Annotated in this window: 39 protein-coding genes and 1 pseudogene; 20 read left to right on the top strand and 20 right to left on the bottom strand. The window is 59.6% G+C overall.

What is annotated here, in order from left to right; genetic code table 11:
• Positions 1 to 104: 104 nt before the first annotated feature.
• The 9 genes from K5D32_RS21875 to K5D32_RS21835 all read right to left on the bottom strand — a co-directional run bounded on the left by K5D32_RS21875 (position 105) and on the right by K5D32_RS21835 (position 6747).
• Positions 105 to 428, bottom strand: a complete 324-nt coding sequence (locus K5D32_RS21875; protein ID WP_221577228.1) for a DUF3392 domain-containing protein — start codon at positions 426 to 428, stop codon at positions 105 to 107.
• Between the two features lie 9 nt (positions 429 to 437).
• Positions 438 to 1652 carry a radical SAM family heme chaperone HemW gene (hemW, locus tag K5D32_RS21870; protein WP_260407495.1) on the bottom strand — a complete coding sequence of 405 codons (1215 nt, stop codon included), beginning with the start codon at positions 1650 to 1652 and terminating at the stop codon, positions 438 to 440.
• Complete coding sequence (gene rdgB / locus K5D32_RS21865; RefSeq protein WP_221601805.1) at positions 1649 to 2245, bottom strand: RdgB/HAM1 family non-canonical purine NTP pyrophosphatase; 597 nt, start codon at positions 2243 to 2245, stop codon at positions 1649 to 1651. The genes hemW and rdgB overlap by 4 nt, the downstream gene beginning before the upstream one ends.
• Positions 2242 to 2676, bottom strand: a complete 435-nt coding sequence (locus K5D32_RS21860; protein WP_221593564.1) for a DUF4426 domain-containing protein — start codon at positions 2674 to 2676, stop codon at positions 2242 to 2244. The genes rdgB and K5D32_RS21860 overlap by 4 nt, the downstream gene beginning before the upstream one ends.
• A 26-nt stretch (positions 2677 to 2702) precedes the next feature.
• The gene (gene metW / locus K5D32_RS21855; protein ID WP_221577225.1) at positions 2703 to 3323 is read right to left on the bottom strand and encodes a methionine biosynthesis protein MetW; all 621 of its coding nucleotides are present in this window, start codon (positions 3321 to 3323) and stop codon (positions 2703 to 2705) included.
• 7 nt (positions 3324 to 3330) lie between these two features.
• Entirely contained in the window at positions 3331 to 4470 is a 1140-nt protein-coding gene (locus K5D32_RS21850; RefSeq protein ID WP_221577224.1) for a homoserine O-acetyltransferase, read from the bottom strand.
• 132 nt (positions 4471 to 4602) lie between these two features.
• The gene (locus tag K5D32_RS21845; protein ID WP_198725232.1) at positions 4603 to 5193 is read right to left on the bottom strand and encodes a YggT family protein; all 591 of its coding nucleotides are present in this window, start codon (positions 5191 to 5193) and stop codon (positions 4603 to 4605) included.
• A gap of 26 nt (positions 5194 to 5219) precedes the next feature.
• Positions 5220 to 6038: a pyrroline-5-carboxylate reductase gene (proC, locus tag K5D32_RS21840; RefSeq protein WP_221577223.1), complete on the bottom strand. Its 819-nt coding sequence runs from the start codon at positions 6036 to 6038 to the stop codon at positions 5220 to 5222.
• Between the two features lie 22 nt (positions 6039 to 6060).
• Positions 6061 to 6747: a YggS family pyridoxal phosphate-dependent enzyme gene (locus K5D32_RS21835; protein ID WP_025262273.1), complete on the bottom strand. Its 687-nt coding sequence runs from the start codon at positions 6745 to 6747 to the stop codon at positions 6061 to 6063.
• 55 nt (positions 6748 to 6802) lie between these two features.
• On the opposite strand from K5D32_RS21835, the gene K5D32_RS21830 reads away from it, so the two are divergent.
• Positions 6803 to 7837, top strand: a complete 1035-nt coding sequence (locus K5D32_RS21830) for a type IV pilus twitching motility protein PilT (protein ID WP_025262272.1) — start codon at positions 6803 to 6805, stop codon at positions 7835 to 7837.
• A gap of 35 nt (positions 7838 to 7872) precedes the next feature.
• On the opposite strand, the gene K5D32_RS21825 is transcribed toward K5D32_RS21830, so the two are convergent.
• Positions 7873 to 8556 carry a C40 family peptidase gene (locus K5D32_RS21825; protein WP_221593566.1) on the bottom strand — a complete coding sequence of 228 codons (684 nt, stop codon included), beginning with the start codon at positions 8554 to 8556 and terminating at the stop codon, positions 7873 to 7875.
• A 250-nt stretch (positions 8557 to 8806) separates the two neighbouring features.
• On the opposite strand from K5D32_RS21825, the gene K5D32_RS21820 reads away from it, so the two are divergent.
• A complete protein-coding gene (locus K5D32_RS21820; RefSeq protein WP_216704283.1) occupies positions 8807 to 9211 on the top strand; it encodes a TM2 domain-containing protein in 405 nt (134 codons plus the stop codon).
• Between the two features lie 81 nt (positions 9212 to 9292).
• Here the strand turns inward: K5D32_RS21820 and K5D32_RS21815 are convergent, their stop codons facing one another.
• The 7 genes from K5D32_RS21815 to gshB all read right to left on the bottom strand — a co-directional run bounded on the left by K5D32_RS21815 (position 9293) and on the right by gshB (position 15231).
• The gene (locus K5D32_RS21815; RefSeq protein WP_221593567.1) at positions 9293 to 10564 is read right to left on the bottom strand and encodes a dihydroorotase; all 1272 of its coding nucleotides are present in this window, start codon (positions 10562 to 10564) and stop codon (positions 9293 to 9295) included.
• Positions 10561 to 11565 (bottom strand): aspartate carbamoyltransferase catalytic subunit, encoded by a 1005-nt coding sequence (locus K5D32_RS21810; protein ID WP_221577220.1) that lies wholly within the window; start codon positions 11563 to 11565, stop codon positions 10561 to 10563. The genes K5D32_RS21815 and K5D32_RS21810 overlap by 4 nt, the downstream gene beginning before the upstream one ends.
• Before the next feature lie 12 nt (positions 11566 to 11577).
• Entirely contained in the window at positions 11578 to 12096 is a 519-nt protein-coding gene (pyrR, locus tag K5D32_RS21805) for a bifunctional pyr operon transcriptional regulator/uracil phosphoribosyltransferase PyrR (RefSeq protein ID WP_221601803.1), read from the bottom strand.
• Positions 12097 to 12192: 96 nt separating this feature from the next.
• Complete coding sequence (gene ruvX, locus K5D32_RS21800) at positions 12193 to 12633, bottom strand: Holliday junction resolvase RuvX (protein WP_201003860.1); 441 nt, start codon at positions 12631 to 12633, stop codon at positions 12193 to 12195.
• Positions 12633 to 13202 carry a YqgE/AlgH family protein gene (locus K5D32_RS21795; protein WP_221601801.1) on the bottom strand — a complete coding sequence of 190 codons (570 nt, stop codon included), beginning with the start codon at positions 13200 to 13202 and terminating at the stop codon, positions 12633 to 12635. Before K5D32_RS21795 ends, ruvX begins: the two co-directional genes overlap by 1 nt.
• Positions 13203 to 13277: 75 nt before the next feature.
• On the bottom strand, positions 13278 to 14180 hold the full coding sequence (locus tag K5D32_RS21790) for an energy transducer TonB (protein ID WP_221577216.1): 903 nt from the start codon (positions 14178 to 14180) through the stop codon (positions 13278 to 13280).
• A gap of 97 nt (positions 14181 to 14277) precedes the next feature.
• Positions 14278 to 15231, bottom strand: a complete 954-nt coding sequence (gshB, locus tag K5D32_RS21785) for a glutathione synthase (RefSeq protein WP_198729161.1) — start codon at positions 15229 to 15231, stop codon at positions 14278 to 14280.
• Positions 15232 to 15460: 229 nt separating this feature from the next.
• Here gshB and pilG point away from each other — a divergent pair, with 229 nt between their 5' ends.
• From pilG to K5D32_RS21735, 10 genes are all read left to right on the top strand, one after another.
• Positions 15461 to 15871, top strand: coding sequence for a twitching motility response regulator PilG (gene pilG / locus K5D32_RS21780; RefSeq protein ID WP_025262261.1), 411 nt, complete (start codon positions 15461 to 15463; stop codon positions 15869 to 15871).
• Positions 15872 to 15913: 42 nt separating this feature from the next.
• Positions 15914 to 16279, top strand: a complete 366-nt coding sequence (pilH, locus tag K5D32_RS21775; RefSeq protein ID WP_002551739.1) for a twitching motility response regulator PilH — start codon at positions 15914 to 15916, stop codon at positions 16277 to 16279.
• A 14-nt stretch (positions 16280 to 16293) separates the two neighbouring features.
• Complete coding sequence (locus tag K5D32_RS21770) at positions 16294 to 16833, top strand: chemotaxis protein CheW (RefSeq protein WP_025262260.1); 540 nt, start codon at positions 16294 to 16296, stop codon at positions 16831 to 16833.
• A 78-nt stretch (positions 16834 to 16911) separates the two neighbouring features.
• The gene (locus K5D32_RS21765; protein ID WP_221577215.1) at positions 16912 to 18954 is read left to right on the top strand and encodes a methyl-accepting chemotaxis protein; all 2043 of its coding nucleotides are present in this window, start codon (positions 16912 to 16914) and stop codon (positions 18952 to 18954) included.
• Between the two features lie 44 nt (positions 18955 to 18998).
• Complete coding sequence (locus K5D32_RS21760) at positions 18999 to 24983, top strand: Hpt domain-containing protein (RefSeq protein ID WP_221601799.1); 5985 nt, start codon at positions 18999 to 19001, stop codon at positions 24981 to 24983.
• Entirely contained in the window at positions 24976 to 25446 is a 471-nt protein-coding gene (locus K5D32_RS21755) for a chemotaxis protein CheW (protein WP_221577213.1), read from the top strand. The genes K5D32_RS21760 and K5D32_RS21755 overlap by 8 nt, the downstream gene beginning before the upstream one ends.
• A 214-nt stretch (positions 25447 to 25660) precedes the next feature.
• On the top strand, positions 25661 to 26446 hold the full coding sequence (locus K5D32_RS21750) for an efflux RND transporter periplasmic adaptor subunit (RefSeq protein ID WP_221601796.1): 786 nt from the start codon (positions 25661 to 25663) through the stop codon (positions 26444 to 26446).
• Positions 26443 to 27765 (top strand): efflux RND transporter periplasmic adaptor subunit, encoded by a 1323-nt coding sequence (locus K5D32_RS21745; RefSeq protein ID WP_221593571.1) that lies wholly within the window; start codon positions 26443 to 26445, stop codon positions 27763 to 27765. Before K5D32_RS21750 ends, K5D32_RS21745 begins: the two co-directional genes overlap by 4 nt.
• The gene (locus tag K5D32_RS21740) at positions 27766 to 29862 is read left to right on the top strand and encodes a biotin/lipoyl-binding protein (RefSeq protein WP_221601794.1); all 2097 of its coding nucleotides are present in this window, start codon (positions 27766 to 27768) and stop codon (positions 29860 to 29862) included.
• 33 nt (positions 29863 to 29895) lie between these two features.
• Positions 29896 to 30393: a GNAT family N-acetyltransferase gene (locus K5D32_RS21735; RefSeq protein WP_221577209.1), complete on the top strand. Its 498-nt coding sequence runs from the start codon at positions 29896 to 29898 to the stop codon at positions 30391 to 30393.
• On the opposite strand, the gene K5D32_RS21730 is transcribed toward K5D32_RS21735, so the two are convergent.
• Both K5D32_RS21730 and K5D32_RS21725 read right to left on the bottom strand, forming a co-directional pair.
• Positions 30394 to 30705, bottom strand: a complete 312-nt coding sequence (locus K5D32_RS21730) for a DUF6916 family protein (protein ID WP_221577208.1) — start codon at positions 30703 to 30705, stop codon at positions 30394 to 30396. It lies immediately after the preceding gene.
• A 47-nt stretch (positions 30706 to 30752) separates the two neighbouring features.
• Complete coding sequence (locus K5D32_RS21725) at positions 30753 to 31346, bottom strand: phage tail protein (protein WP_221577207.1); 594 nt, start codon at positions 31344 to 31346, stop codon at positions 30753 to 30755.
• Between the two features lie 412 nt (positions 31347 to 31758).
• Here K5D32_RS21725 and K5D32_RS21720 point away from each other — a divergent pair, with 412 nt between their 5' ends.
• The 7 genes from K5D32_RS21720 to K5D32_RS21690 all read left to right on the top strand — a co-directional run bounded on the left by K5D32_RS21720 (position 31759) and on the right by K5D32_RS21690 (position 45421).
• Positions 31759 to 32595, top strand: a complete 837-nt coding sequence (locus K5D32_RS21720; protein ID WP_221577206.1) for a sulfotransferase — start codon at positions 31759 to 31761, stop codon at positions 32593 to 32595.
• Positions 32596 to 32740: 145 nt separating this feature from the next.
• Positions 32741 to 39919, top strand: a complete 7179-nt coding sequence (locus K5D32_RS21715) for an Ig-like domain-containing protein (protein ID WP_260407494.1) — start codon at positions 32741 to 32743, stop codon at positions 39917 to 39919.
• Positions 39920 to 39992: 73 nt separating this feature from the next.
• A complete protein-coding gene (locus K5D32_RS21710; RefSeq protein WP_221577204.1) occupies positions 39993 to 41513 on the top strand; it encodes a TolC family protein in 1521 nt (506 codons plus the stop codon).
• 8 nt (positions 41514 to 41521) lie between these two features.
• Complete coding sequence (locus tag K5D32_RS21705; protein WP_311775794.1) at positions 41522 to 42310, top strand: aspartyl/asparaginyl beta-hydroxylase domain-containing protein; 789 nt, start codon at positions 41522 to 41524, stop codon at positions 42308 to 42310.
• Positions 42298 to 43251 carry a sulfotransferase family protein gene (locus K5D32_RS21700; protein ID WP_221601790.1) on the top strand — a complete coding sequence of 318 codons (954 nt, stop codon included), beginning with the start codon at positions 42298 to 42300 and terminating at the stop codon, positions 43249 to 43251. Before K5D32_RS21705 ends, K5D32_RS21700 begins: the two co-directional genes overlap by 13 nt.
• Before the next feature lie 86 nt (positions 43252 to 43337).
• Positions 43338 to 44129, top strand: coding sequence for a hypothetical protein (locus tag K5D32_RS21695; protein ID WP_260407493.1), 792 nt, complete (start codon positions 43338 to 43340; stop codon positions 44127 to 44129).
• A 152-nt stretch (positions 44130 to 44281) separates the two neighbouring features.
• The gene (locus tag K5D32_RS21690; protein ID WP_221601789.1) at positions 44282 to 45421 is read left to right on the top strand and encodes a Fic family protein; all 1140 of its coding nucleotides are present in this window, start codon (positions 44282 to 44284) and stop codon (positions 45419 to 45421) included.
• A 105-nt stretch (positions 45422 to 45526) separates the two neighbouring features.
• Here the strand turns inward: K5D32_RS21690 and K5D32_RS21685 are convergent.
• Positions 45527 to 45660: pseudogene (locus K5D32_RS21685) on the bottom strand (type II toxin-antitoxin system RelB/DinJ family antitoxin); the annotation flags it as partial.
• A 562-nt stretch (positions 45661 to 46222) separates the two neighbouring features.
• Here K5D32_RS21685 and K5D32_RS21680 point away from each other — a divergent pair.
• On the top strand, positions 46223 to 46453 hold the full coding sequence (locus K5D32_RS21680; RefSeq protein ID WP_221593577.1) for a DUF6124 family protein: 231 nt from the start codon (positions 46223 to 46225) through the stop codon (positions 46451 to 46453).
• Positions 46454 to 46527: the final 74 nt, after the last annotated feature.

Raw genomic sequence — 46527 nt, 5'->3', positions numbered from 1 at the left:
TGGCCTGAGCCCTGTCGACTACAGGGCTCAGGCTGCTGGCTGAAACCGTCCAACTTTTGGGGGGCAGTTCATGATGTGGGAGCGGATTTATCCGCGAAGAAAAGCTATTTACGATCTGCAATCACGCCGATCAACACCAGCACCACCAACAGTACCGGTGCCAGGCTGTAGTTGTTGAACTGGCTCAGGCCGCGCACCACCCACGGCGTGGCATAAATCAGCGCCAGACCACTGCCGATGGTGCACAGCAGCGCCAGAAGCGGGATGCGCAATGCACCTGTCATGCTGCTGATGCGCTGTTCGATCCACACCTTGAAGTCCGAGCCGAACAGCACCAGCAGGCAGCCCACCAGCGCCAGTGCAATTTCTGAAAGATTGCTGCGACTCCAGCGCGAGACGGTGGCGAGCAGATCGAGTATGAGATCCATGCAGGGTCCTTAGATCAGAAAATATTGCAGCAAGTCATTGAGAAACAGCTGGCCTTGCGGGGTCGCGACCAAGCGTGCCGGGTCGGCCTGCAGCAGGCCGCGTCGTTCGGCTTGCTGGCGGGCGCTGGCCAGTGAATCGACGCTTAGACCTGTTCTTTCGCGAAATAATGCAGCGTCCACACCATTTGTGAGACGCAGCGCATTCATCAGGAATTCAAAGGGTAATTCCTCGACACTCAACAGCTTGGAGCCGGCCTGGAACGGCTTCTCCGGATTGAGGTAATCCTTGGGCAGACGCGTCTTCCAGGTGCGGACAATCCGACCGTCCGGATGGCTGAGCTTGCCGTGGGCGCCCGCACCGATACCGATGAAATCGCCGAAACTCCAGTAATTGAGGTTGTGCCGCGCAGCCTTGTCGGGCTGCGCGTAGGCCGAGACTTCGTATTGCGCATAACCGCTGTCTGCCAGCAGTTGCTGACCGGTTTCCTGAATATCCCAGAGGATATCGTCTTCGGGCAAAACGGGCGGCTGGTTCCAGAAGACCGTGTTGGGCTCCAGCGTCAGCTGATACCAGGACAGATGCGTCGGCGCCAGTGCGATAGCCTGGCGCAGGTCGTTCAGGGCTTCGTCCTGAGACTGGTCCGGCAGGCCGTGCATCAGGTCCAGGTTGAAGTTGTCGAACCCGGCCCTGCGCGCCATGTCGGCAGCGCGAATCGCCTCGTCACCGTTATGAATCCGCCCCAGCGCCTTGAGCTTGGCTTCCTGAAAACTCTGGATGCCGATGGACAGCCGGTTGATGCCCAGCCCGCGATAGGCGCTGAATTTGACCTGCTCGAAGGTGCCGGGGTTGGCTTCCAGGGTGATTTCGATGTCACTGGCAAACCGGATGCGCTGTTCTACACCGGCCAGCAGGCGACCCAGGGCTTCAGCGCTGAACAGGCTGGGTGTGCCACCGCCAAAGAAGATCGAACGCAACTCCCGGCCATGAACATGCAGCAGGTCCTGATCCAGGTCCGCCAGTAGCGCATCGACGTACTCCTGCTCCGGTAGCACCGGGCTTGCGGTGTGGGAGTTGAAGTCGCAGTACGGGCATTTGCGCACGCACCACGGGATATGGATGTACAGCGACAAGGGTGGCAGTTGCGCCAGGGCAGCCCGTGGGCTTTCGGACGAAAAACCAGCCTCGCCCAGAAACAGCGGCTGCGCAGGTGGATCGTGGATCATTTCAGGCCCAGGCGTTGACGCAATATGGTCATGGCGCGAGCGCGATGACTGAGCTGGTTTTTCTCCGTCGGGCTCAGCTCGGCGCTGGAGCAGTTGCGCTCGGGCACCCAGAACAGAGGGTCGTAACCGAAGCCATGTTCGCCGCTGGCCGCATGCAGGATGCGCCCGTGCCACAGGCCTTCGCAGAGGATCGGCAAGGGATCGTCGGCATGGCGAACCAGTGCCAGCACGCAGACGAATTGCGCGCCGCGTTGCTCGTCGGGCACGTCTTTCAGGACGTTCAGCAGCTTGGCGTTATTGGCCGCGTCACCCTTGCCGTCGGCATAGCGGGCCGAATAGATGCCAGGTGCGCCACCGAGAAAGTCCACCGCCAGCCCCGAGTCGTCGGCCAGTGCCGGCAGGCCGGAAAGGCGCGAGGCATTGCGGGCCTTGAGAATCGCGTTCTCGACGAAGGACAGGCCGGTTTCTTCCGGCTCGACGTGGCTGAACTCGCCCACGGAGCGCAGTTGCACGCTGTCGCCCAGCATGGCCTGGAGTTCTTTGAGTTTGCCGCCGTTGTGGCTGGCCAATACAAGTTGCGTGAGGTTCATCATTGGCCCGGGAAAAGCTCTTGATTGAAACTGAAGCGATGGGTATCGCTGCCAGTCTTGACGTGAATGTCGAAGGTCCGGTTTTCCTGCTGCGGTACAGGGTATTGCGCGATGTAGTAGACCGCGCCGGGTTCGGTGACCTGCTTGAAGCTCAAGGGGATCGAGGCGCTGGTCAGGTCTTTGACCGTACCGCTGACCTGTGCCGCCTGTGGCTTGCCATCCTTGATCACGGAAATATTGATCACGCCCTGGTTCTTGCTGCGGATCAGCTCGACGCCTTTGGCGATTTCCGGCTGCAGGAAGGTCGAGTTGAAGGTGGAGTAGTGAACGGTTGTGTCACCGAACCTTTCCTGTCGTTCGCCCTTGATGGCATCGGCTGCCAGCGCAGGCAGGCCCAGACAGGCAGTCAGCAGGAAAATGGCCAGGCGACTCATGTTCGTTCTCCTCCAGAAGCTGTGAATCAGACAGCGACCTGATGTTCCGGCAGACCGGGGCTGCTGACCCGGTAAATGCCGATTTCACCCAACAGATTAGGCCATAGCTTGCTGGCCCACCCATGGCGGTGCTGTTGATCGACGGCAAGCCTGTCGATCACTTGTGCCTCGCGCTCGCGGCACAGCTCTTCAAAGTCTTCAAAGGTGCAGAAGTGAATGTTCGGCGTGTTGTACCAGGTGTACGGCAGGAACTCGGATACTGGCATGCGGCCCTTGCTCGCCAGGTACCAGCGGCAGCGCCAGTGGCCGAAGTTCGGGAAGGTGATGATGCACTGACGACCGACGCGCAGCATCTCGTCGAGGATGCGGTCCGGGTAGTGGACGGCTTGCAGGGCCTGGGTCATGACCACGATATCGAAGCTGTTGCTGGCAAAGTTGCCCAGGCCCTTGTCCAGGTCCTGCTCGATCACATTGATGCCCTTGGCCACGCACTGGGCAATGTTGTCCGGGTCGTTTTCCAGGCCGTAGCCGGTGACCTGCTTGTTGTCACGCAACCAGGTCAGCAGCTCGCCATCGCCACAACCCAGGTCGAGCACGCGGCTGCCTGCGGGGATCCATTCCTGGATGATCTCAAGATCGGCTCTCATGGCGTCCTCACAACGAAATTCGGTTCATGTAGTTACCGAAAGCCTGCAGGTAGCGCGGGATCGGGATCAGGAAGGCGTCGTGCCCTTGAGGCGCGTCGATTTCCAGGTAGCAGACGTCCTTGCGGGCCGCCATCAAGGCGTCCACCAGTTCGCGCGAGCGGGCAGGCGAGAAGCGCCAGTCGGTGGTGAAGGACATCACGCAGAACTTCGCCTTGGCACTGGCGAAGGTCTGCGCCAGATTGTCATTGAAGTTCGCGGCCGGGTCGAAGTAGTCCAGCGCCTTGGTCATCAACAGGTAAGTGTTGGCATCGAAGCGCCCGGAAAACTCTTCGCCCTGATAGCGCAGGTAGCTTTCGACCTGGAATTCCACGCTATGGAAGTCGTAGTTGAGTTTTTCACTCTTGAGACCGCGGCCGAACTTCTCGCCCATGGAGTCGTCGGACAGGTATGTGATGTGCCCGACCATACGCGCCAGCATCAGGCCGCGCTTGGGGATCACGCCCACTTCCTGGAAGGAGCCGCCATGGAACTCAGGGTCGGTGAGAATCGCCTGACGGGCCACTTCGTTGAACGCGATGTTCTGTGCCGACAGCTTGGGTGCCGACGCGATTGCCAGGCAATGGCGCACGCGATCCGGGTAGCTGATAGTCCATTGCAGCGCCTGCATGCCGCCCAGGCTGCCGCCGACAATGGCTGCCCACTGCTCGATACCCAGCAGGTCCGCCAGACGTGCCTGGCTGTTGACCCAGTCTTCCACGGTCACGACAGGGAAATTGGCGCCGAAGGGCTTGCCGGTTTCCGGGTCGATGCTGCTGGGGCCTGTCGAGCCGTTGCAGCCGCCGAGGTTGTTCAGGCTGACCACGAAGAACTTGTTGGTATCGATAGGCTTGCCGGGACCGATGCAGCTGTCCCACCAGCCCGGCTTGCGGTCTTCAGTGCTGTGGAAACCCGCAGCGTGATGGTGTCCGGACAGTGCGTGACAGATCAGTACGGCGTTGCTGCGCGCAGCGTTGAGCTGGCCGTAGGTTTCATAGATGAGGTCGTAGGCTGGCAAAGAACGACCGCAGGCCAGTGCCAGAGGTTCGCTGAAGTGCGCCAGTTGTGGTGTGACCAGACCGACAGAATCGTGGGGAAAGACCGTGGGCATCGACCCTGCTCTCGCTTGAATGAGGCGTAAGTCTAAAGATCGCGGGGGGTAGCGGCAACAGAGGAAATAAAGCGGTAGATCTTTTCGCGGATGAATCCGCTCCCACAGGTTGTATGTGGGAGCGAACAACCATCAGATCAGCATGCGCAGAACCTGCGGCATCATGCTCATGGCTGCCAGATTATTGATGACCAGCATGTCCAGCAGCTTGAGGGCCAGGAAGGCGAAGATCGGCGACAGGTCCAGGCCGCCCAGGTTGGGCAGGAACTTGCGGAACGGTGCCAGTGCAGGCTCGCAGATCTGGTTGACCAGTTCTGCGCCCGGGTTGTGGCTGCCCGGTGCGACCCAGGACAGGATCACGCTGATGATCAGGGCAAAGAAGAATATCTTCAGGAACAGCGCCGTCACGCCAATGATCGCCCAGATCAGCAGGTGCAGCGGGTCACCGGTGGTGCCGTAGCTCAGCAGCAGGGTCAGGGCCATGAGGATCAGTTGCACGATGATCGCCAGCACCAGGGAAGACATGTCCAGGCCGAAAACGCTCGGGATGATCCGGCGCAGAGGCTTGAGCAATGGCTGTGTGGCTTTGACGGTGAACTGGCTCAGCGGGTTGTAGAAGTTCGCCCGTACCAGTTGCAGCACGAAGCGCAAGAGGATGATCAACAGATAAAGACTGCCAATGGTTTGCAGGACGTAAATTGCAGCGGTGTTCAATCCAATCATCGATCTGCTCCGGAAAGCCTGGAAAATTATTTACCCAGTAATTCGGCCAATTCTGCCGAACGATTATCAGCGGCGCTGAGGGCCGTTTCTACCAGTGCTTCAAAACCGCCCGCCTGGAACGCCTTGATGGCGGCTTCCGTGGTGCCTGCAGGTGAGGTCACGCGGCGACGCAATTCGGCGGCATCCACATCACTGCCGGTTGCCATTAACGCGGCACCCAGAGCGGTTTGCAGGGTGAGCTTCCTGGCAACGTCTTCGGGTAGCCCCAGTTTTACGCCCGCCGTCGTCATTGCCTCGATCATCAGGAAGAAATACGCCGGGCCGCTACCGGAGACAGCAGTCACGGCATCCAGTTGTTTCTCTTCATCCAGCCAGACCGCGATACCCACCGCCGACAGCAGTTGCTCGGCCTGTTCGCGTTGTGCGGCACTGACCTTGTCGGTGGCATACAGGCCGCTGACGCCCTGGCGCAGCAAGGCTGGCGTGTTGGGCATGCAGCGCACGATAGGCGACTCGCCCAGCCACTGGGTCATGCTGGCGCAAGTGATGCCTGCGGCAATGGAGACTATCAGTTGTTGAGGCTTGAGGCTTGGGCGCAAGGCTTCGCAGACGGCTTTCATCATTTGCGGTTTTACAGCCAGCAGCACCACATCTGCGCCTTCGATGGCTTCTGCGTTGTCGGCGACCACGGTGATTCCGTGCTCGGTTGCGATGCGTTCGCGGGTTTCGGCGCCCGGATCACTGGCGCGGATCAGTGCGGCTTCCACGCCCTGGGCGCGCAGGCCGCCGATCAGGCTGGCTGCCATGTTTCCGGCGCCGACAAAGGCGATACGAGTCTTGCTCATGAAAGAGATCCTTGTATGTGGGTTATGGCTGGCCGTAGTCACGGGCGCCAAAAAGGGCAGTGCCGATCCGCACCCAGGTCGCGCCTTGGGCAATGGCGGCTTCCAGGTCGTGGCTCATACCCATGGAAAGTGTGTCCAGTGGCAGGTTCAGTTGTTCTTGCAGTGTACGGACAGCAGCAAAGGCAGCGTTCTGTTCGGCGCTGTCATCTGTGGGTTCGGGAATCGCCATCAGCCCGCGCAATTTCAGTCGGGGCAATTCGTTGATGGCTGCCGCCAGGGCTGGCAGGTCCTGGGGCGTACAGCCGGACTTGCTCGCCTCGCCACTGACATTAACCTGAATGCAGATATTGAGCGGCTCAAGGTGCTCGGGGCGTTGCTCGGACAGGCGTTGAGCGATTTTCAGGCGGTCCACGGAATGTACCCAGGCGAAGTTCTCGGCGATAGCGCGCGTCTTGTTCGACTGAATGGGGCCGATGAAATGCCAACACAAGGGCAGGTCGGTCAATTCCTGCTGTTTGCCCAGTGCTTCCTGCAAATAGTTTTCGCCAAAATCCCGCAGGCCGGCGGCAAAGGCTTCGCGCAGGTCGCCTGACGGCTTGGTCTTGCTGACGGCCAGCAGGCCGATTGCGGACGGGTTGCGTTGAGCGGCGTGTGCCGCTGCGCGAATTCGTTCTTCGAGCGTTGAAATGTTCGCTGCTATCGTGGACATTGATTTGCGCCAGCAGGGCTAAAGTCTGCGGCATTCTATGTGATTGAGGAGCTGTATGGATATTACCGAGCTGCTGGCTTTCAGTGCCAAACAGGGCGCGTCGGACTTGCACCTCTCTGCGGGGCTGCCGCCGATGATCCGTGTGGACGGCGATGTGCGGCGGATCAACCTGCCGCCGCTGGATGCCAAGGAGGTCAAGGCGCTGATCTACGACATCATGAACGACAAGCAGCGTCAGGCCTTTGAGGAGTCCCTGGAAACCGACTTTTCCTTTGAAGTGCCGGGTGTCGCCCGTTTCCGGGTCAACGCTTTCAATCAGAACCGTGGCGCAGGCGCGGTATTCCGTACCATTCCCTCCAAGATCCTGAGCATGGAAGACCTGGGCATGGGGGAAGTGTTTCGCAAGATTACCGACGTGCCTCGCGGCCTGATTCTGGTGACCGGGCCGACCGGTTCGGGCAAGTCGACCACGCTGGCGGCGATGATCGATTACCTGAACTGCAACAAGCATCACCATATCCTGACCATCGAAGACCCTATCGAATTCGTTCACGAATCCAAGAAGTGCCTGGTCAACCAGCGTGAAGTGCATCGCGATACGCTGGGCTTTTCCGAGGCCTTGCGCTCGGCCCTGCGTGAAGACCCTGACGTGATTCTGGTGGGTGAGCTGCGCGATCTGGAAACCATTCGCCTGGCGCTGACTGCCGCTGAAACCGGCCACCTGGTCTTTGGCACCTTGCACACCACCTCGGCGGCCAAGACCATCGACCGCGTGGTTGACGTGTTTCCGGCGGAAGAGAAATCCATGATCCGCTCCATGCTTTCCGAGTCACTGCATGCCGTGGTTTCGCAGTCGCTGCTCAAGAAAGTGGGCGGTGGGCGTGTGGCAGCTCACGAAATCATGATGGGCACGCCCGCGATTCGTAACCTGATCCGTGAAGACAAGGTGCCGCAGATGTACTCGGCCATCCAGACGGGGGGATCGGTGGGCATGCAGACGCTGGATATGTGTCTGGCGGATCTGGTGAAGAAAGGGCTGATTACCCGCGAGAGTGCGCGGGAGCGGGCCAAGGTACCGGATAATTTCTGATTGAGGGGCCTGTCGGTGAGACAGGCCCTCGTGCCTTAACGCTGGGCGAGGTGTATCGGAGCTGTCTGTTTTGGCAGCACGCGCTTGGCGATCTTGTAATGGCTGTTCCAGTACGGCTTTTTCAGCGTATCGACAGTCACGGCCTTGCCACGACGGGGTGCATGAACGAAGCGATCATTGCCCAGATAGATGGCCACATGGTTGATCTTGCGGCTCTTGATGTTGAAGAACAGCAGGTCGCCCGGCTTCAGATCCTTGCGATCGACCTTCTGGCCATGACCTTCAGCCATGGCATTGGAGGTGCGCGGCAGATCGACTTCCTGCACATCATTGAAAGCGTATTTCACCAGCCCGCTGCAATCCAGACCTTTGCCCGGCGTGTTGCCGCCCCAGCGATAAGGGGTGCCGACCGCTTGCAAAGCACGCTTCACGACAGCATTGCCTTGTTTGGCATTGGCGGTCGATACGGCCTTGGTGGCTTTGACGGACTTGGCTGAGTTCTTTCCTGGTGCCGGTATCTGAGTGTCGGTGGCACTTTGGAACTTGAGGGGGATAGAGGCTTCCAGTGGGATGGTGCGAGGTGTGATGACTGGAGAAAAGTGGCTCTTGGCGGTATAGCCGGTGAAACTCGCAGGAAGCTGTTGCTCACGGTTGGTGGCGTGGGCGGCCAGAGGCATAAAAAGGCAAATGGTTAGCCATGTCTTGAAAAAGGGACGCATTTTGCAAGGCTCATAGTGGTCAGCGCGCAACTTTATAACAGCTTTTCGATCAAACCTGACCCCATTTGTCGACCCGATCACACTCGCATCGTTACGTTTTGTGCGACACACTCTTTCGGTTCTCGGCTCAATCCCTTTGCTGACAAGGGGTTGGCTCATCCACTAGCGACGTACTGCCATACGTCGGAACACCTCGTGGAAGTCACAAAACTCACACATATTTTTTTCTATCAGCTCAAAGAGGTAAGAAATGAACAGCTATCGTCCGGATACGCACAGCAAGCTTTTGGGGTATCTGCTGTGGATTGTCGGCTTTCTGGGGGCGCATCGTTTTTACTATGGCAAGCCGGTGACCGGGACTATCTGGTTCTTCACTTTCGGCTTGTTGGGGATTGGCTGGCTGATCGATCTGTTTCTGATCCCGTCCATGGATCGCGAAGCCGACCTGCGCTTCAATCAGGGCTCGACCGACTACAACGTGGCGTGGCTGTTACTGACCTTCCTGGGCATTTTCGGTGTTCACCGCATGTATCAGGGCAAGTGGATTACCGGGTTTATCTATCTGCTGACAGGCGGGCTGTTCCTGCTGGGCGTGCTTTATGATTTCTGGACGATGAATAACCAGATATCCATCAAGAACGCGCAGCGCGGTTGAGGTTCTTCGCTCCTTTGGTAGGAGCGAATTCATTCGCGAACCCTTCGCGGATGAATCCGCTCCCACACAGGCTTCACCGGGTCAGGCGCTGTAACTGATCCGCCCATCCACCAGCGTGTAACGCACCGCGCCCGGCAGGCAATGGCCGAGGAACGGGCAGTTATCGCCTTTGGACAGCCATTTTTCGCCAGCAACCGTCGAGGCTGCCGGGTCGAACAGCACCAGATCGGCCGCCGAGCCTGCGCTCAGTTGTCCGGCTGGCAGGCGCAAGGCGGCTGCCGGGCCAGCGCTCAGGCGGGCGATCAGGGTTGGCAGGTCAAGCAAACCATCCTCAACCAGCGTCATCGCCAGCGGCAGCAGCAGTTCGACACTGCTGATGCCCGGCTCGGTCGCGCCAAACGGTGCCAGCTTGGCATCACGTTCATGTGGCTGGTGATGGCTGGAGATGGCCTGGATCACACCGGATTTCACAGCTTCACGCAGACCGTCGCGGTCGGCGCGGGTGCGCAGTGGCGGCTGGACGTGATACAGGCTGGAGAAGTCGATCAGGGCTTCATCGGTCAGGATCAACTGATACAAGGCCACATCGGCGGTCACCGGCAGGCCGCGGGCTTGCGCCTGGGCGATCAGGGCTGCGCCACGGGCGCTGGTCAACTGGCTGAAGTGCGCACGCACGCCGCTTTGCTCCACCAGCAGCAGGTCGCGGGCCAGTGCTACGGTTTCAGCTGTTTCCGGGATGCCGGCCAAGCCCAGGAAGCTGGCCGTCGGTCCTTCATGGGCCAGGCCGCCTTCAGCCAGGTCACGATCCTGAGAGTTGAAAATCACCGTCAGATCGAAGGTCGCCGCATATTCCAGCGCCCGGCAGAGGGTGCGGGTATTGCTGAAGCTGCTCAAGCCATTGCCGAACGCCACACAGCCAGCGTCGCGCAGGGCAATCAGTTCGGCCAGTTGCTCGCCTTCCAGCCCTTTGCTCAAGGCGCCGATAGGGAAAACCTTGCTGTAACCGGCTTCGCGAGCGCGGTCCAGGATCAGTTCGGCCACTGCCGATGTGTCGAGTACCGGTTTGGTGCGCGGCGGGCAGCACAGGCTGGTGACGCCGCCTGCCGTGGCAGCACGGGTTTCGCTGGCGATGGTGCCTTTGCGGCTGTAACCCGGCTCGCGCAGGGAGACATTGAGGTCCACGAGGCCGGGTGCGGCCACCAGACCGTTGGCGTCGATGGTCTGGCTGGGCTCAAAGCCTGCTGGTGCAGCGCCGATGGCGAGGATCTTGCCCGCTTCAAGGTGCAGATCCGTGACTTTATCCAGGCCGCTGACCGGGTCGATGACGCGAGCGCCGAGAATGCTGAGCTTCACAGGGCGTTCTCCTGCTCGAATTGTCGTTGTGCGGTTTGTCCGCTCATGGCCATGGACAGCACGGCCATGCGTACGGCGATCCCGTAGGTCACTTGATTGAGAATGACCGAATGCACGCCGTCGGCGACTGCCGATTCGATTTCCACGCCCCGGTTGATCGGGCCTGGGTGCATGACGATGGCATCAGGCTTGGCGCCGGCCAGACGTGCAGTGGTCAGGCCGAACAGACGGTAGAACTCGCCTTCGCTGGGCAGCAGGCCGCCGGTCATGCGTTCGCGTTGCAGGCGCAGCATGATGACCACGTCCACATCCTTCAGGCCTTCGGTCAGGTCGGTGTAGACCTTGACCCCGTATTGCTCGATGCCGATGGGCAGCAAGGTTTTCGGTCCGATGACGCGAATGTCCGGGCAACCCAGTGCCTTGAGGGCCAGCATGTTGGAGCGCGCCACTCGCGAGTGCAGGATGTCGCCGACGATGGCCACCGACAGGTTCTCGAAACTGCCCTTGTGACGACGGATCGTCAGCATGTCGAGCATGCCCTGGGTCGGGTGCGCGTGACGGCCGTCGCCGCCGTTGATGATCGCCACTTCCGGGCACACGTGCTCGGCAATGAAGTGGGCTGCGCCGGAGTCGGCGTGGCGCACGACAAACATGTCGGCAGCCATGGCTTCCAGGTTGCGCAGGGTGTCGAACAGCGTCTCGCCCTTGCTGGTGGAGGACGTCGAAACGTTGAGGGTGATGACGTCCGCCGACAGCCGCTGGGCTGCCAGCTCGAAAGTGGTCCGCGTGCGGGTCGAGTTCTCGAAGAACACGTTGCAGACGGTCTTGCCACGCAACAGCGGGACTTTCTTCACCGCACGGGCGCCGACTTCAAGGAAGGAGTCAGCCGTGTCGAGGATTTCGGTGAGCAGCTCGCGGGGCAAGCCGTCCAGAGACAGAAAATGGCGCAGCTGACCCTGATGGTTGAGTTGCAGCGGGCGCTTGGCGTCGAGAGGCGTCATCGCAAGGGACTCTTAAAGGGCTGAAGCGGTGGAAAGGTCTTGAAGCTCGAGCGCCAGCGGCTCGGGGCCGGTCAGCTTGACGCGCTCGTCGGGTGCCAGGGACAACGATGCGCCCACCACGTTGGGGCGAATCGGCAGTTCACCGGCGTCCAGGTCCAGCATGCAGACCAGCGTGACACTGGCCGGGCGTCCGTAATCGAACAGTTCGTTGAGGGCTGCCCGAATGGTGCGACCGCTCATGAGCACGTCATCGATCAGGACCAGATGCTGGCCTTCGATCTCGAAAGGCAGTTCCGATGGCCGAACCTGAGGATGAAGGCCGTTCTGGCTGAAGTCGTCGCGATAGAAGGACACATCCAGCGTCCCGAGGGGCGCGTCGTTTTCCAGAGCCTTTAGCAGCGCCTGCGCCACCCATACACCGCCGGTGCGGATGCCGATGAAACGAGGGTCGTTGATGCCGCGCTTGCTCAGGTGAGCGCTCAGGTCGGTAGCCATCTGACGAATCAGATCGCTGGGGTTGGGCAAGCTCATGATTGCTCCTTTAAAGGCCTGGGCACTGTCCATCGGGCGCGTTGCTCAGGCGGAAACGTGAAGTCGGGTATCTCGAAGCTGTTCTGGCCTGAAAAGTCACGCATTCAGCAGTTCGGGATTGGCATCGAGCCAGCCTTGCAGCAACAGCGCGGCGGCGATGGCATCCACTGGGTTGTCGCGATAACTGCCGCGCTGACCGCCACGCGCCATGCGCTCACCCTTGGCTTCAAAGGTGGTCAGGCGTTCGTCGTGGGTGTAGACCGGGATATTGAAGCGGCCATTGAGCTTGCGCGAGAACTTTTCGGCCCGGGCGCTCATCTCACTGGGCGTGCCGTCCATGTTCAGCGGCAGGCCGACCACGATGGCATCGGGTTTCCACTCGGTAATCAGCGCCTGAACCTTGTCCCAGTCCGGGACGCCGTTCTGTGCCTTGAGCGTGCACAGCTCGCGGGCCTGACCGGTAATGGCCTGGCCGACCGCAATGCCGATCTGTTTGGTGCCGTAATCGAAACCCAGGAGCAGGCGCAATGCAGCCATCAGGCGTGACCTACCTGGGTCGAGAGCAGATTCAGATTGATCCCCAGGCGCGCTGCCGCAGCGTCGAGCCGCAGTTCGCTGTCAGTTTCGAACAGGATGGCCGGGTCGAAAGGACAGGTCAGCCAGGCATTGGCAGCCATTTCGGCATCCAGTTGACCCGCGTCCCAGCCGGCGTAGCCCAGGGCGATCACATTTTGATCAGGGCCGTAGCCGTCCGCGATGGAAAACAGCACATCCTGTGAGGTGGACAACGAAATGCCGCCCAGCTCGACCGTTGCCTGAAATATCTGGCCGCTTGGGTGCAGCACGAACCCGCGGTCGGTCTGTACCGGGCCACCGGAATGAATGGGGATGTGCTGGCAGCGCACGGGAGCGGGCAGCTCCGGGCGTAACTGTTCAAGCACATCGGCCAGACTCAGGCTTTGCGGGCGGTTTATCACCAGACCCATTGCACCATTGGCGTTGTGCTCGACGATATACGTCAAGGTTTGCGCGAAGTTCTGATCGTGCATGTGAGGCATGGCGATCAGGAACTGATGCTTGAGATAGCTCGGGGATAGTTTTTTCATGAGCCTTAGTGTGGCGCTGCCGGGCAGACCTGACAACTGTCAGTTATGGCAGCCTTGCGATTTGTGAAGGAACGGTCAGTTACTGGACAGCTTGTCACCCCGTGCAAACTTCCAGGTGCGGATGATTTCCAGTCGATCGATGTCAGCCAGATCGCCGGTGAACGGCGAAAATGGCGCTGCCAGACGTACAATTCGCTGTGCGGCCTGATCCAGCAATGGATGGCCCGATGACTCCAGCACCAGCACTTCATAGAGCGAGCCATCGTGATTGATCGAGACCAATAGCCGCAGGTTGCCGTAGATCTGCTGGCGGCGCGCCTCTTCCGGGTAGTTCAGGTTGCCGACCCGCTCGACTTTCTTGCGCCAGTCATCCTTGTACCAAGCGCCCTTGTCGCGCATGGTCGAGGCCGCATTGAGGCGGTGGATCTTCGGCCGCTTGGCATAAAGCTGCTGTTCGGCCGACAGTTCGGCTTCCAGGCTGGCGATTTCATTGCTCAACTGCGAGCTGTCGAAGGAGGGCGCTTCCTTGGCGGCCGGCTCGGGTTTGACTTCCTCACGCTTGGCGGCCGTGTGCTGCGGGGAAGGGGCGACAGTGGCTACCGCGGTTTTCGGTGCTTCCTGTTTTTCCACAGGCTTGTTGGCCGGTGGTGGCGTCACCTTGTTGACCTTGGTGTCCTGATAGGGCGCGATTTCCGTGGTCTTGAGGGTTTCTGCCTTGTCCAGGGTGCCGCTGCCCTGTTGATCGTCCTGGGCCAGAAAGTCCGCCTGCTTGGGTTTTTCCTCGCTTTTGAACGTGGCGAGGGTGATTTCCAGCGTCTGGGAGATCTGCTCGGGTTTTACATAGGTGAAGCCCACGCCAAGAATCACCGCGGCATGAATAAGCGCGGCGATCATCATGGTGAAGCCCAGGCGATCCGCTGGACGCACCCCAACTGTCGAGAGTTCGAGGGGCAGGTCGTTTCTGGCCATGGATGTCATTGGCGGTTCAGTGTCTCGTTCAAAATCCGTTTCATCATTATTGCTTCGCGAATGAACCCACTTCACGTAGGAGCGAATTCATTCGCGAAATGCACCTTTACCGAGCCTGCAGTTTCTTCTCGATCACGTCCATCAGCAAGCCGCCGATGTTGGTGCCGAAGGCATTGTCGATTTCGCGGATGCAGGTCGGGCTGGTGACGTTGATTTCGGTGAGATGCTCACCAATCACATCCAGACCGACAAAAATAAGGCCTTTTTCGCGCAAGGTCGGGCCGATCTGCTCAGCGATCCAGCGATCCTTTTCAGTCAGCGGACGAGCTTCGCCACGACCTCCAGCGGCCAGGTTGCCACGGGTTTCGCCCGCTGCCGGGATACGCGCCAGGCAGTAAGGCACGGGTTCGCCGTCGACCATCAGGATGCGTTTGTCGCCGTCCTTGATTGCCGGCAGATAACCCTGGGCCATGATCTGCTGGGTGCCGTGGGCTGTCAGGGTTTCCAGGATCACCGACAGGTTCGGGTCGCCTGCGCGATGACGGAAGATCGACGCGCCGCCCATGCCGTCCAGCGGCTTGAGGATCACATCGCCGTGCTGCGCGGCGAACTCACGAAGAATGTCCGGGCGACGGCTGACGAGCGTTGGCGGGGTGCATTGCGGGAACAGCGTGGCGAACAGCTTTTCGTTGCAGTCACGCAGGCTCTGGGGTTTGTTGACGATCAGCACGCCTGCACGCTCTGCCTGTTCCAGCAGGTACGTGGTGTAGACGAATTCCATGTCGAACGGCGGGTCCTTGCGCATCAGGATCACGTCCAGATCGTCAAGGCCGGTGTCGATTTCGTCCTGCAGTTCAAACCAGTGCGCCGGGTCAGCGAAGACTTTCAGCGGTTTCATCCGCGCGCGAGCCTGGCCAGCGTTCTGGTACAGGTCCTTCTGCTCCATGTAGAACAGCGACCAGCCACGTTCCTGTGCGGCAAGCAGCATGGCCAGCGAGCTGTCCTTTTTATAGGAGATGCGCTCAATGGGGTCCATGACAATCCCTAAGCGAACGCTCATGGGTAATATCCTCTGATCGATAACGGCCATGATGGCCTTGAAATAGGCGTCAGGGTGGCGCTCCGATTGCTTCGGGTCAAGGGGCAGCGCTTTATGGATTGAGTCTGGAGAGTGTGCTAAAAAGGCTCGACATCCGCTCTTCTGCACCATGGGTCGGCCAAACGCCACGGTCCGGCGCCAGTGCCACGCAGAACACGCAGAAAATCGCTGCGGCGACGGAAGAACAGATATGGAACAGTACGCCACAGCATTGAAGGTCATGGTCATCGATGACTCGAAGACCGTTCGCCGTACCGCCGAAACGCTGCTCAAGAACGTCGGCTGTGAAGTCATCACGGCAATAGACGGTTTCGATGCGTTGGCAAAGATCGCCGATAATCATCCGCGAATCATATTCGTCGATATCATGATGCCGCGTCTGGACGGTTATCAGACCTGTGCACTGATCAAGAACAACAGGGCTTTCAAGTCGACTCCAGTCATCATGCTTTCTTCCAAGGATGGATTGTTCGACAAGGCCAAGGGCAGGATCGTCGGTTCCGACCAGTTTCTGACCAAGCCTTTCAGCAAGGAAGAGCTACTGAACGCCATCAAGGCCCACGTGCCCGGTTTCGTTGCGGTAGAACAACAAATTTCGTGAGGCCCGCGCCTGATCGCGGCTTCGCACCTGATGGGGAACACCATGGCTCGAATATTGATCGTCGATGATTCGCCGACCGAAATGTACAAACTCACCGGCATGCTGGAAAAGCACGGCCATGAGGTGCTGAAGGCTGAAAATGGCGCCGATGGCGTTGCCCTGGCCCGTCAGGAAAAACCCGATGCCGTGCTGATGGATATCGTCATGCCCGGGCTCAACGGTTTTCAGGCCACGCGCCAGTTGACCAAGGATGCCGACACCAACATGATCCCGGTGATCATGATCACCACCAAGGATCAGGAAACCGACAAGGTCTGGGGCAAGCGCCAGGGCGCCAGGGATTACCTGACCAAGCCGGTGGATGAAGAAACCCTGATGAAAACCCTGAACGCGGTGCTGGCCGGCTGATAGCCGGGCTTTCCATGGTCGAGCCACGTACTGCCTTTGAACTGCTGCTCGATATCGATCAGCGGTGTCGCTCGCTGGCGGCAGGTCTGCCGTTGCAGGAAACCCACCAGCAGGACTGGAGCGGCATCGGCTTTCGCATGGGCGAGCAACGCTTCGTGGCGCCCATGGGCGAAATCGCTGAAATCCTGCATGAGCCACGTTATGCCGTGATGCCCGGCGTAAAGCCATGGGTGGTCGGCATGGCCAATCTGCGCGGGCGGCTGTTGCCGCTCATGGACCTGTGCGGTTTCTTCGGGCACGAACTGTCCACGGTTCGCAAGCAACGGCGGGTGCTGGTCGTTGAGCATCAGGACGTGTTTGCGGGGCTGGTGGTGGATGAAGTCTTTGGTATGCAACATTTCAGTCAGTTGAGCCTGATGCCCGAAACCCTTGTTGCGCCGGACATGGCCGTGGTGCCGTTCCTGCGCGGGCAATTTCTGCGGGAGCAGGCCTGGCTGGTATTCAGCCCCTGGGCGCTGACGCAATCTCCTGATTTCATGGACGTGGCATTGTAAGTGGCAGGTCGGTCCGCCCGATCTGGTCGGGCGTGTTTGTTTCACGAATCGCGGTTGGTCCAGGCGGGGGCCTGATTAATGAGTAAGACTGGCAGGTCACTGGAAGGCGCACAGAGCCGGGCTCAGATTATTCTGTTGTTCGTCGCGCTCATCGTTTTCATCATTTTGTTGTTCGCCAACTTCACTTATCTCAATACCCAGTCGAACTACGACAAACAGTACATCGGTCATGCCGGTGAACTGCGGGTGTTGTCCCAGCGTATTGCCAAGAACGCCACCGAAGCTGCGGCCGGCAAGGCCCAGGCGTTCAAGTTGCTGACCGATGCCCGCAACGATTTCGACCTGCGCTGGGGCTATCTCAAGAAAGGTGATCCGTCCACCGGTCTGCCGGCTGCGCCTTCGGCCGTTCGGGATGAGTTGCGCGCCGTGCAGAACGACTGGGAGAACCTGCGCAAGAGTGCCGATGTGATTCTGGCCAGCGAACAGACGGTGCTGTCCCTGCATCAGGTGGCCGCGACCTTGTCCGAAACCATCCCGCAATTGCAGGTCGAGTACGAAAAGGTCGTTGAAATCCTGCTCAAGAGCCACGCTCCGGCCAGTCAGGTCGTTCTGGCGCAACGTCAGGCCCTCTTGGCGGAAAGAATCCTCGGCGCAGTGAATATCGTGCTGTCCGGTGACGAAACCGCTGTGCAGGCCGCCGATGCCTTTGGCCGTGATGCCAGCCAGTTCGGACGGGTGCTCAACGGCATGCTCGAAGGTAATTCGAGCATGCGCATCGCTCAGGTCGAGGACCGTGATGCCCGTGCGCGTCTGGCGGAAATCTCTGAACTGTTCGAGTTCGTGTCCGGTTCAGTCGACGAAATCCTCGAAACGTCTTCCGAGCTGTTTCAGGTCCGTGAAGCGTCCGGCAATATCTTCAATACTTCGCAGACCCTGCTGGAGAAAGCGTCGGTGCTGGCCAGCGGCCTGGAAAACCTGGCAACCACCCGCTCGGCCAACTCCATCGGCGAGTACGTGCTCGGCCTGCTGGCGTTGATGTCCATCATCCTGATCGGCCTGGTGATGGTGCGCGAAACCAATCGCCAGTTGCGCGAAACCGCCCAGAAAAACGAGCGCAACCAGAACGCGATCATGCGGCTGCTGGATGAAATCGAGAACCTGGCCGATGGCGACCTGACCGTGACCGCGTCAGTGACCGAGGACTTCACCGGTGCGATTGCCGACTCCATCAACTATTCCATCGATCAATTGCGCGAACTGGTGGTGACCATCAACCTCACCGCCGAGCAGGTCGCGGCAGCGGTGCAGGAGACCCAGACCACCGCCACGCAACTGGCGGCAGCGTCCGAGCATCAGGCGCTGCAGATCAGCGCCGCATCGGCGGCAATCACCGACATCGCGGTTTCCATCGATCAGGTTTCCGCCAACGCGTCGGAATCCTCGGCGGTGGCAGAGCGTTCGGTCACCATCGCCAACAAGGGCAACGAGGTGGTGCACAACACCATTCATGGCATGGACAACATTCGCGAGCAGATTCAGGACACCTCCAAGCGCATCAAGCGCCTGGGCGAGTCCTCGCAGGAAATTGGCGATATCGTCAGCCTGATCGATGACATTGCCGACCAGACCAATATCCTGGCCCTCAATGCCGCCATTCAGGCGTCCATGGCGGGTGATGCCGGGCGCGGCTTTGCGGTGGTTGCCGACGAGGTTCAGCGTCTGGCCGAGCGCTCGTCGTCCGCTACCAAACAGATCGAAATGCTGGTGCGGGCCATCCAGAACGACACCAATGAAGCGGTCATTTCCATGGAGCAGACCACCAGCGAGGTGGTGCGCGGCGCACGGCTGGCGCAGGATGCCGGTGTGGCGCTGGAAGAGATCGAAGGTGTTTCCAGGGTGTTGGCCGAACTGATCGAAAGTATCACCGACGCGGCTCGCCAGCAGGCCTCGTCGGCCGGGCAGATTTCGCAGACCATGACCGTGATCCAGCAAACCTCGACACAAACGACTTCGGGTACTGCCGCGACCGCAGAGAGCATCGGCAACCTGGCGAAAATGGCCAGTGAAATGCGCCGCTCGGTGTCAGGATTTACCTTGCCGCCATCCAGAGAAATCGGATGATGCCCTGCAAATGAACAGTCTTGATCGGGTAAGAGGCAGGACTCATGGCTGACCGCCGCGATTATGTCGCTCTGGAATGGCTCAAGGGCGAGATAGCCGAAACACTCAGGCAGGCCCGTCAGGCGCTGGACGCATTCGCCAGCGAGCCAGCGAACACGGCTGACCTGGATGAATGCCTGAACCTTGTGCATCAGGTTCACGGCAGCCTGCAAATGATCGAGTTCTATGGCGCGGCCCTGCTCGCCGAGGAGATCGAACAACTGGTTCTGGCCCTGCAACAGCATCGGGTCAGTCAGCAGGCCGAGTCCATGCAGTTGCTGGATCAGGCCATGGCCCAGTTGCCGGTCTATCTGGAGCGGGTTCATTCCGCCCGGCGTGACCTGCCGCTGGTGGTCTTGCCGCTGCTCAACGACTTGCGCAGCGCCCGTGGTGAAAGCCTGCTCTCTGAAACCAGCCTGTTTGCCCCGCAACTGGTCGTCGTCCCGCCGCTCGATGCCCAGACACTGGCCCAGCGCAATACAGCGGAATTGCCCGAGCTGCTGCGCAAGTTGCGCCATACCCTGCAAGCGGCTCTGGTGGGCCTGATGCGTGAGCAGGATGTAAAGGCTCAATTGGGTTTCATGGCCAAGGTGTTCGCACGCCTGGAGCTTTTGTGTGAAGACGCGCCGCTTGGGCCGCTGTGGCGAATCGCTTCGGCGCTGGTCGAAACCATGCTCAATGGCAACTTCACCAACAGCCCGGCGTTGCGCAGCCTGCTCAAAGACGCAGACAAGGAACTCAAGCGCCTGCTGGAGCAGGGTATCGACGGCATCAACCAGCCAGCGCCTGAAGAATTGCTGAAAAGCCTGCTGTTCTACATCGCCAAGTCCGACAGTCAGGCGCCGAAGATGCAGGACCTCAAGGATCAGTACGCCCTGGCGGAAGCCTTGCCCGGCAATGACGTGGTCAATGAAGAGCGCGCCCGCATGGCCGGGCCGGATCGCGACGCCATGCGTTCGGTGATCGTTGCGCTGTGCGAAGGGCTGGTGCGGGTCAAGGAGCGGCTTGATGTGTTCGTGCGCGGTGACCGCCAGCACGTCAGCGAGCTCAATCCGCTGCTGCCGCCATTGCGCCAGATTGCCGATACCTTGGCGGTGTTGGGGTTTGGTCAGCCGCGCAAAGTCATCATCGATCAACTGGCGGTGGTTCAGGGGCTCGCTCAGGGGCAGCGTGAACCCAATGATGCCGCGCTGATGGATGTGGCCGGTGCCTTGCTGTACGTCGAGTCGACACTGGCCGGGATGATCGGTCCTACCGAGCAGACCAACCAGGAAGACAGCCGCCTGCCCACCACTGACCTGATGCAGATTCACCAACTGGTGATCCGCGAAGCGCGGATTGTCCTGCAGCAGGCCAAGGATGTGGTGCTTGATTACATCGATGGCGAGTGGGATCGCCAGCGGCTTGAGCCGCTGTGTGCCTTGCTGATCCAGGTGCGTGGCGCGCTGGCGATGATCCCTCTGGCCAGGGCGGCGAGCCTGCTGGCCGCCTGCAACGAATACATCGTCGAACAATTGCTGGTAGACGAAAACCGTCCTTCGTGGACCCAGCTCGATTGCCTGGCCGATACCCTGACCGGAGTCGAGTATTACCTGGAGCGCATGGGCGAGGATCATGAGGCGCCGGGTAACCAGATTCTGGACCTGGCCCAGCAAAGCCTCGCCCGGCTGGGTTACTCGCCAGCACCGGACACGCTGGATGTGCCGCTGCTGGACGAAGTCATCACTCAGGACGAATTGCTGGAGCTGGATGATCGGCAAGTGCTGGTCAGCCCGACGCAAACCATCGCTCAAGTCCTGGCCAGCCCGGTGTCTGCCGTCAACCCGCCCGCTCGCCATATCCCCGCCAGCCTGCTGCCTCCGCCCGAGGGCGAGGAGGCCGTGGACGAAGAGTTGCGCGAAGTCTTCCTTGAAGAAACCGAGGAAGTGCTGGATGCGTTGCGTGAATACCTGCCGCGCTGGTTTGCATCGCTTGGCACTCCCGGCAATGGCGATAGCAGCGCATTGACCGAAGTGCGCCGTGCGTTCCATACCCTCAAGGGCAGCGGACGCATGGTTCGCGCTCTGGTCTTGAGTGAACTGGCCTGGTCGGTTGAAAACCTGCTTAACCGGGTCCTTGAAGGCGATGTCCTTGCGGGCCTGGAAGTGCAGCAATTGCTGACTGAAGTGCTTGCCTTGCTGCCTTCGGTGATCGACGACTTTGCCAGTGATGCGCAGTGCCAGCGCAACGATGTGGATACCCTGGCCGCCCGCGCCCATGCGTTGGCCAACGGTCTTGAGCCCCCTCAGTACATCACGACGCCCCGCCAGGGCGCAGAAACGCTCGACCCGCAATTGCTGGAGATTTTCCGTCAGGAAGCCTATGGGCATCTTGGGGCGCTCAATCGCTTTCTCGATCAGGCCGCGCAAAGTGCTTCGCCCTCCATTACCGATGCCTTGCTGCGCTCGCTGCATACCCTCAAGGGCAGTGCGCACATGGCCGGCGTTTTGCCGATTGCCGAACTGGCGAGCCCGCTGGATCAACTGGTGCGCGAATACAAGGCCAACCTGATCGCCATCGGCGCGCCTGAGCTCAAGCTGCTGGGCAATGCCGAGCCGTTGCTGCGCAAGGGCCTTGAGCAACTGGAGAGCAAGCCGCTGGCCGAGATTCCGGGGGCTGCCAGATTGATCGAGGCGGCTCATACGTTGCTCAACGAGCGGCTGACCAGTGCGCTGCGTGAGTCGGACAGCGGCTTGCGCATCAATCACAACCCCAAGCTGATCGCCACCTTCCTGGCCGAAGGCATGGACATTGTTCTGGATGCCGAGAGCCTGTTGCAGCGCTGGCGCGAGCACCCTGGCGAGCGACAGGAACTGAGCGCATTGCTCGACGAGTTGACCACTCTTGGCCATGGCGCTCATCTGGCTGATCTGCCTCAGGTCGATGAGCTGTGCGAGGCCTTGCTGGACCTTTATGGCGCCGTGGAAGAAAGCAGTCTTGCGGTCAGTGAGCGCTTTTTCAGCGAAGCCGAAAATGCCCATGAAGCCTTGATCAACATGCTCGATCAGGTGGCGGCCGGTCAGAATGTCGACCCGCGTCCCGAATGCATTCGAGCCTTGCACGAACTGCTCGACGAGGCGCTGGACCCGTCCGCCATGGGGCTGATCAAGAGTGACGGTGTGCAAGCGCCGAGCATTACGGAATTCGATGCAGCCACCGCACAACTGGCCGGTGAAGCGTCAGGTGCCGAGGTGGCAGATTTTGACGACGAGATCGTCGAAATCTTTCTCGAAGAAGCCGTCGATATCCTCGAAAGCGCCGGGCATTCACTTCAGCGCTGGCTGGAAGATCCCGAAAGCCCATTGCCGTTGCCTTCCTTGCAGCGCGATCTGCACACCCTCAAGGGCGGTGCGCGGATGGCCGATATCGTGCCGGTGGCGGCGTTGGGTCATGAGCTGGAAGTTCTTTACGAAGGCCTGATCGACCGGCGCTACAGCTATTCACCGGAACTGGCCGGTCTGTTGCGTGCCAGCCACAACCATCTGGCGCGCATGCTGGAGCAACTGCAGGACCATCACCGGCTCACTGACCCTGCGCCACTGATCGAAGCCATCGGCAGTTTTCGTCAGGGCACTTTCGTTCCCGCAGACAGCGAGGCCGAGCAGGTGTGCGAACCGGCAGAGCCCCAGGCTGAGGATGCCCCGGAGCGCGACCCGGAACTGCTGGAAATCTTCCTCGAAGAAGGCTACGACCTCAGCGAAAGCTCGGGCGCTGCCCTGGCGCGCTGGCAGGCCGATCCGCAGAACCTGCTGGAAGTGGAAAACCTGCTGCGTGACCTGCACACCCTCAAGGGTGGGGCGCGCATGGTCGAAATTGCCCCCATTGGCGATCTGGCCCACGAACTTGAATCCCTTTACGAAGGGCTTTCACGTGGCGATATGCAGCCGGGCCCGCTGATGATCAGCCTGCTGCAAAGCGGCCATGACCTGCTGGTCGACATGCTCGATGCGGTACGTGCGGACAAGCCTTTGCCCAGCGCTGCCTTGTTGATCGAGAACGTTCGGAAACTGGCCAGCCTTGAACCTGTGGTTCAAACGCCGATTGTCGAGGTGCCCGAGCCCGCGTCTTTGACTACGACGCCGGCCAATACCGAGCCGGAAGCCGAGCGCAGTGGCCCGGAAATGGTCAAGGTCGGCGCCGAACAATTGGAGACACTGGTCAATCTGGCAGGTGAAACTTCGATTTTCCGTGGGCGTATCGAACAGCAGATCATCGATACGCAAATCACGCTGGTGGAGATGGAAACCACCATCGAGCGTATGCGCGACCAGTTGCGCCGTCTGGATATGGAAACCCAGGGCCGCATTCTCAGCCGCGATCAGGTACAGGCCGAGCGCCTGGGTTATGAAGAGTTCGATCCGCTGGAAATGGATCGGCATTCGCAGCTTCAGCAATTGTCGCGAGCCTTGTTCGAGTCGGCCTCGGACCTGATGGACCTCAAGGAAACCCTGGGCAGTCGCGCACGGGATGCAAAAAACCTCTTGCAGCAGCAGGCTAAGGTCAACACACAATTGCAGGAAGGCCTGATGCGGACCCGCATGGTGCCCTTCGAGCGGCTTGTGCCACGCTTGCGTCGGGTGGTGCGTCAGGTTGCTGCGCAACTGCACAAGAAAGTCAGTTTCGACGTGGGTAATGCCGACGGCGAAATGGATCGCACGATCCTCGAACGCATGGTTGCGCCGCTGGAACACATGCTGCGCAATGCGGTGGATCATGGTCTGGAAAGTACCGAAAGACGGCTCGCTGCCGGCAAGCCGGAGCAGGGCCATATCCAGCTGAACCTGATGCATGAAGGCGGCGATATCGTCATTGAGTTGAGCGATGACGGTTCCGGTGTCGATATCGCTGCCGTGCGCCGCAAGGCAATCAAGCGCGGCATGATTCAGGAAGATGCGCAGCTCTCCGACGACGAAGTCTTGCCTTTCATTCTTCAGGCCGGGTTTTCCACGACCGAAATCATCACCCAGATTTCCGGGCGTGGTGTCGGGATGGATGTGGTGCATGCCGAGGTCAAGCAACTGGGTGGCTCGATTGTCATCGACTCGGTGCCGGGGCAGGGCACCCGCTTCCGGATTCGCCTGCCTTTCTCGGTGTCAGTGAACCGTGCCCTGATGGTGCAGTGCGCCGAAGAGCAGTATGCGGTGCCGCTCAATACCGTCGACGGCATCGTGCAGGTCATGTCCAGCGATCTGGAAGCCTGTTACCAGAGTAGCCCGCCGCGCTATCACTACGGCGGGCGCAGTTATGAACTGCGCTATCTGGGCGAACTGCTTAATAGCGGCAAGCCCAGGTTTGCCGGTCAGTTGCAGTCTGTGCCTGTGTTGCTGGTGCATCTGCAAGAGCAATGGCTGGCGGTGCAGGTCGATGCGCTGGCAGGCTCCCGGGAAATCGTGGTCAAGAACCTGGGGCCGCAATTCTCAAGGGTTCAGGGGGTTTCCGGCGCGACCATCCTGGGCGATGGCCGGGTGATTTTCATTCTCGATCTGCTGGCACAGATCCGTGTCCTGCAAAGCCGCTCGCAGATGCAGCAGGCACAAGGACTGGTCGCGTCGGCCTTCAGCGAAATCGAACACACCCGGCCTCTGCTGATCATGGTGGTGGATGATTCGGTGACGGTACGCAAAGTCACCAGCCGTTTGCTGGAGCGCCACGGCATGCATGTGCTGACCGCCAAGGACGGTATCGACGCCATGAGCCTGTTGCAGGAACACACGCCGGATGTGATGTTGCTGGATATCGAAATGCCGCGCATGGACGGCTTCGAGGTCGCCAGTCAGATTCGCCACGACCCACAGCTCAAGGACCTGCCCATCATCATGATCACCTCCCGCTCCGGCCAGAAACACCGCGATCGGGCCATGGCCATCGGGGTCAATGACTACCTGAGCAAGCCTTATCAAGAGTCGGTACTGCTGCAGAGCATTGCCCACTGGAGCCAGGTCAATGCCTGAAAGAACCTTCCAGAGCAGCCGCCTCACCACCCTGACCGGGCTGCTCCTGCCCTTGAGCGACCGTTCCCTGCTGCTGCCCAATGTCGCGGTCGCGGAACTGATCGACTACCAGGACTGCACCGCCGAACCTGACGCACCCGAGTGGTATCTGGGGCCGATCAGCTGGCGTGACCTGAAACTGCCCCTGATCAGCTTCGAAGCCGCCTGCGGCGGTCGACCTCGCGTTGGAGGCCGTGCGCGCATCGTCGTCCTCAACGCCTTGGGTGGGCGCAATGAAGTCCGCTTCATCGCCTTGCTGACCCAGGGTATTCCTCGCTCATTCAAGGTCGACAGCCAGTTGAGCTACGTGGACGTGCCCCTCGCCGAACTGGAACTGGCCGCCGTCCAGGCCGGAGACAGCGTGGCCCGCATTCCCGACCTCGTGGCGCTTGAGCAGCGGGTGGTGGATGCGGGGCTGGTTTGAGGCGATTTGGTAGGAGCGGATCGGGCGGCGCTCCGCTTATCCGCGAGGCGTCATTGAAGACGATAGATTCTCTTCGGATGTAAGGGCCTCTCGCGAATGAATTCGCTCCTACAGGTTTGGCCGATCAAATTCCCCCCGGCAAAGATACTGGCTATTGGCTTGACGCTTATCACGGCTGCCGTAGACTGACTTCATCCGACAAGGAGTCTCCGGTATGCGGTTTTTGCACGGTTTGTTTTTCGGGTTGATGGGTGTGGTGTGTGTCGCTCAGGCGCAAACGCCGGCCGAGGTTGATCCGTTGTTGGATAACGCTGCATCTGCAGGTGCCCAGCCTGCTTCTGCCAGTGAGGCGCGAGGGGTGTTGCGGGCGCAGGATCAGGCGGTGCTTGCCAGTGAGCTGGCCGGACGCATTGTCGATCTGCCGCTGCGCGAAGGTGAAACTTTCAACAAGGGCGATATGCTGGCGCGTTTCGACTGCTCGGCTTATCAGGCCCAGCTCAATGCCTCCCAGGCCGCCAGTCGCGGTGCCAGTGAAGAGCTGGCTCACAATCGGCAACTGGCTTCGCTCAATTCGGTAGGGCGTTTCGAGGTCGCACGTGCAGAAGCCCGTGTCGCCGAAACCCAGGCGCAATCCAGTGTCTTTCAGGTTCAGGTCAAACGTTGCAGCGTGATTGCGCCGTATGACGGGCAGGTCGTGGAGCGCAAGGTCCAGCGTTATGAAAGCGTTTCCCCCGGCACGCCGCTGCTGGAGATCGTCGATAACCGTACTCTGGAAATCCACCTGCTGGTGCCGTCCCGCTGGATGGGCAAGCTCAAGGCCGGGCAGACGTTCAGTTTTGTGCCTGACGAAACCGGCAAGCCACTGACCGCCACTATCAAGCGCTTCGGTGCGCGAATCGATGAAGGCAGCCAGACCTTGCTGCTGGTGGCCGGTCTGCCAAAGTCCGAAGGTCTGCTGGCGGGCATGAGCGGAACCGCGCGTTTCCCGGAGCTTAAGTGAACGCCTCTGTGCCCGGCGTGGTGGAGCGGGTCTTTGCCCAGTTCCTCGACCTTGAGCGTCTGACCCGTGCCGCTCGCACGACCGATCAACTGGCTTACAGCCTGGTGAATGACGGCCAGCCACTGTTTGGCTTTCGTCATGCCGCGCTGGTGATTGCCGGCAAGGTGCGGGCAGTGACCGGCGTCAGCGTGATTGACCCCAATGCGCCTTTTGTCGCGTTCGTCGAGCATGCGGTTGCGCAGTTGTTCAAGCTGGAGAAGGCCAAGCCGGCCAGTGTTGTGGCGATGGAGTCGCTCAGCGCTTCGGTACGCGAAGACTGGCAAAGCCTGTCGGCCATTCATGTGTTCTGGCTGCCGTTGCTGGACCACAAGGGCGAGGTGTTCGGCGGCCTGTGGCTGGCCCGCGACAAACCCTGGGCTGCGCCCGAGCAGGTTCTGCTCTCGCAACTGGGTGATACCTACAGCCATGCGTGGCTGGCTTTGCAGCCGCGCAAGCACTGGCGTCTGCGTTGGAGTCGCAAGCGTCAGGTGCTGCTGGTGGCTCTTGCGCTGCTGAGTCTGCTGATCCCGGTTCGCCAGTCGGTTCTGGCGCCCGCTGAAGTCGTGCCATTGGCCGGTCGTGTGGTGGCTGCGCCGCTGGACGGCGTGATTGCCGAATTTCTGATCAAACCCAACCAGCCCGTGAAGACCGGCGACCTGCTGGTGCGTTTTGAAAACACCACGCTCAAGGCTCAGGCCGACGTGGCCGAGCGCACCCTGGGTGTTGCTGAAGCCGAGCTGAAAGCCAATTCGCAACGTGCGTTTGCCGATGCCGAGTCAAACTCGAAGGTCGATTTGCTGGCCGCTCGCGTCGAGCAGAAGCGTGCAGAGCGCGATTACGCACGTGAATTGCTCAAGCGCAGTGAAGTCCGCGCCGAGCGTGACGGGATTGCGGTTTTCGCCGATGCCCAGCGCTGGACAGGCAAACCGGTCCAGACCGGTGAGCGCCTGCTGGAAATCGCCGATCCGTCCCAGGCCGAGCTGCGTATCGAACTGGCAGTGGGTGATGCCATTGCTCTTGAGCCGGATGCGGAAATCGCTCTGTTTCTGGACAGCGATCCCTTGCATCGTCACTCCGCTCGCCTGGAACGTGCAGCCTATGAGGCTCAGCCGACACCTGGCGGCCAGTTGGCCTACCGCCTTGACGCCACTTTCCTGGATTCACCGCCTCCGCGTATCGGTCTGCGCGGCACCGCGAAGGTTTTTGGCGAGCGAGCGCCCCTGGCGTTGTATCTGTTGCGCCGGCCTCTGGCAGGTCTGCGCCAGAGCGTAGGCCTGTAAATGGCGCTGCCCAGCCTGCGGGCGGATCTGCAACTCACTTCAGCGGCCCCGGCACTCGACGGGTCGCCGCGCTGGACGCTGGCCGATCCCATACGTGGCCGTTATTTCAAGCTGGGTGCCCAGGCTATCCGCCTGTTGCGGCATTGGTCGCTGGGTGATCCTTCTCAGGTGTTGCAGGCCGCCAACCGTGAGCCCGGTCTGCCGCTGGGCAACAACGAAGTTGAAGAGCTGCTGATTTTTCTGCGCAGTCATGACCTGATCGCTTCCACTGACCCGGATCAGCGCGCCAGCTATGCCTATAAGGCCATGGCTTCGCGTCAGGGGCTGTGGCAGATGCTGCTGCATCAATACCTGTTTTTCCGCATTCCTCTGTGGCGTCCTGATGCATTTCTCAATCGCGCCTGGCCCTGGTTGAGGCGCTTTGGTCCCGGCATCCTGCGCTATGGCCTGCCTGCCACGCTTGGGCTCGGGATATTTCTGGTGGCGCGGGACTGGCAGCGCTTCATCGGCACCTTCCCGCATCTGTTCAGCCTCGGCGGTGCGCTGGCGTTCGGTTCGGCACTTTTTTTCGCCAAGCTCTGTCATGAGTTTGGCCATGCCTTCATGGCCAAGCGGGCCGGGTGTCGCGTGCAGAGCATGGGCGTTGCGTTCATGGTGCTGCTGCCGTTGTTCTACACCGATGTCAGCGATGCCTGGCGGGTGAATGACCGACGTGCTCGTCTGCTGATCGGCGCAGGCGGTGTGCTGGCTGAAATGCTGCTGGCCTGCATCGCGTTGCTGGCTTGGTCGTTGCTGCCCGACGGGCCGGCACGCACGGCTGCGTTCATGCTGGCCAGTGCGACCTGGCTGACGACGGTGGTGGTCAATCTCAATCCGTTCATGCGCTTCGATGGTTACTTTCTGATCAGTGACCTGTGGGAAGTGGATAACCTTCAAGGCCGGGCCTTTGCCCTGTGCCGCTGGCGCTTGCGCGAAGCCCTGTTCGGTTACGGCCTGCCAGCGCCCGAACCCTGGACGCCAACCATGCAGCGGCGTCTGTTGTGGTGGGGTTATCTGTCCTGGCTGTGGCGTGCGGTGCTGTTTTTCGGGATCGCGCTGGCGGTCTATCACCTGTTTTTCAAGTTGCTGGGGATCTTCCTGATGTTGGTGGAACTGGGCTGGTTCATCTTTCTGCCGATCTTCAAGGAAGCGCGTCACTGGTGGGCGAATCGCGAGCAGGCCCATACGCCGCGTGTGTTGCTCAGTGGCGCAGGGCTTCTGGCGCTGGTGTTGCTGCTGGTGGTGCCTTGGCATAGCAGTGTCGAGCTGCCGGTCATGCTGGAAGCGGGCAGGGTGACGGCTCTGCATGCGCCGGTTGCCGCACGGGTCAGGCAGGTGAACGTGCAGGACGGCCAGACAGTGGAGCAGGGCGCCGTGTTGGTGGAACTGGAGTCGCCGGACGTCGATTCGCGCCAGGCCATCGTGCGTCGGGAAATCGAAATTCTGCAATTGCAGATCCGTCGTCAGGCAGGGCGCAGCGAGACGGTGGCGGATGTGGGCATCATCGAGCAGCGTCTGGCCAGCGCCGTGGCGGAGTATCGCGGTCTGGCAGCCCAGCGTGAGCGCTTGCTGGTGCGTGCTCCAAAGGCCGGTCAGGTTCGCGACCTCATGCCGCAACTGGCTCCGGGCCGCTGGGTTTCGACCCAGGCGCCTCTGGCCCGTGTCGTCGAGGGTGGCACCCGGATTCGGGGGTATCTGGCCGAAGATGCCTTATGGCGTATCGCTCCGGGCGACAAGGGCCGTTTCATCGCTGATGACCCGATGCGCTCGTCGATACAGGTCGAGTTGCTGGATGTGGATGCCAACGGTGTGTCCTATTTGGATCAGGAAGCCCTGGCGTCCGATCACCACGGGCCGATTGCCGTGCGTCGCGACGAGAACCAGCGTGCGGAGCCGGTGCAGGCGCAATACGGTGTGCGCCTGAGAGTGCTGGATGATATCGAAGCACCCACCCAGCCGTTGCGCGGGGTTGCGGTGTTGCAGGGTCGAAGTGAATCGCTACTGGGTGCAACCTGGCGCAGGCTGGCGGCCCTGGGGGTTCGTGAAAGCGGTTTCTGAAAAAGTGGTTTCCAGGGAAAGAGGACGACACTGATGTTGAACAATGCAGACGGGCTTGAAGTCAGGCCTTCACGTGATACGGACAGCCCGTTCATTCAGTCGCTCTACCATTCGGCCAGGCCCGATTTGCAACTGATCGATGGCGAGCGTGATCTGGTGGAAGAGGTCATTGCCCAGCAGTTTCGTGTGCAGGAAACCGGCATGGGTGGCGAGTTTCCCAACGCGATGCATTACGTGATCGAAAAGCTTGGCACCTTGATCGGCGCATTGGTGGTGGACTTCGGCCCCAATGAAATCCGTGTGCTGTATCTGGCGTTCATTCCGGCAGCCCGGGGCAAGGGCTACGGGCGCACGGTATTGCAAGGTGTGCAGCAAGCTGCCGAAAAAGTCTGCTGCCCGGTGGCGACGGTGGTCTGGGCCAATAACCCCCATGCGCGCCAGCATTATCTGGCGCTTGGGTTTCAGGTCGAAGAGCGGGATGTAGCGGCGGAGCGTCTGGTCTGGTACCCGGGCCAGGCCAAGGCAGGCTGATCAGTTGAAGCTGATGCAGTAATAAGCCAGGTTTGCATCGCGTCCCATGGGCGGCACTCGGGAAACAAAGATTTCTTCCAGTCTGCCCAGTTCCGGCAGTTCGAGGGCGCACAGGCCATCGACGAAGGCGCTGGGCTCCAGTGAGTTGAGGCTGATGCTAAAGGGCAGGCGCTGATTGTCGGACAGGCGTGCCAGAGGTTTTTCATCGATGGAAGAGATGGCAATCGGCAACTGACTGCCATCGTCCAGTTGCAGCGAGCAGGTGCTGCCCAGCAGTGGACGGAAATGTTCGACAGTGATGTCTTGCAGCATGGAACGACTCCAGCAAGGGGAAGAGCCCTTCCCTGGGCTCGGGCGTATCAGTTGCGAGTAGGGAAAAGACCCTGCAGGGCAATGCTGAAGTTCACGACCAGGAAAGGGTTCATGCTGTCGAGAGGCAGGCTGCCTCCGACTGGCTGCATGGTGCCGGTGATGGCTGTCGAGACGCCTTTCTGCACGATAGGCGCGTCGGTCCCCAGGTCCGGTGCAAACATGTTGGCGGAAGTCGGGCCGGCTGTTGTGCCTCCGACATAGCAGTTGGTGGCCGTTGGCACGATGGATCCGGTGGCGCTCGGCTTGGCGCCCAGATTGATGGTGGTCGTTGCGGTCAGCGTGCTCATCTGGTGTACGTGAGCCGGCATGTTGGCGATGGCGACAGTGACCTTTTCAACGCCCGATGCAGTGCCGATGACTCGGTTGGTCAGGTTGAGACCGGTTCCCTGGTTGACTGGCACCCTGCCTTGAAGGTTGGGCAGCATGAAGTTCTGTGATGCATTGCCTCCATAAATGACGCCCAGCAACGCGTACAAGGCGTTGTACTGGCTAATGTTCAGCGTCTGGCCGTTACATTGCGCCCAGCCATTGGGTGCAAAGGGGAAGCCGAACGTCATGATCGAGCCCATAAAAACTTCCATAAACCCTCATCCTTCATATGTTATGGGTAATGCGTGAGCCACCCAGGCTTCTGCCTGTAGTAGTGGCAAGATGAGAGCGTAGTCGGTGTTTCATGAACTGCTTTGCTTTTACACATGCATGTCGTGATTGAAACATTTTGATGGGATGTACCGACCCTGATGCTCTTTCCTCCATCCTTTCGGGAACAGGACGACAGAGGTTTCAGCTTTTCTTGCTGACCGTTCATCTGATAACTGTCATTTAAAAATCGGCAAAGCCCCGAAATCAAGGCTTTTTTGGCTGAGTGTGCGTGTTTTTTGACAATATCGGTTCAAGTTCAGGGAACTAATGTCGAAGTACTACTATTCGAGTACATTTTGTTACGTTAGGCTGACATCGGTTTCCAGACGGACAGGAACAGGTAGGCACGGGATGCACGACTTCCACTTCATATCGGGTCTGCCACGTTCGGGTTCTACCCTGTTGTCGGCCATCCTTCTGCAAAACCCCCGCTTTCATGCTGGTATGAGTAGCCCGGTCGCTTCGCTGTTTTCCAGCGTTCTTGGGCAGTGCAGTGCTGGCAGCGAATTCGCCTCGATCATCGACACCAGCGCCCGCCGTCGTCTGCTGCGCGGGATTTTCGATGCCTATTACGCCGACAAGACCGATAAATCCATCGTGTTCGATACGAGCCGTGGCTGGACGTCGAGTCTGCCGGCACTGAAGGATCTGTTCCCGAAATCCAAGGTCATTGCCTGTGTGCGCAATGTGGCCTGGGTCATGGACAGCATCGAGCGCGTGTATCGCAATAATCCCTTCGAGAACACCAAGCTGTTTGTCGATGATGCCGAGCGCAACACCGTTTACAGCCGGGTCGAGACCCTTGCGCAACGCAATCGCCTGGTAGGTTTTGCCTGGGCTTCGCTCAAGGAAGCCTATTACGGCGAGCATGCCGACTCGTTGCTGTTGATTGATTACGACCTGCTTTCCCAGGCACCGGATCGGGTCATGCGTCTGGTGTATGAATTCATCGGCGAGCCCTGGTTCGAGCACGATTTCAACAACCTTTCCTATGACGCGCCGCAGTTCGACGATGCCTTGGGCGTCTCCGGTCTGCACAAGGTAAAACCCCGTGTCGCCTTTGAAAGCAGGCACACGATCCTGCCGCCTGACCTGTTTGAGCAGTATTCAAAGTTGTCGTTCTGGAATGACGGTTCGGCAAGCGCTGCCAACGTCATCCGCATGAAATCAGACGCCGCGGTCAGTTGATCGCGGTTTTCCATATCAGTGTTACAACGTTCGATCTCTGGTGAGCAGCATGTGGTGGAATAAGAAAAAATCGCCGACTGTACAGCGGGCATCTGTGGATGCTAAATCCTCCGCTTCCCCCATGATCATGTTCCTTGAGCCACGAATGCTGTTCGATGGCGCGGTGGCGGCCACCGTGGCCGATGCCGCTCAGCCCGATAGCCACGCGACGAGCGAGGCTGCCAAGACCACCGATCAGGCCAGCGCCAAAGACAGCAGCAGCGATAGCCATGCGCAGTCGGCTGCGACGGCTGATATCGCCACCACGCCGGCTGCCGTGACAGGCAGCACCGTGGTCTTTGTCGATTCCCGGGTCAAGGATGCCGACAGCCTGCTCGTTGGCGTTGCGCCCGGTGCTCAGGTGGTCATGCTCGACGCCACCAAAGACGGCCTGCAACAGATTGCCGATTACCTGGAGTCCCATCAGGGCGTGAGTTCGGTACAGATCATCGCCCACGGCAACTCGGGTGATCTGTGGCTGGGCAACAGCTACCTGTCGGCTGACAACATTGCCCAGCGCAGTGCCTTGCTGGCCGAGATCGGCAATGACATGGTCGCGGGTGGCGATATTCTGATTTACGCCTGTAATACCGCCGAAGGCGAGCTGGGTCTGAGCTTCGTTGACTCACTGGCAAGCCTTACCGGGCGCGACATTGCAGCATCGACCAACCGCACCGGCGTGGGTGGTGACTGGACGCTGGAAATCGCGACCGGCAGCATCGAAAGCATCGGAGCCTTGTCGCAGCAGGCGATGGACTCTTACCAGTGGGGGCTGGCGACTTTCACCGTTACCTCCAGCAGCAGTACCGGCGCAGGCACCTTGCGTGCAGCCCTGGCCAGCGCCCAGAACGGCGATATCGTAACGTTCTCCAGCAGCATGACGGTTGCGCTTGACGCCCAGTTGGTGGTCAACAGAAACATCACCATCGATGGCGACCTGAACAACGACGGCGTGGCTGATGTCACGCTGGATGGCCAGAACAGGACCAGTGTGATCCGGGTGACCTCCGGCACGACTGCCACCTTTGACGGCCTGATCATTACGCGAGGCCTGGCCAGTACTTCGGGCTCCAATAGCGGTTCAGCGATTGCGGTGGCTGACGCCGTGGGTGGCGGTATCAATAACGCCGGTAACCTCACGCTGCGTAACGTCACCGTGACAGCCAACTCGGCTGCAGGCGGTGGCGGCGGCGGTGGTGTGCTATCCCCGAACGTCGGTGGCGGCGGTGGTGGCGGTGGCGGTATCGGTGGACAGAATGGCGCAACCGGCGGCAGTGCCGGGTCCTATGTCCCTACAGCGCCCTCGGCCAACACAGGCGGTAACGGTGCTGGTTTCAACACGGTTTATATGGGCGGGCGTGGCGGTAATGCGAGCGGTGGCGGTGCCGGTAGCATTGGTTCTTCTGGCTATACCAACGGTGGCGCAGGCGGTACGGCGACTTCTGGCGGACGGACCATCGGCGGCGGCGGTGGCGGTTCAGGCTTTGATGCCACTGGCGGCAGGGGCGGTTCGGCGGTAGGCGGTATCTATAACGCCTCTACGGGCACCCTGGCGATCATTGGTACCTCGACCATCAGCAGCAATATCGGCGCGGGCGGTGGCGGTGGTGGTGGCGGTACCATCGGCGGGAACGGCGGTCGGGGTATCGGTGCCATCTGGAACAAGGGCGCGCTCAATATCACGTCAACCAACAACGCGGCCATGTCAGGTAACGTAGGTGCCAGCGGGGCGGGTGGTCAGGCAACCAGCGGTGGTACAAACGGTACTTCGCCAACGGCGGTCAATAACATCTTCAACGATAGCGGATCGTTGAATGTCAGCTATAGCGCTGACGTGACGTCACCCACCATCTCCAGCATCGTGATTGCCAACCCGTCCCTGAGCTCGGGTAGCACCACGACTGTGACCTTCACGTTCAGCGAGCCGGTCTTCGGCCTGGATATTTCCGAGATCACCGTTCCAAACGGCACCCTGACGGGCCTCACGACCACCAATAACATTACCTGGACGGCCACACTGACAGCGGCCAGCAATATTTCGGATTCTTCCAACGTCATTACCCTGGCCGGCTCGGCCGTGCAGGACTCGGCGGGCAATATTGGCACCGGCACTGGGACTTCCAACAACTACACGGTCGCCGATACCGTGCCCCCGACCGCGACCATTACGGTTGCGGATACGGCCCTGGCCGCTGGCGAAACCTCGCTGGTGACCATCACGTTCAGCGAAGCAGTCGTGGGTTTCACCAACGCTGACCTGAGCGTTGCCAATGGCACCTTGACGGCGGTGTCCTCCAGCGATGGCGGCAGAACCTGGACAGCAACCCTGACGCCGACGGCCAACCTGACCAGCACCGTCAACTCGATTGCCCTGAACATGGCTGGCGTGCAGGATCTGTCTGCCAACCCGGGTTCGGGTACTACCACTTCCAACAACTATGCAATCGACACGTCACGCCCGACCGCAACCATCGTGGTATCTGACTCTACCCTGAGCATCGGTGAAACGTCGGCGGTGACCGTTACCTTCAGTGAAGCAGTGACCGGTTTCACTAACGCTGACCTGACCGTTGCCAACGGCACCCTGAGTACGCTCACCACCAGCAACAACATTGTCTGGACGGGTACTTTCACGCCGTCCGCCAACATCAGCGATACCACCAATCTCATTACCCTGGACAATACCGGTGTCACGGATGCGGCAGGCAATACCGGAGCAGGCACCACTGACTCCAATAACTATGTGGTCGACACTGTTCGTCCGACTGCCACTATCAGTATTTCCGACACCAACATCACCGCAGGTGAAACCCCGCTGGTGACCATCACGTTCAGTGAAGCGGTGACTGGCTTCACCAATGCCGACCTGAGCGTGCCCAATGGCACCTTGAGCACCGTCACCAGCAGTGATGGCGGTATCACATGGACGGGAACCTATACGCCGAACAACAACGTATCCGATACCACCAACCTGATCAGCCTGGATAACGCCGGCTATACAGATCTGGCGGGTAACGCCGGGACCGGTACGACAAACTCGGCCAACTTCACCATCAACACGGTGCGCCCGAGCGGGACGGTCGTTATCTCTGACACCTCTGTAGTGATTGGTGATACCCCGCAAGTGACCTTCACCTTCACAGAAGCCGTAACCGGCTTCAGCAATGCCGACCTGACGGTGGCCAATGGCACCCTGAGTTCGGTCAGCAGCAGTGATGGCGGTGTCACCTGGACAGCGAATTTCACACCGAGCTCGGGCGTGAGTAGCGTCTCCAATGCGATCACTCTGAATCTCTCAGGTGTCGCGAATGCTTCTGGCAACCCGGGTATCGGAACGCTCACGTCCAACAATTACGCCATCGATACCGTACGCCCGACGGCAACCATCGCATTCGCCGACAACGCTCTGCGCATCGGTGAAACCTCGCTGGTGACCTTCACCTTCAGTGAGGCGGTGACCGGCTTTACCAATGCCGACCTGACCGTTGCCAATGGCACCCTGAGCGCTGTCAGCAGCAGCGACGGCGGTATCACCTGGACCACGACTTTTACACCGGCGGCCAACATCACCAGTGCGACCAACATCATCATGCTGAACAACACCGGCGTGGCTGATGCGAATGGCAATACGGGCTCCGGTATCACCAGTTCGGCCAATTACGCGATCGATACCTTGCGTCCGACGGCCAGCATTACAATGGCCGATACCGCCCTTTCGGTCGGTGAAACTTCCCTGGTGACTTTCACCTTCAGTGAAGCGGTGACAGGTTTCACCAATGCCGACCTGACAGTGCCCAATGGCACCTTGAGCTCCGTCAGCAGCAGCGATGGCGGTATTACCTGGACCGCGACCTATACGCCGAATATCAATGTGGCTGACACCACCAACCTGATCAGCCTGAACAACTCGGGCATTGCCGACCTGGCCGGCAATGCCGGCACCGGCATAACCAACTCGGCCAACTTCACCATCGACACCCTGCAGCCGACCGCAACCATTGTGGTCGCTGACAGTGCGCTGAGAGTCGGTGAAACCTCACTGGTGACCATCACCTTCAGCGAAGCGGTGACCGGTTTCACCAATGCCGACCTGAGCGTGGCCAATGGCACCTTGAGTACCGTCAGCAGCAGCGATGGCGGTATCACCTGGACGGCGACTCTGACGCCGACCGCGAACCTGACCGATGCCACCAACCGCATCACGCTGGATAACACGGGCTTTGCCAATGGCTCCGGCAACACCGGCAGCGGTACAACCGACTCCAACAACTATGCCATCGACACTGTGCGTCCGACCTCAACCATCGTGGTTGCCGATAACGCACTGGCCATTGGTGAAACCTCGCTGGTGACCATCACGTTCAGCGAAGCTGTAACGGGCTTCACCAACGCTGACCTTACCGTGGCCAATGGTACCCTGAGCGCCGTCAGCAGCAGCGATGGCGGTATCACCTGGACCGCGACTCTGACACCGACTGCCAACATCACCAGCGCCAGCAATGTCATCACCCTGAACAATGCGGGTGTGACCGACCAGGCAGGTAACGCGGGCACTGGTGTCACGACATCGGGCAACTACGCCATCGACTCTGCGCGCCCGACTGCGAGTATCGTCGTGACGGGCGGCACGCTGATCGCTGGCGACACTCCACTGGTGACCATCACGTTCAGCGAAGCGGTGACCGGTTTCACCAATGCCGACCTGAGCGTGGCCAATGGCACCTTGAGTACCGTCAGCAGCAGCGATGGCGGTATCACCTGGACGGCAATCCTGACGCCGAACATCAATGTTGCCGATACCACCAACCTGATCACCCTGGACAATACCGGCGTGACAGATCTGGCTGGCAACACAGGGACTGGCACGACCAACTCCAACAACTACACCATCGATACTGTGCGTCCGACTGCATCCGTCGTGGTAGCCGACACCGCACTGCGGATCGGTGAAACTTCGTTGGTGACCATTACCTTCAGCGAAGCGGTGAACAGTTTCACCAACGCCGACCTGACAGTGCCCAATGGCACCTTGAGCGCCGTCAGCAGCAGCGATGGCGGTATCACCTGGACGGCCATCCTGACGCCGAACGCCAACGTGAGCGACACCACCAACTGGATCACGGTGGATACCACGGGCGTCGCCAATGCTTCCGGCAACGTCGGCAGCGAATTCCCCAACTCCAACAACTACGCCATCGACACCGTTCGCCCGACCGCAACGATTGTGGTTGCCGACAACGCCCTGGCCATGGGTGAAACCTCGCTGGTGACCATTACGTTCAGCGAGGCGGTGAGCGGTTTCACCAATGCCGATCTCAACGTTGCCAATGGCACCTTGAGCGCGGTCAGCAGCAGCGATGGCGGTGTCACCTGGACCGCAACCCTGACGCCGACTGCCAACCTCACCAGCGCCAGCAATGTCATTACCCTGAACAACGCAGGCGTAACCGATGCGGCTGGCAACGCGGGTACCGGCCTCACGACTTCGGGCAATTACGCTGTCGACTCCGAGCGTCCCACAGCGAGTATCGTGGTGGCAGACAGCTCTCTCGCAGTAGGCGAAACCTCGCTGGTGACCATCACCTTCAGCGAAGCGGTCACCGGTTTCACCAACGCCGATCTGACAGTCCCCAATGGCACCTTGAGCGCGGTCAGCAGCAGCGATGGCGGTATCACCTGGACGGCGACCTTTACACCGGCTGCCAATAGCTCTGACACCAGTAACGTGATCAGCCTGAACAGCGCGGGTGTGACGGATCTGGCTGGCAACGCCGGGACAGGTATCGTCAATTCGGGCAACTTCACCATCGACACCCGGCAGCCGACCGCGACCATCGTGGTAGCAGACAGCGCACTGGCTATCGGTGAAAGCTCCCTGGTGACTATCACCTTCAGCGAAGCTGTAAATGGTTTCACCAACGCCGACCTGACCGTTGCCAATGGCACCTTGAGCGCGGTCAGCAGCAGCGATGGCGGTATCACCTGGACGGCCACCCTGACGCCGACCGCAAACGTGACCGACACCACCAACCTGATCACCCTGGATAACACGGGCATTGCCAATGCTTCCGGCAATATCGGCAGCGGCACGACTGTTTCCAACAACTACGCTATCGATACCGCGCGTCCTACTGCGAGCATTGTGGTTGCCAACAGCACGCTGGGCATCGGTCAAACCTCGCCAGTGACCATCACGTTCAGTGAAGCGGTCACTAACTTCGACCTGTCGGACCTCAGCGTAGCAAGCGGTACTCTGTCGAATCTGGCCAGTAGCGACGGCGGCATTACCTGGACCGCAACCCTGACGCCAACGGCGAATATCAGTGATGCGACCAACTTTGTTGTCATGGACACCAGCAACGTCACGGACCTGGCGGGTAACGCAGGTAGCGGCGTTATCAACTCTGCCAACTACATTGTTGACGGTCAGGCTCCAAGCGTTTCGAGCATTGTGCTTGCCAACCCGAACCTGACCACGGGCCAGACCACTCAGGTGACCTTCACCTTCAGTGAGCGTGTCAGCAACTTCGATCTTTCGGACCTCAGCGTCGCCAACGGCACCCTGTCCAATCTGGCCAGTAACGATGGCGGCCTGACCTGGACCGCGACCCTGACCCCGACAGCCAATACGCAGGCTCCGAGCAACTTCATCACGCTCGACAGCAGCAATGTCTCGGACCTGGCAGGCAATACTGGTATCGGTATTACAAACTCCGGTAGTTACGCGGTCACGACCCTTTCCCAAGGTGGCGATCCGCAGTTCCGGATCACTGATTCGGTGCCTCTGACCAGCCAGCCAAACCTGCCATTGCAGCCAACGCTCTTTGGCCCGCCTACCGGCAACATCGGTTCGCCGCTGAGCTTCGCGCCGCTGTTTGAAGTGCGCACCACAGGCAATGGTCTGCCGCCGGTGGGTAACATCTTCATCAGCAATGGCGCGTTGGCCCCAAGTTTCATTGCACAGGTCTTCAGCTCGAATGAGCTTGGCGGCACGGGTGCCACTGGCGGTTTCCTGGGCTTTGGCAGCGGCGAAGGCGGTGTATTCGGCAACAGCACCTTGTCGACGCTTTTCAATCGCGAGTCCTCCACGGACACCTCGTCGCAACGTGCTTTCGACAGTGGGAGCAGCCGTGGATTGAGCGATTCGTCGCAAGGCATTCGCGGCAGCTTTGGCGCGCTGACCCTGGAGCAACAACTGCAATTGCTCAAAGACGGCGAGCAGAAACAACTGCATGAACTAGCATGGGCTTTGGGGAAAGCCGGTATCAGTGAAGTGCAGGCTTGAAACAGGGTGTGAGTCAGGCGCCGGCAAATCCCGGCGCTTATAAAAAAGAATGTGGTACAGGGGCGGTCGAAGGATGAATAGAAGTCGGAAGTTATTCAGTGTCAGCCTGCTGGCGCTGGTCGTCAGTGGTTGTGCTGTCACCAGCAAGCCAATCGACCGTAGTGTCAGTGAGCAGCGCGCACAAAGCGATCTGCAGGATATGTACAAGAATCAGGAGCCTTTGAGCGGCCCCCTGACTCTGCACCAGGCCATGGCTCGTGCGGTCAAGTACAACCTTGAAGCTCGCCTGAAAATCATGGAAGAAGCCCTGGCCAAGCGTCAGCTCGACCTTGCCAGCTTCGACATGCTGCCGCGCATGGCCCTGTCCGCAGGTTACGCCGGGCGCAGCAACGTCAGCGCGTCGAGCAGTGAAAGTGTCGAAACCGGCACTCAGTCTCTGGAACCTTCGACTTCTCAGGATCGCAGCCGTCGCGTTGCCGACCTCACCATGGTCTGGAACGTCCTCGACTTCGGCGTCAGCTACATCAGCGCCAAGCAGCAGGGCGACCAGCGCCTGATCGTTCAGGAGCGCCGCCGCAAGGTCGTCAACACCATCGTTCAGGACGTGCGCTCGGCCTATTGGCGCGCAGTGGCCGCCGAACGTTTGCTGAAACAGATCGACAGCCTGATGGCCCGCGTCGAGCAGGCTCAGGGCAACAGCCAGAAAATGAGCGCACAGCGCGTCGGCGATCCGGTTCAGGCACTGAGCTACCAGCGCTCGTTGATCCAGGCGACCCGTCAGCTTGAAGAACAGCGCAAAGCGTTGTCCCTGGCCAAGACCGAGCTGGCAACCCTGATCAACCTGCCGCTGGGCAGTGAACTGACCCTGGCGACCCCGGACGATTACTCGATCCCGGAACTCAAAGTCGACATGAGCGTGCTCGAACACGAAGCACTGGCCAGCCGTCCGGAACTGCGCGAGCAGGATTACCAGACCCGCATCAGCTCTGCCGAAACCCGCAAGGCCATGCTGCGCCTGCTGCCGGGCCTGGAATTCTCTGCCGGTGGTCATTACGACAGCAACTCCTTCCTGGTCAATGACAAATGGGCCGACATGGGCGTCAAGGTCACCTGGAACCTGTTCAACGTGATCTCCGCGCCCGCGGCTATCAACGTTGCCAAGGCCGGTGAAGAAGTCGCAGCCGCGCGTCGTCAGGCCATGTCGATTGCCGTACTTGCCCAGCTTTACGTGGCCAACGCCAACTATCGCGAAGCCATGCGTCAGTTCAAGACCAGCCAGCAACTGTCGAACATCGACGGTGAAATCGTCGGTCAACTACGCAACCGCTACAAGGCCGCAGGCATTGGCGAACTTGACCTGATCCAGGGCGAACTCAACACCCTGCAAGCCGACCTGCGCCGTGACCTGGCCTACGCCGACCTGCGTAATGCCTATGGCCAGATCTTCGCCAGTGCCGGGCTTGACCCACTGCCGGAGCAATTGCCTTCGACCGACGTTCAAGTGATCGCAGGTGCCTTGGCATCCCGTGAAAACCAATGGTCGGCGGGTAATATCGCCGAGCCTGTGAAAGCGGCTGAAGTACAGACCAAGTAAGCGGATTCGTGCTTCCGGCCTTTTCCCGCCTGCCTGTAACAGTGGATTTGCCTCTGCTGTTACAGGCGCTCTCGCGTATTGCCGACACGGCCTGGACCGCGCACTTCAATGCCGGTTACTACGAAGGGCAGTGGTCCGGTGTCGCGCTGATTTCCGCTACCGATGCCCTGACCGAATTGTCCTCAGGCGCAGGCGAACCCATCCCCCGAGAGCCATGGCGAACCGACGACCGTTGGGCTGTTGCCCTGCGCGACCTGCCGCTGGATATTCGCAGCGCCCGCTTGCTGCGTCTCGGGCCGGGCAGCCGAATACACGAACACCGCGATTACGACCTCGATGGTCCACAGGCTGATCGTCGTCTGCACATCCCCTTGCTCAGCTCGCCGGACGTGGACTTCATGCTGGACCGCCAGCGTATCCCGATGAATGCGGGCGAGTGCTGGTTTCTCGATCTGGCCCGACCTCACAGTGTCGATAACTGGGGGCAGCAAGAGCGGATTCATCTGGTGCTCGACTGTCGACCCAATGCCTGGCTGGAACAGCAGATCGAAGCCGGTCTGCCAACAACACCGCCAGCCGGTCCTGGCCGAGCGGCCGAAGCCTTTGCGCAATTCAGGGCCTTGCTGGAGCACGAGCCGCTGCTGTGCCACGCCTTGCAGTCCGAACCGGACAGCGAAGCCTTTATTGCCCGGACCCTGGCATTGGGTGCCGAACGTGGCCTGCAATTTGGTCGTGAAGATGTACGCGCTGCGATGCGTCATGGCCGCAACCAGTGGAACCGACAATGGACAGCCTGAAAGACTGGCTGCCGATCCGCATCTGGCAGGAAGCTGAAGAGTGGCGGGTGGACTGGTGCTGGTTTGGCGAGCGAAAACTCGATCAACCCTTCTTTCGCGATGCGGTGGACGAAGCGCTGCGCCTGCCTTTCAACCAGGCGTTCCGCCGCAAAACACCTCTTGCCGTGTTGTGTGAATGGCAGATGCCTGCCGTTGAACCCACAGCGTTCGTTTATCACGCCTCCCGTTGCGGCTCGACCCTGATCGGCCAGATGCTGGCGCAGCTCGACGAAGCGATAGTGATTTCCGAGCCGCCGCCGCTCGATGCACTGCTGCGCGGCACGCTTGACCCCGAAGTGCGCAATGCTGCCTTGCGTGGCCTGCTCGCCGCCTATGGCCAGATCCGACGCGGCACCGAGCAAAAGCTGGTGATCAAACTGGATGCGTGGAACATCGGCGAACTGCCGCTGCTGCGAGAGTGCTTTCCTGACGTGCCGTGGATGTTTGTGTATCGCGAGCCTCTGGAAATTGCCGTCTCCCACATACGCCGTGCAGGCATGCACATGGTGCCCGGCATCATTGGCCCCAGCTCACTGGACGGGGAAAGTCAGGGCAATGTCCGGGAAGACTACATTGCCCAGCGACTGGGCCGGATTCTCGACTTCGGTCTTGAATACTGCCGCGTCTTTGCTGGCCTGCCGGTGAACTACCGGGAACTTCCCGGGGCGATGCAAGGGCACCTGGCGGACTTCTTCGGGCTTGATGCTGCGCAATGCAGCAAGGCGCTGCTGGCGACGGTCCAGCACGCCAAACAACCGGGTCAGGTATTTGTTGCCGACAGCCGGGATAAACATCGCGAGGCCACCGACCTGCTCAAGGACCGGATAGAATGCTGGACCCGCACTTCCTTCGAGGCGCTGGAAGTCTTGCGAGGTGAGCGCAGCCTCAATCGGCAGGCATAAGCTCGATAGCACTACACATTTCCATTATTGGCCTGGGAGCATAATTTCCCGGGCATTGCTGTGAATGCTCAACAGGAAGTCCAGGTATGGCTGCGGGTAAAAGAACATTGTGGGGCGATGTGAAATTCATTGTGCTGGCTGTCATCTTTTTGCTGATAGCCGTACCCGGAAGTTTTGCGGCTTACCGGCTCTTTTGGACCGATGCGACGCTTTGTCTTGCGGAAGGGAAGGTGCTGAGTGATGAAGAGCATCGGCAGCGTTTTCTTGAGCGTCTGGTCAGGCTCAAAGTTGATAATAGTTATATTTATAAAAGACACGATGGTAATACACATCTAAAGGCCGGAATTATATACGAAGGCTGGCGCTATGATTTTATGCGGACTCTCCAGGCTTCAAGAGCCAATACCAAATCGTTTGAAGAAAACTTTGGAGTAAAAATTGTTGCGCCGGTCCGTAATGAGGCCAGGTTTGAGTATCCTCAAGAACCCTTTGTTCTGGTGACCTATTTTTATGGGGGGCAGGGTTCAGCAACGTTTATTGCCTCTCGAGATGTGAAGCTTGTAAACGACCCGAGTGGGTTACTCGAAAAGATCAGTATGTACGACCGGCTTCTTGGTTTTGGGAGCAAATTCTATGAGATTACCGAGAGCGGATTAAATACCGAATGCTGCGGAAGTAAAAAGCACGGCGAAACTGAAGATCAGTACCGGTCCAGGAAGAATTTCGCTTATCAAACGACGATGAATTCGATTTCCAGAGGCTTTACAACTCGCACAGCCGTTACTGCTGCCTCGGGCTGTGGGGATGTGCTGACAGATAAAAATGAGAATGGATTTGATATGCGTCACATGAGGTGGGTGACTTTCAGGGACAGGTGAGGCTATTGCAGGGCAGTCGCGTGATGTCGGCGTGTCATGAGGATGGGATGATTGTCGTTTTCTGGTGCTCATGAGCCGATTATTTTGCTTATTCGGCTCATATGCTGAGCCGAATAGCGCTACTATTCGGCTCACACCCAGAGAATCTTCCCATGAACGAACCCCTGAACTGGATCTGGCAGCACCCGGACTGGCCGCATTTTCGTTGGCAGGCGGAGTCGTTGGCGGTGTTGTTACGTGCGTGTTCCCAAGCTCAGGGTCAGTTGCTGGGCATGCTGAGCGCAGCCGGTACGGATACCAGCGCTCAGACGGAACTGGATGCTTTGCTGCAAAACATCATCACTTCATCGGCTATCGAGGGAGAGCAGCTGAATGTCGGTTCGGTGCGTTCTTCGCTTGCCAAGCGGCTTGGGCTTGAAGGCGGTCAACAGGCCAACCCGCGCAGCGAAGGCCTGGCAGAACTGATGCTCGATGCCACGCAACAACATCAGCCAGCGCTTAGCCTTGAACGGGTATTGCACTGGCATACCTTGTTGTTTCCAGAGCCGCAATCGCTCATGGCTCACACTATTCGAGTGGGAAGCTTGCGAGGCGAAGAGCCCATGCAAGTGGTTTCGGGGCGCATCGATCAACCCACTGTGCATTTTGAAGCACCGCCACGCCAAGGTCTGGAAGCGCAACTGCGGGCATTCCTGAGCTGGTTCAATGCCAGTCGTTCCGATGTCAGCCTTGACCCTCTGTTGCGTGCGGGTCTGGCGCACTTCTGGTTTGTGACGCTTCACCCTTTCGACGATGGCAATGGACGCCTTACTCGGGCCATCACTGATCTGGCGCTGGCTCAGGCGGAAAATCAGTCCATTCGCTTTTACGCCATGTCCGCCAGCATTCTTGCTACTCGCCAGGATTACTACCGCATTCTGGAACGCACCCAGAAGGATGGCCTGGATATCACGTCATGGCTGCAATGGTTTCTCCAGACCTTGCTGCATACCCTGCAACAAGCGATCAAACGTATCGACCGGGTTCTGGCCAAGGCGCGTTTCTGGCAACAGCACCGCGATAAAGGTCTGGCACCTGAGCAAATCAAAGTCCTGAACCGTTTGCTGGATGGAAACCTGCTGGCCGACAAGCCAGGTTTTGAAGAAGGCATCAGCGCCGGGCAATACCAGGCCGTTGCCAAAGTCAGTAAAGCCACGGCCACCCGGCATCTGGCCGACCTGCTGGAAAAAGGCTGTTTGCAGAAGCTGCCGGGAGGCGGGCGGAGTACGCGGTATGAGGTGAGTTGGGGTTAAATGATCAGCCTTTCTCGCGATCAATTGGCGGTGTTTCTCGTTAGGGCGTACTGGTGTCCCCCCAGTTTGTGCCGCTCTTTCAAGGCTCGTGTATCGAACTCAAGGCTATAGATCATCCAGCGAAACTCTCACTCGCTGGTGTTGGCCAAACGCTCGCGAACGGTTGCGAGGAGTGCCTTATCCTCGTCTTTCATCAGAACGGCCTTGAATGGGATTTGCCCGCGCTCAGCTACGTACCGTGCCATCCCACCTGGCCTTCACTGTATCAAGATCGGTAAGACGTCCTGCTTCTGCATCGGCAATTCCTTCTTCTATCTCGCGAAGATAGTCCGCTTATGTTTCCAGGTAGCGCACATGATCTGAATGCATCATGGTTCTGGCGCCCTCAGAAGAACTGAATGGGGTGAAATCTATCAAGAGCAGCCCGCTTTTTTAGGTAGATGTTTATTACCCGCAAGATTGTTATCCACCTCGTTCTGCCTCCGATAGCAAGACGCCTCCCTTTCCCTTGAGTGAAATTTCCGAGAAAATCCTGACCGCTTGCGCCCTGTGATTCGGGTCACTACCCTCCTGCCGTCGCTGCAAAATCAGCGATCAGGTTTGGTAGACCTGAGTTACGTAGGCGCAAGGCGCCACCTTCTGCGAGGCGCTTTTTTACGGCCTGCGTTTTGGTGGCCGTGCGCATGGCGTCTTCGGACGCACCGGGCGCCTACGACCGGTTCTACCAACTTGCGTACGGCCGCCACCCGCCGTTTGGTAGCGAGGGTGACGGCTCCTTAACTTTACGTAGGAGTTATCACCATGCTCAAAGTCACCCCCGACCCACCCGTTATCCCCACCGTCCACTTCATCGCCAACGAAGCCTTGAGCTACGAAGAAGCACTTATCCGTGCTTCCGATCTGTTGCGTTGCGCCATGGCCACGGCATACGAATGCGGCGACAGCCTCAGCGGCTCGCCGCGTGATCTGGCGTTTTCTGTGGTTCATTTGATCGAGATGGCCAATACACTGCTGGAGCGATCGTTGCGGTAGATGGGTTTGTTACACCACTTTCAGGGTAATGATAGGGTTCGCGGTATTGCGTACAGCCCCTTATTCGCTTCCTG

This window comes from Pseudomonas cichorii (assembly GCF_019719005.1).
Lineage (GTDB): Bacteria > Pseudomonadota > Gammaproteobacteria > Pseudomonadales > Pseudomonadaceae > Aquipseudomonas > Aquipseudomonas cichorii_E.
Note: the sequence above shows the minus strand (reverse complement) of the source record. Positions and strands in the feature narration are given on the sequence as shown.

Excerpts from the sequence above, each read along its gene's own strand:
- ruvX (WP_201003860.1), bottom strand. The coding sequence starts at position 12,633 with ATGGCTGCATTGCGCCTGCTCCTGGGTTTCGATTACGGCACCAAACAG.
- K5D32_RS21765 (WP_221577215.1), top strand. The coding sequence starts at position 16,912 with ATGAGTAAGACTGGCAGGTCACTGGAAGGCGCACAGAGCCGGGCTCAG.
- K5D32_RS21750 (WP_221601796.1), top strand. The coding sequence starts at position 25,661 with ATGCGGTTTTTGCACGGTTTGTTTTTCGGGTTGATGGGTGTGGTGTGT.
- K5D32_RS21835 (WP_025262273.1), bottom strand. The coding sequence starts at position 6,747 with ATGTCCACGATAGCAGCGAACATTTCAACGCTCGAAGAACGAATTCGC.
- K5D32_RS21755 (WP_221577213.1), top strand. The coding sequence starts at position 24,976 with ATGCCTGAAAGAACCTTCCAGAGCAGCCGCCTCACCACCCTGACCGGG.
- K5D32_RS21810 (WP_221577220.1), bottom strand. The coding sequence starts at position 11,565 with ATGACGCCTCTCGACGCCAAGCGCCCGCTGCAACTCAACCATCAGGGT.
- K5D32_RS21845 (WP_198725232.1), bottom strand. The coding sequence starts at position 5,193 with ATGATTGGATTGAACACCGCTGCAATTTACGTCCTGCAAACCATTGGC.
- proC (WP_221577223.1), bottom strand. The coding sequence starts at position 6,038 with ATGAGCAAGACTCGTATCGCCTTTGTCGGCGCCGGAAACATGGCAGCC.
- K5D32_RS21735 (WP_221577209.1), top strand. The coding sequence starts at position 29,896 with ATGTTGAACAATGCAGACGGGCTTGAAGTCAGGCCTTCACGTGATACG.
- K5D32_RS21740 (WP_221601794.1), top strand. The coding sequence starts at position 27,766 with ATGGCGCTGCCCAGCCTGCGGGCGGATCTGCAACTCACTTCAGCGGCC.
- K5D32_RS21795 (WP_221601801.1), bottom strand. The coding sequence starts at position 13,202 with ATGAAAAAACTATCCCCGAGCTATCTCAAGCATCAGTTCCTGATCGCC.
- pilH (WP_002551739.1), top strand. The coding sequence starts at position 15,914 with ATGGCTCGAATATTGATCGTCGATGATTCGCCGACCGAAATGTACAAA.
- rdgB (WP_221601805.1), bottom strand. The coding sequence starts at position 2,245 with ATGATGAACCTCACGCAACTTGTATTGGCCAGCCACAACGGCGGCAAA.
- K5D32_RS21710 (WP_221577204.1), top strand. The coding sequence starts at position 39,993 with ATGAATAGAAGTCGGAAGTTATTCAGTGTCAGCCTGCTGGCGCTGGTC.
- K5D32_RS21715 (WP_260407494.1), top strand. The coding sequence starts at position 32,741 with ATGCTGTTCGATGGCGCGGTGGCGGCCACCGTGGCCGATGCCGCTCAG.
- pyrR (WP_221601803.1), bottom strand. The coding sequence starts at position 12,096 with ATGAGCTTGCCCAACCCCAGCGATCTGATTCGTCAGATGGCTACCGAC.
- gshB (WP_198729161.1), bottom strand. The coding sequence starts at position 15,231 with ATGAGCGTTCGCTTAGGGATTGTCATGGACCCCATTGAGCGCATCTCC.
- K5D32_RS21690 (WP_221601789.1), top strand. The coding sequence starts at position 44,282 with ATGAACGAACCCCTGAACTGGATCTGGCAGCACCCGGACTGGCCGCAT.
- K5D32_RS21770 (WP_025262260.1), top strand. The coding sequence starts at position 16,294 with ATGGTCGAGCCACGTACTGCCTTTGAACTGCTGCTCGATATCGATCAG.
- K5D32_RS21760 (WP_221601799.1), top strand. The coding sequence starts at position 18,999 with ATGGCTGACCGCCGCGATTATGTCGCTCTGGAATGGCTCAAGGGCGAG.
- K5D32_RS21720 (WP_221577206.1), top strand. The coding sequence starts at position 31,759 with ATGCACGACTTCCACTTCATATCGGGTCTGCCACGTTCGGGTTCTACC.
- K5D32_RS21820 (WP_216704283.1), top strand. The coding sequence starts at position 8,807 with ATGAACAGCTATCGTCCGGATACGCACAGCAAGCTTTTGGGGTATCTG.
- hemW (WP_260407495.1), bottom strand. The coding sequence starts at position 1,652 with ATGATCCACGATCCACCTGCGCAGCCGCTGTTTCTGGGCGAGGCTGGT.
- pilG (WP_025262261.1), top strand. The coding sequence starts at position 15,461 with ATGGAACAGTACGCCACAGCATTGAAGGTCATGGTCATCGATGACTCG.
- K5D32_RS21860 (WP_221593564.1), bottom strand. The coding sequence starts at position 2,676 with ATGAGTCGCCTGGCCATTTTCCTGCTGACTGCCTGTCTGGGCCTGCCT.
- K5D32_RS21790 (WP_221577216.1), bottom strand. The coding sequence starts at position 14,180 with ATGACATCCATGGCCAGAAACGACCTGCCCCTCGAACTCTCGACAGTT.
- K5D32_RS21830 (WP_025262272.1), top strand. The coding sequence starts at position 6,803 with ATGGATATTACCGAGCTGCTGGCTTTCAGTGCCAAACAGGGCGCGTCG.
- K5D32_RS21680 (WP_221593577.1), top strand. The coding sequence starts at position 46,223 with ATGCTCAAAGTCACCCCCGACCCACCCGTTATCCCCACCGTCCACTTC.
- K5D32_RS21850 (WP_221577224.1), bottom strand. The coding sequence starts at position 4,470 with ATGCCCACGGTCTTTCCCCACGATTCTGTCGGTCTGGTCACACCACAA.
- K5D32_RS21730 (WP_221577208.1), bottom strand. The coding sequence starts at position 30,705 with ATGCTGCAAGACATCACTGTCGAACATTTCCGTCCACTGCTGGGCAGC.
- K5D32_RS21700 (WP_221601790.1), top strand. The coding sequence starts at position 42,298 with ATGGACAGCCTGAAAGACTGGCTGCCGATCCGCATCTGGCAGGAAGCT.
- K5D32_RS21695 (WP_260407493.1), top strand. The coding sequence starts at position 43,338 with ATGGCTGCGGGTAAAAGAACATTGTGGGGCGATGTGAAATTCATTGTG.
- K5D32_RS21825 (WP_221593566.1), bottom strand. The coding sequence starts at position 8,556 with ATGCGTCCCTTTTTCAAGACATGGCTAACCATTTGCCTTTTTATGCCT.
- metW (WP_221577225.1), bottom strand. The coding sequence starts at position 3,323 with ATGAGAGCCGATCTTGAGATCATCCAGGAATGGATCCCCGCAGGCAGC.
- K5D32_RS21725 (WP_221577207.1), bottom strand. The coding sequence starts at position 31,346 with ATGGAAGTTTTTATGGGCTCGATCATGACGTTCGGCTTCCCCTTTGCA.
- K5D32_RS21875 (WP_221577228.1), bottom strand. The coding sequence starts at position 428 with ATGGATCTCATACTCGATCTGCTCGCCACCGTCTCGCGCTGGAGTCGC.